The following is a 55,556-nucleotide window of genomic DNA, read 5'->3' as shown; positions in this document are numbered from 1 at the left end:
TTCCGCGCGCATGTCGGCAACATCATCCGCGCTGACCGTATGTCCGCCGCCGCGAAGCCCGGCGCAGAGAATGCGCTGCATGTCGCGCGCCGACAGCCGTCCCGTTGAGAAGCGCGCTGTCAGGTCCGAAAGATTATCGACTTCAAATGCCGATTCCAGTTCCGCGAGAGCGCCAAGCGTCAGGCAGAGCGTCCAGTCACGGCCATCCAATCGGGCCGCGACCTCGCCGCGATGGCGATTGACCATCATAGCGCCTCGCCGAAGGTGATGAGGCTCGCGGATTCCAGCGCGATCTCGAAAGTCACTTCAGCATCGTGATTGCCGCCATATTCCAGCGCCGTTATCTGGAACGGCCCGCTGATCGTGCCGAAGTCCGGCAGGACGATCTGCCAGTCGCGGATCTCGCCCTCGAAGAATATCCGGCGGATTAGCGCATCGGATGCAGCATCCTTGAAGATGCCCGATCCGCTGACGGATGCGCGCTGAACTCCGCTGCCCGCAAGCAATTGCCGCCAGCGCCCGGCGGCATCGGCATCCGTTACGTCAACGGTTTCGGCGTTGAACGCGATACGCTTGGTGCGCAAGCCCGCGCAGGTTTCAAACGTGCCGTCGTCGCGCGCCGTCTTGAGCAAGATGTCCTTGCCTCTTTGTGCTGCCATTCAAATCTCCCTGAAATTCAGTCTGCAGGCTCGGTCACGGCGCGATAGCGCATGGTGCCAAGATAGCTGCCCAGTCCGTCGGTATTGCGCGCCAGAACTTCGGTCAGCATCAGGTTCACCAGACGATGTCCGCTCACCTCGACCGGCTTTTCGTCAAGCGCCGTCGCGATCTTTGCTGCAATGTCCAGCACACGCTTGCGGCCGCTTTCCTTCGCCCAGATCTGGATATTGAGAAAATGCTCGCCGCCCTTTTCGGTCGATGTATCCCAGTCGCGGCTGGCGGTCTCCCCGAGCGTCACATAGGGAAAGGGTGTTTTTGGCGGAACGTGGTCATAGATGCGCTCCCCGCCTATCGATTCAATGAGTTCGTCATCCTTCTTCAGAGTCTCAAACAGAGCCTTCTGCAATGCTGCCGCGCCATTCCTCATGCTTGCCCCCGCCCGCATTTCTGGTTGTCCGAATGCCGGTATCATCCGATCCCGACGCCTGTTGAACCGTGATGGCCTCCCCGACCGACAACGCTTTCCAGCGTAGTGCCCGGACAAGACCATCGAATGTAAGTTGCATTGAAATATTCATCACCCCTGCTCGCTCGCCAGACAGACGAGATAGCGTTCGCTTTCATCGGGATCGTGGATCGCGCGGAGCGAAAAGATCCGTCCTGCCTTGCGCAGCCGCATGGCGGTCGAGACATCCGAGCGGAACCGCAGCAGGATACGATGCGTCACTTCCGCTTGCGGACGCGTGCCGAAATCCTTCTGCGATGTGGAAAGCGGTTCGATCCGCCCCCAGACCATGCCGACCTCGGACCAGCTCTCGTCGTAACCGCCCATGCCGTCAGCTACCGGCTGCATCGCTTCCAGCACCAGCTCGGAAGTGAGCTGGCCCGGATCGATGAAAAGCACGTTGTTCATAGAGACACCCTCTTCCAGCTATCGATCATCTGGTTGATGACGGGCGGGAAGGAGCGCGATGCGGCATCTGCATCGACACCGGCGCGCGACTCGTAAAGATGCGCGACAAGCATCAGGATTGCATGTTTGAGAGCGTCCGGAACCTCGACGCCGCTTTCTCCAAAACCGGCCACGAAATCGACCTCAAGGCCGATGAAATCCGCCGCATCCGGATATTGCGCCATATAGAGGCGCTGCGGCCTGCGATTATGGTGCAGGATAAATTCTTCCGGCTCAAAACTGATTGCGGTTCCATCCTGCCTGTATGCCACCACAGCCGCCACCGATTTGACGGGATATTTGAACAGGGCAAGACGGCCCGAGCGCGGCCAGCGGTCAACACGCAGGCGCCAGGTCTGGTCGATCAGCGCCAGGCCGGTCTCGGCTTCGATGACTTCGCGGGCAGTCGCGATGAGACGACGCAGGATATCGTCTTCGCTATCGGTGGAAATTCTTAAAAATGCGCGCACGTCGGCTATCGTCACCGGCTCCAGTGCCGGTGGCGTGACAAGAAACATTGTCATGGATTTTCCTCTAAATGATAACTTTCAAATCAGGCAGTTAAACACGGGCTCCGCATGGAACGTCCGCAGAGCTTCACTTGCTTTGGAGCGGGAAACTACCTGCCAAAACCGGCAGGACAGCTCCAAAATTCCCAGAGAAAATTGACAGGTTCGCAGTGATCAAAGGCGTCAGGCAGCGAATTTCAGCAGTTTGATTGCCTCGAAATCCTGCACGCCGCCGCCGACGCGCTTCGTGGTGTAGAAGAGCACGTAAGGCTTGGCCGAATAAGGATCACGCAGCACACGCACACCAATGCGATCCACCACCAGATAGCCACGTCCGAAATCGCCAAAGGCGATAGCCGGGCTGTCGGCTGCGATGTCCGGCATATGCTCGGCCTCGACCAGACCGAAGCCCATCAGCGAGGCCTTTTCGCCAACAGCGGATGGCGGTTGCCACAGATAATTGCCGTCCTTGTCCTTGAGCTTGCGCAATACGCTCTGCGTCTTGCGGTTCATGACGAAGTTGGCATTCTGGCGATAACCGGCACGCAGACCGTAGATAAGCTCGATCAGCTTGTCCGACGGGTCTTCTTCCGGCAGCGCACCCGCAACGCCGGTTGCGATATGGCCGATCTTGCCCCACGCCCAGGCGTTATCCGCAACGCTTTCATAGTTCAGGAAGCCACGCGGCTTGTTGACGCCATCGCCATTGACGAAAGCTGCCCCTTCCTGCTCGGCGAAGGCTGCTTCCACTTCCTCGGCAATCCACTGTTCGACATTGATCGCGGCATCGTCGAGGAGCGAGGAAGTCGCTGCCGGCATGGCGTAGATTTCCATGGTCGGGAACTGCAATTCGGCCAGCTTTGCCGATGCGGTCTGCGGACGTGCATCGGTTTCACCGACCCATCCCGTGGCCGGGCCGCTGACCGAGAATGGCTTTTTCAGAATCGCACCAGAAACCTGGCGCACGCTGGAAATGCCACGGATCGGCGACAGGATGGCAAGCCTGCGTCCGATCTCGGTTTCCAGTTCTGCTGGCACCAGATAGCCGCCATCCGGACCGGATGCATAGGAATGCGCCTTCTGCTCGATCCCGCGCAGCGTCTGCTCGTCGCCACGGCGAACATAACCGTCAAAAGCCTGCTTGTGCTCGACATTCATGACAGGTGCAACGCCGCCCAGCGACGGACGCGCCTGCTTGAGAACATACTGGTCGAGCGCTGTCTTCTGCTCGTCCAGCGCACGGTTGATGCGGTCAACCTTGTCGCGCAGAAGCACATCGGCATCCGCACCCTTTTCGACCTTCTTCAGTCGTTCGTCATTGGCCTCGCGGAACGCCGAGAAGGCCGTCATGAACTCGTCGAAAGCCTCGGATACATCGCCATCATTGTGGCCAAGCGCCTTCGTTTCCACGCTCTTGATTTCAAGCGGGATGGTCTGGTTTTCTTCCATTTAGGTCCTGTGGTTTTCGTTGTTTCAGATCGTTCTAGAGCATTTCCCGTTTTGATTGGGTCATTGGAAATACTCTATCTATTTGTTTTTACGCATGTCTCCCGAAACCGGTTTCCACTTTCGGGAGACATGCTCTAGCAGCCTCACGCATACGTTGCGCGAGGCCTGTACTCCCAGATGACAGATGAGCGTCCCGCCCCTGCCCAGCAAGTGCTGCAAAGCCCTTGGCTATGACCGTCTTCGCAGCAGTTCGGCTCAGCCCCGCATCCCGCGTGAGCCAGCGTTCGAATTCGCGGATCGTCGGCAGTGTTGTCTTGACGCTGCTGACACGCGCCTGCGGCAGCATCGGAAAGGTGACAACCGAGATTTCCCATAGATCGGCTTCGATGATGTGGCGCAGTCCTGTGCGCGCATCCTTGCGCGCCTTGACCGTGCGAAAGCCGACGGACAACCCGTCCAGCCCGCCGCCGCGCATCAGTTCCAGCGCATCGCGTGCCCGCGTCACGCCCTTGGCCAGCCTGCCTTCGACATAAAGGCCACGCGCATCCTCGCGGATCGCGGTCCAGACGCCAATCGGCTCGCTCGCATCATGCTGCCAGAGCATGCGCACGCCCGACACGCCGCCCTTGGCAAGCGAACGGGCGAAAGCGCCCCGTTCGATCACGTCATTGCCGAGATCGGGCAAACCAAAGACGCTCGCGTAACCGGAAAAGCTGCCGTCCAGCTCCACATCCTCGATGGCAAGGGCTGCCTGTTTCGTTTCCAGCCGCATATCATGCATCGCCATTGCGCCCCCTTTCCTCTGGAAGAATTCCGGGGATGGGCGCGTGCTTCAGCCGTTCGGAAAAACGCTTGAAGATGCCGAGCGCCGACCAGGCGGCAAGGCTTGCCGCAGCCGATCCCATCAGCATCAGTTCCGCCCGGCCGAGGAACCCGCCGAGCGCCAGCGTTTCGGAAATCTTGACGCCTGCGGCACCGCCGAAAACCATGCCGCAAATGATGCCGACCGCAAAACGGATTGCCGCTTCGCGCTTTCCATGCGGCAGCATATAGGCGAGCGATACGGCGGAGCCTGCCACCGCACCCGCCATTTTGGCAAACCATATCCATGTTGCCTCAGAGGCAAATACTGCATCGTTGAGGTTGGTCATGACGGTCTCCTTTCTGAATGAGGCTGATAGCCCACCGCATCACGCTTTTCTTCATCGGTGAGAAACGGCGCATCGGAAATGCGCCGCCACAACGATTCCCGCTCGGAAGACAGCCCGTCTATGCGGTCGACATCGTGATCGAGCCTGAGATCGTCGCCAAAATGCGGGCCCAGCCATCCGCTGAAAGCCTTGGCGGCACGGCCTATCAGCGGCAGCACCGTCAGTCGGTAGAAAGCGCGATTGGCCTCCGCATAGTTGGCGTAGGTATTGTCGCCCGGAATGCCGAGCAGCATCGGCTCTACACCGAAGGCAAGCGCGATGTCACGGGCGGCACCGTTCTTGGCTTCGATGAAATCCATGTCTTGCGGGCTGTAGCCCATCGCCTTCCAGTCCAGACCGCCTTCCAGAAGCAGCGGGCGCCCAGCACCGGAAGCGCCGGTATAGCCCTCCTCCAGTTCTTCCTTGAGGCGGGCGAACTGCTCTTCCGTCAGATTGCCGCCATCCTTCGGCGCATAGACCAGCGCTCCGGAAGGCCGGGCTGAATTGTCGAGCAGCGCCTTGTTCCAGGCGCCTGCCGCATTGTGAAGATCAAGCGCCATCAGGGCTGCTTCCAGCGGCGGAAACCCGTAATGGTCATCCAGCGGATGAAACAGCTTGAGTTGCAAGGCAGCCGCGCCATCGCTTCCAAGCGACAGCCGCCTGCCCGCATTTCCGGAGCGATAGACCAGCCCCTGCGGCCAGCCGTTAGTGTCGGTCTCGACGCTGACCCGCTCCGGGCGCAGCAGATGCAGTTCCATGCGGCCACTCGGCAGATCGACGCGTTCGACATAGGCATTGCCGGAAATCAGCAGATGCCCATAAAGCCGCTCGAAGAATGTCGCTCCGTCCAGCCCGCATTGGGGGCGGGTAAACAGATCAAGCAGCGGATGCGTTTCATGCTCGGTTGCCCCTTCATACAGCAGCCACGGCACGCTGCTTGCCGCCTCCGCGATCATGCGCACGCAGCGATGGGCAACCGGATTGCGCATGAAGCCTTCACGCGCCAGCGACGTATAATCCCGCGCAATCCACGATGCGCCATGATCCATATGCAGCGCGACAAAGCCGTTCGCCATTTTGGTCTGACGCGGGGCGTCGGACTTTATGGCAGATACGGGCGTGTTTCGACGCCCCGGCCATTTTCGGACCCAGTTCCATGCCATTCGATGGCTTCTCCAAAATTATGAATATTCAGCCAAACCGGCGTATGCGCGGTTTGCGTTCGGTGCCGAGCATCAGTTCGCCCAGCGCCCAGACCAGTGCGTCGAGCCGATCCGGTGACCGTCCGCTGGAAAGACCGCCCGGTGCGAAGTCGCACATTTCGTCCTCCAGCGCCGGGAACCGCCCGGCATGGCGAATGCGCCCCTGTTCATAGAGCGCAGCCACCGGCTCAGCCCGCAGCCATTTACCTCTGGACGCATGACGCTTGAGAACCGGGACACTTGCATCTTCCGCAGCCAGCACCGCAGCAACCATCTCGCCGCCCTGGTTGACCTCCGCGACAATCGCATCGGCCTGATGCGCATGGAAAAGCGCAATGGCCTTTCGCGCCCATTGGTGCGGCTTCGCGGCGTTCATGCTGGCATCGGCGAGCACATGGCCGTTGCCTTCTTCATCAAGACCGGCAACGACAATGCCGCAGGCATCCGACGCCTTGCCCGACGAGGCAGGCGGGTCGATGGCCACGACAATGCGCACCAGTTCCGGGGTTCGGGCCTCGAAACACCGCTCGATAAGGTCACGTGACCATAAGGCATCGGCGCGTTCCCCGATCAGTTCACCGTCGAGTTCCTGTCGCCCGAGACGCGTCCCGGCATAGCGATGGTTGATCGTCTGCATGAAACCCTGCGCCAGATTGGCCGCGTTTTCGTCCGTCCGCATATGCGTCATCGAAACCGTAGTATCCCCAACCAAGGCTTTCAAAAGCGGAACCGCGCGCGGCGTCGTGGTCACGACCTGCCTTGGAAAAGTTCCCAGACGCAGGCCGAATTGCAGCATGTCCCAGGTTTCCTGCGGGTTTTTCCATTTCGCAAGCTCATCGCACCACGCGGCATCGAATTGCGGACCGCGCAGGCTATCAGGGTCTTCGGAAGAATAGAGCGACGCCACCGCGCCGTTCTCCCACAAAAGCCTGCGGCGGGTCGCTTCATAGCGGGGGCGCGCCAGCCGCGACACCGCCAGAATGCCGGACGGCCCGTCCACCATCACTTCACGCGCATCGCCGAAGGTTTCGCCGACCAGCGCAATATGTCCGCAGGCTGCCTTGGCAAAGGGCGGCAGTCCCAGCGCCATGCCGGAAGCCCATTCCGCCCCTGCCCGCGTCTTGCCGGAGCCGCGCCCGCCCATGATAAGCCAGGTGCGCCAGTCACCATAAGGCGGCAATTGCGCATCACGCGCCTGAAACAGCCACTCCGCCTCCGCTGCTTCCACTTGCTGCGGCGTCAGGCCCGCCGTCCAGAATCTCCCGCGCCCGCCTTTCTGCAAGTTCGTTTATCCTCCTGCTTATACGCATCAGCGCCTTGCGCGTTTCGCTCAACGAAGCGACCGCAATACCGGCAGGCAACTGGTTGACCGGCCTGTCTTCGGCGGTCAGTTCGCCGACGGACTTCACCGCTCGGGCAAGCGCCATCAACGCCTCCGACTTGCTCTTGTCCGGCAGGTCTTCGCCGTCGAGCAACCGTTTCAGCTCGGCCTGCAGCCTGTCCAGGATGGCTTCGCGTGCCCGCTTCTCCGTATCAGGCGAAGGGGATGAACAGGCCAGATTAAGGCGGTTCAGACGGTTGAGATATTGGCTAACCGGGACAGACAGCAAATCCGCAATATCTGCGGGGTCGATGCCATGTGCTGTCTGCAACTGATGCGCCAGGCGAATGCGCGCTTCACCGCGCGACGTCTTTTCCACAATTTTAGGGTGTGTTTTCACAATCTTCACAATTGCCTTAAACGACATAACCCTGAAAAGTCGCTATGACTTTTCAGGGTTATGCACACCGGTATCGGCTGGGGGTATATAGCGTAACCAGCGACAGTCACAATTTTTCGACTGTACATAAAACCTAGCAAAGCACCGTTACGCAGTCAAGGACTATTTTCCTATTGATTGACTTTTTTCCTACAACCAAAAAGCTGCTTGTGTTTTAACCATTTCACATGAGCTGTTGCTTATTAATCTGCTATGATGGATGGGCAAGTTCCGCCTGTCTCCGAAACCAACCATGCCGAAGTTAGTGTTTATGCGTAAAACGGCAGAAAAAGATTCCGGAAGCGAGAAGCGCAAACCGTTCAGGGTTTCGCGCCTGATCGGGCTCGACGCATGGATCGATTCCACCCTCTACAGCCTGCGCTACAATCTCGGCGAATGGTGGGAAAACATCACCATTTTCTCGCGGCGTTTTCGCGTGCGCGGTTTCCGGCGTTTTGTGGTCGAGGTTCTCGACGAAGGGTTTACGCTGGGCGTGGGCGGTGCAGTTCTGATGCTCGTCCTGGCCCTGCCCGCTTTCGAGGAAACCAAGAAGGACTGGCGTGCGCAGGATGATTATGCCGTTACCTTCCTCGACCGCTATGGCAATGAAATCGGCCAGCGCGGTATTCTCCACCGTCAGGCTGTGCCAATTGATGAATTGCCGGATCACGTCATCAAGGCCGTGCTCGGCACCGAGGACCGACGCTTTTTCGACCATTACGGCATCGACTTCTGGGGCCTGACCCGCGCGTTCAGCCAGAACATGCGCGCCAATGGCGTCGTTCAGGGCGGCTCGACCATCACGCAGCAGCTCGCCAAGAACCTTTTCCTGTCCAACGAGCGCACCATCGAACGCAAGATCAAGGAAGCCTTCCTCGCGCTCTGGCTGGAAAGCAATCTCAGCAAGAAGGAAATCCTGCAGCTTTATCTCGACCGTGCCTATATGGGCGGGGGAACTTTCGGTATTGCCGCTGCTTCGGAATTCTATTTCGGCAAGAACGTCAAGGATGTCTCGCTGGCGGAAGCCGCGATGCTGGCCGGTCTGTTCAAGGCGCCCGCCAAGTTCGCGCCGCATGTCAATTTGCCCGCAGCCCGTGCACGCGCCAATGTCGTGCTTTCCAATATGGTTGAAAGCGGCTTCCTGAGCGAAGGACAGGTGGCCGTTGCACGCCGTCATCCGGCAAGCGTCATCGACCGCGCCAAGAACGAAAGTCCCGACTACTTCCTCGACTGGGCTTTCGAAGAGGTGAAGAAGATCGCCGCCAATATTCCACAGCACACATTGATCGTGCGCACGACGCTCGACCGCAACCTGCAGAAGGCGGCAGAGGAATCGCTCGAATATCACCTGCGCCAGTTCGGCAAGGACTATAATGTCTCGGAAGCGGCAACCGTCGTTATCGCCAACGACGGGTCTGTCCGCGCACTGGTCGGCGGGCGGGACTATGGGGAAAGCCAGTTCAACCGCGCCACCAAGGCATTGCGGCAGGCCGGATCTTCCTTCAAGCCCTATGTCTATGCGGCTGCGATGGAAAAGGGCCTGACGCCCAGCACCATCGTTTCAGATGCTCCAATTAGCTGGGGCAACTGGTCACCGCGCAATTATGGCCGCAGCTTTGCCGGTCGTGTGGACCTGACGACGGCGCTTGTCCGCTCGTTGAACAGCGTGCCGGTGCGGCTGGCGCGCGATTATCTGACTACGGCCCCCATCGTTGCCCTGACCAAGGCGATGGGCGTGGAATCGCCGATCTCGTCACACAAGACCATGGTGCTCGGCACATCGGAAATGACGGTGATGGATCAGGCCACCGGCTTCAACGTGTTTCCGAATGCGGGCATGGCTGGCAACCGTCATGCATTCACACAGATCGTTTCGTCGGAAGGCAAGGTGTTGTGGGATTTCGGGCGCGATGCCCCGAAGCCGCACAGGGCACTGTCGGAGAAAGCTGCACTCGAAATGAATTCCATGCTGGTGCAGGTGCCTGAACGCGGCACCGGACGCCGCGCGGCACTGCCGATGACGCGGGTGGGCGGCAAGACTGGCACAACGCAAAATTATCGCGATGCGTGGTTCGTCGGCTTTACCGGAAATTTCACGGCGGCGGTCTGGTTCGGCAACGACAATTTCACCCCGATGAAGGAAATGACCGGCGGCGTTCTGCCTGCCATGGCCTGGCAACGCATGATGGCCTATGCGCATCAGAACATCGAACTGAAGCCCATACCGGGTGTGACCCCGCCATTCCCCGCGCCGCCCAAGAAGAGCGACCCGCAAGTGGCGAATGCCAAGCCGGAAGAAACCATGGCTGCGCCGCCGCGCGTACTGTCTCCTCTATCGACAAAAGTTATCAAGGAACTGCATGACCGCTTCCTTGCGGCCCCGCCTCTGCCTAAGATCGCCGAGCGCACGAAAATATCGGTACTCTGAGGGGCGATGTTCAAGAGGATATTCAACACGGCGATTGTGCTTGTGCTGGCGCTGGGCGGCGGCATCTGGAGCGTCGACAAGGTTCTTGACCGGTTTGAAGGTTTCGGTGAACTCAAGGTTGGGGCCTGGAGCGCCTATCCGGCGGCTGGCACGCCCGATGCCGACCCCTATTCCAAGGCCCGCGCGGCCCGCAAAGCCTATCTGGCGCTTGGAACGGCGGAAGGTCTTCCGTTCTATGCGCGCAGCGACAATAGCGGGCGCACCCTTCGGCGCGGCTGCACTTACCGCCTGAGCGGCATGACACCGCCTGCCCGCTTCTGGACCGTCTATCCCGCTACACCTGATCTGGAACCGATCAGGCCGCGTGAAGGATTGCAGGAAGCGCTGCATTCCCGCGAAGTCCTGTACGACGATGACGGCAGCGTCACGATCACCATCGGCCCCGATGCAGCGCCGGGCAATTGGTTGCCCGTTGAAGGAAGCGGCGATTTCGTTCTCGTCATGACGCTTTACGACACGCCCGCGGCATCATCTTCCGGTCTCTCCGATCTGGTGATGCCAGGCCTCGCCCATATCGCGGGTGCAAGCAAGGGGGCGTGCCGTGGCTAGAATATTGCGCCTCGTTCTCCTCGGCATCGTGGGCGCTGCGATTGTTCATATCGCGGTTCTCTTCCTCGTCCCCTTTTATTCAGACAAGAATGCATGGTCGCGGATCGAAGCTGGAAGCGAGCCATATCGTTTCCACAGGCTGGACAAAAAGACCGGTCCGGTCAGCGACAGTGACCCGCTGGTGCAGCAAGCCACCTGCCGCTTCGATCTTGCCGACGGGCCTGTGCATATTACGACCGGAGCGAATGTGCCCTATTGGTCGCTCTCGATCTATGCGCCCAACGGGGACAATCTCTACAGCCTCAACGACAGCGTTTCCAACGAACGCAAGCTCGATCTGATCCTTGCCGATCCCATCGGCATGGCAAGTCTGCGCTCGGATGGTTCGCAGGCCGATGCGCGTTCGATCCTGATCGAGCAGAATATCGGCGAAGGTGCCGCTGTGCTGCGCGTTTTCGTGCCTGATGCAACGTGGAACACGGAAGTGCAGCGCTTCTTTGCGGAGGCGCAGTGCGCGCCGTTTGAAGGGCTCTAGCTACCCGACCCAAATGCTGTTTCTTTATGGCACGGTTAATGAGTTGCTAAGGCTTCAACGCTACTATCCGGAATACCGACCCATGCGGGGTGCATTTGCGCATCAACCGGCTGCCGCCGGATGCGTGATCTGCAATTTGGGGCGGGTGAGTTGTGTGCCTACCGGAGTATTCTGCGTGACAAATGAACAGTTCCGCGCCCTGGAGGATATTTCAGGCCACCGGAGCCCGTCGAATTCAAAAGCGGGGAGCAGCAAGGCGGACGACCTTCTGGCGGCCGCGATTTCGGCGTTTGCGGGTATCACGCGCCCCGGACGGCAGGATATGCAGCAGCTTGAAGATCTTGCCATGCCGCTTCTCCAATGCGCTTCCACTCGCGGCAAGCGCCATGCGGCCAATGCGCTGGCACAATTGGAGGACGCGCCGCGTCGTCTCATTCTGGCGCTGGCCGACGAACCCGTCGAAATCTCCGCGCCTATTTTGCTGCGCTCTCCCCTTCTACGCCCTTCCGACCTCATCGAAATCATCGGCAAGAACGGTCTTGCCCATGCGCGCGCCATTGCACGGCGCCAGTCCGGTGACATCCTTCTGCAAGGCGTGCTGCGCAGTTTCGCCGACCCGGTCATCGACCGCACGCTGACGCTTCAGGAAAATCTTGCGAATATCGAGGCCGAACCGCTCGAAAGGCCGAATGTACCTGATCTTTCTGCGGCCAGAGCGCCGCTGATGAAAGAAGACAGCTCCGAACGACTGGCGCGCGCGCTGCAACAGCCTTTCTTCGAAGCCGGCGCGACCACCGGCTCGCAGCATCTCATCGATACCGCGCTTCTGATCGACAGCCAGTTTTTCCGCAATGCTCTGGCCGATGCGCTCGACCTGTCGTTTGAACGGTCCGACGCGATCATCGGGCAATGGCCGGATTCGCATCTGCCGATTGCACTCAAGGCGCTCGGATTGTCACCTGCTGAATGCTATCTCGTCATGACGGCCATTCTGGGTCCTATCGACACCAACCGCGACAGCCTGCGTGAGTTTGTGCATATTTATCGCTCCATCGACCGCGAAAAAGCGATGGCGCTCGTGCGGCGCTGGAAGGCGGACGACATGTCTGCCATGCTGCGTGGGAAATTGCGTGAAATGGCCGAGGACGACACGCCACTCGCCGACGCCGCCAATTCCGATCACCCGTCGCTTCAGCGATTGGTGAAATAGAGTTCATCGGAAAGAAGTTTTAGAAAGCTTCTCCGTCCTGCGAAATCGAGAACAATGCCGATGCATCGGCAACATCTTCCAGCTCGACCAGCCACAGGTCGGGATCGAAGCGGGTTTCTCGCGCCATACGGTCGCCTGCTGCCATGTCATCGGCGTCGTGAAGAATGCGCAAAAACATGCGCTCTCCGTCATTATCCTCTTCATAGGAGGTTTGTGGCGCAGGCGAATACAGGTCGCATGTGCCGAAGCGTGAGCTTACCTTGATGAAGATTGCGCCCGCCTCCGGTGAACCGCGACGGGCGAGATAGGCAAAGCCGCCCGCGCCCTGCACCTTGCGGATCAATGCCGAAACCCAGAAATCGGATGTCAGGCGCATCGGGAATCCATCAGCTTATCAGGCCAATCTCGCGCATCTTGGCGATCAGCGTTGCATCGATTTCGCCGGTTACCGGCATACTGAACAGCTTTTGAAATTCGCGCACCGCTTCCTGTGTCGTCTTGCCGGATTGTCCGTTCACCGGCACGGTGTCGTTGCCGAATGCCTTCAACCCGGCCTGCACTCGGATAATATCCTGCGAACTGACTTTCCCCGATTGCACGGTGGGCGTTGCCGCCATCTGCTTTTTCGGTGCCGGTTTTTCATAAGATACGAGAGCGGGTTTTGGCTTGGAATCCGTCTCCGTCTTCAAGACTGCGGGCTGCGGGCGCGGCGTCGGAACTGCTACCTCGATGGCTTTTGCCACATCGTCCTGAGCGGGGGCACTGTTTTGGGCATCGGCCTGCAACTGCGCCGGAATGTTTGCTTCCTGCACGCCGAGCTTCTGCTGCAAGGCGCGCCAGCGTTCCACCGCGTCGCGCGTCTGCGGCCCGGTGAAACCATCCACCGGTCCCTTGTAAATTCCAAGTGTCGAAAGTCGCTGCTGCAAACGTGCGATTTCCAGATCGGCATTGGGCGCAAGTGCCGGCAGCATGTCGTCAACCGATGCACTCATGTTCAGCCGGTCCGCCGACAGGCTGGCTGCTTCCAGCGGCTGGGCAGTCTCAGTGTTTGCGGAGCTTGCAGGTTCGGCTGAGGCCGTCGCGGTCGGTTTCGGGGCGTTATCACTTGCTGATGCCGTGCCCGGCAGGACTGCGCGTGGCGTCGGCTTGAACACGAAATCCGGTCTGGTGCGGAAGAACACGGCGTTGTGCGCTTCCGGCTGATACCAGAGCGCATTGGCCGAGACGAAACTCAACACAACCAGAAACGCAGTTGCCCCGCCGGTCAGGACGGGATTGCGCACGATGAAATCTCCGGCAGCAATCGCCAGCGCGGAAGCCGATGTGAAGAAGAAATGGAGGAGTCGCGAGCCGAGACTACGCCGTTTTGCGGGTTTGCGCATCTTTCTGCTCCCGGATTTGGCTGTTGTCTTCGTCGTTCTGCCAGTCATTATGCCTTTCCCCCTGGTGACGGTGCATGTCGATCACCATGCCAAGCTCTGGGCCAAGCTCTGGGCCAAGTTCCTGATATTCGTCGTCCCCCATGACAAACTGCGGGCCTGCCACCGGAAGGCGGATCGTGACGATCGTGCCTTCGCCAGGGCAGCTCTTGAGTTGCATGCTCCCCTGATGCAGTTCCACCAGCCCCTTGACCACCGAAAGTCCGAGGCCACTCCCCTCCTGCGCGCGCGTGTAGTTATTGTCGGCGCGCACGAATGGCGTGCCGATGCGCTGCATATCTTCCGGCTCAATGCCGATGCCCGTATCCGACACGATGATTTCCAGCATCGGACGGCCTTCAGCCATAACGCGGGTTGCATCAATGGTGACGCAGCCGCCGCTTTGCGTGAACTTCACCGCATTACCGGCAAGATTGAGCAGAATTTGCTGGACGGCGCGACGATCCGCCACCAGTTCACCAATGCCTGCGCTAACGCGATGGCAGAAGGCAACGCCTTTCTTTTCAGCCTGCGGCAGCATGACGGCGGTGCACATTTCAGCCGCGTCACGGAAAGCGAAGTTCTGCGGGTCGATGCTGTAATGACCGGTTTCCAGCCGAGAATTGTCCAGAACGGCATTCACGAGTTCCAGCAGATAATGACCCGACTGATGAATGAGGCCCGCATATTCGCGCTGCTTCTCATTGGCCAGCTTGCCGCCCATTTCGTGCGACAGCATATCGGAAAAGCCGATGATCGAATTGAGCGGTGTGCGCAGTTCGTGGCTGACGGCTGCAAGCAGACGGCCTTTGCCGATGCGCTCCGATTCCAGCTCGGCTTTCAGCGTTGCAATTTCATCCAGAAGCTTCTGTTCGCCTTCGAGCGAGCGGCCAATCAACGTGATGGCGTGAGCGCTTGCGGCACCTTCGAGACGATAAGTGCGGAAGATCGTATCGCCGTTTTCGATGGAACGCAGGCGTACATCGATCTTGCTGGAAGCGGAACCGGCGCGAAGATCGGCCAGAAGCGAAAGATATTGCACACGGTCAGCCACATGAACGCGGTCGATGAGCGCCGTGCCTTCCAGCATTTTGGGCTGTACGCCCAAAAGCTTTGCCGAATTCGTATCGACCGAGGATACCACGCCATCCGAATCAAGACCGAACTGCACGTCGCCTGCGGCAACAGCAACTTGCGGCGCGTTGATCCTGATCTGTGCGGGCCTGGCGGCGCTCGCAAAACCGCGCGCAACAAGGCTTGCTGCATAAAGCATGAGAACAGCGACGGACACATAGCTGCCGCCGGAAATGGCGCCACCGCTTGCCGTCGCAAAATAGCCGAGAATCATGGTCGCCAATGCGGCGCCCGCTGCTGCGGCAGCAGGCTTGCGAGTCGCAAACCAGACTTCAAGCGGCAGACCCGCCACCATCAACCACAGGACCGCATTGCCATGAGAAAAAGCGCCAATGGCAGCCAGACCCGCGCCATAGGCAGCGAAGTTCAGGCCAGCCAGAACAGGTGCAGCGACGCCCATCAGCGACAGCGCGCAAAGGATCATGGCGACGCCTGCAAAACTTGCTGCAAGAATCGCAAATTCCGTAAAGCCCGGCGTTGCGCCAGAGGCGAGCACGGCCGCACAAAGCAGGACCGGCGCGGTGATGACCGAACCGATAACACGTATGGAGGCCGCATCGGGACTGGATACCCAGCGGCGGCAGAAACGTTCGTAAAAACGGCTGATCGCCTGCACATTCATGCGGACGGTCTTGGCTGTTTTCAAAAGAATGGCGTTCAACGTGCCGTACTCACTCAATACTCTTGCATGGTCTAAACCGGAAAACCGTTCGCCGTGACGACGCTCTCCCAGCCAGCAACAGATTGCAGCCGAGGCTTTAAAGAAACGATAAAGCGAGACCGCCCAAAGCGGATAAGTGACGCGTCGGGTCTGCTTTTCTGCCTATGGTAAACAGAGAGTAGCGATCAGGTGGCGAAACCACAGCCACGGCACAATTTTGACGTTTAAATACTTTACCATGACGCGCATCTTGTCTGAAAACCGTTTCACACTTTTCGGGATGCGCTCCAATAAACCGAACAGTTACGGAATCTTTTCCAATTCATCGGACATTGACGCAAACCGAGAGCACGCAACCGCAAGAAGGCAATGATCCGTTTTCTCCTCAAATCCGTATTCTGGCTGTCGTTGGCATTCATCGTGATGCCGCGCTTCTTCCCTGCGGATGAGCAAAGCAAGCCGCAGGAGAAGCCAGCCATTGCCGAGACGAAGCGGGAGCCGGATTCTATCGACCAGCTTCTCGCCAATGGCAAAACCGCCGTGGAACTGGGCAAGCTGTGCATCGACAACCCTTCCTTCTGCCAGAACGGCACCTCACTTGTCTCCAGCGCCGGAAGCGGCCTTCTGGAAGGAAGCCGCGCTGCCCTCGAATATCTGAGTGATCGTTTCGGCACAAAACCGCAACCGCCTGCGAGTGTGGAACCGGTTGCCACCGCACCTATGCAGGCCGCAATCGGCATTCCCATCCCGACCTCGCGGGAAGAAGCCCTGCGCACACTGGACCGTCGCCCGACTGGTTCCATTCAACGCTAGAGCTTTTTTAGACACGCATCTGGGTGCGCTCGAGTTTTCCGTGACCTTGCGGTGTTTCATGACTATATAAGCGGCAAGAAACTTCTTTCAGGCGAGTATCATGACCACGACCATCGATAGCATCATGTCCGATTTCGAATTTCTCGACGATTGGGAAGACCGCTATCGCTATGTCATCGATCTCGGCAAGGAACTGCCGCCCTATCCCGACGATGCGCGCGATGCTGCGCACAAGGTTCAGGGCTGCGTCAGCCAGGTCTGGCTGAAGACGCTGCCGCAAGACGGCAACGATCCGATTATCGAATTTCTGGGCGATTCCGATGCGCATATCGTGCGCGGCCTGGTGGCCATCGTGCTGGCGCTTTATTCGGGCCAAAAGGCTTCGGACATTCTCGCCGTGGACCCGGAAGCCATCCTGAAAAAGCTCGGCCTCGACGAACATCTGACGCCGCAGCGCTCCAACGGACTGCGCGCCATGGTGGCGCGCATCCGTCGTGAAGCAGAGCTGGCGAAAGAATCAGCCTAAGAACCCGTTCCAAAAGTCGCCCTGTGCGGCTGCAAATGGCAATTTACCTGCGTTCCGGTGCTCAAGTACCAAAAAGTACATTGCGCTCCGGTACTCGAAAATCACCATTTTCGCACTCACATGCCGCTTTTTGATTCAGGCTCTAAAAGTTTCTCAACCGACAAGGCTGCGGCGAGCAGCCTCTTGTCCGTGCCGCCGCGTGCGCTGAGCATGAAGCCGGTCGGCAGCGTCATGCCCGGCATCGGCACAGTGATGCTGCACAGGTCGAACTGGTTTCCGACCTGTGTATCACGCAGCAGCAGCCCTTCCACACGGTCATATTCAGCCTCGTCATTGCTGACCGAAGCAATCGTCGGCGCAACAATCGGCGTGGTTGGCGTTACGAACATATCGAAGCCGCTCAGGCGCTCGTCCATTTCACGAACAAGCGTAGCGCGCGTTTCCATGATCCCGCGATAGGTTTCCATCGGAACCTTGACGCGAACAGCCAGAGGGCGCTTCACGCGAATATCGACATTGGCATCAGGATCGCCAAGCCAGGTCGACGCATGGATATGACTTGCCTCGATCCCGGCGATGGAGCCGACGCGGGTTGCCTCGCGCAAACGCTGGATCAGATCATCGACTTCCAGATCGGCAATGATCGCTCCTGCTTTTTCAAGAAGCGCAACGGTTGCCTCGAAATGTCTCGCGACGTCCGGCTCCATATCGGCCAGAAGATAGCCCTTCGGCAGTGCGATGCGCAGCCCCTTGAGCGGCAGGGCGTCCGGCAACACGGGCGCTTCGCCTGCCATAATCGCGTCGGTTATAATGGCATCGGCCACTGTCCTGGTCAGCGGACCAACGGAATCGAGCGACGGCGCCAGCGGAAATGCACCGTCCAGCGGAATGCGCCGCGCAGTCGGCTTGAAGCCGACAATGCCGTTCAGCGCTGCCGGAATGCGCACCGATCCGCCGGTATCCGAACCGATAGCGATTTCGCTGGTGCCTTCCGCTGCCGAAACGGCCGCACCCGACGACGATCCGCCCGGAACACGCGTCGGATCAATCGCATTGCCCGGCTCGCCGTAATGCGGATTGAGACCGACCGGCGTGAAAGCGAACTCCGTCATATGGGTCTTGCCGACAATGACCGCACCCGCTTCGCGCAGATGCCGGACGATCATGGCATCCTGCGTTGCCGGAGCCACATCGCGTCGAATAACCGAACCGGCAAGTGTCGGCTCTCCGGCAACATCGAAGAGATCCTTGATCGAAACAATACGCCCATCGAGCGGGCTGACGGGGCGCCCGTCGCGAAGGCGCGCATCGGCGGCATCCGCCTCAGCCCGCGCCTGTTGTGCATAGACCTTGCTGAAAACGTGTTCGCTTGCTGCCCGCGCTTCCAGTCGCGTCAGGATGCTTTCCAGCCGATCCCGTACCGAATTCATGTGATTTCTCCCCACTTCCCCAACGGGCACAGAGTCCCTTTGAGAAAGAGGCGATAGACCTGCCTCCGATAGCTGTCAATGAGGGTGCCGCCTCGTCAGCTCATATAGTCTGCGGTCGCATCTGCGGCCGGTAGTCGTCGGTTCCCCAATGCAGGACAACCGCTCTTCCCCGCTCCTTTTCGAGGTGAGGATTATAGTGCCGGTGCAGCGCGGCCAGACCGACCTTGAGCAGCATCTTGGCCGAACGAACCGGCCACTGCCGCTCCCGTTCCACGGTTTCGAGCCCTTTCAGAAAACAGCAGACATCGACAAGAACACCGTTCAGCTCCGGTCCGACCGCTTCCAGTGCCCGCTCGACACGGATGCGGCTGGCCAGCGCGATATCCGTCAGCTCTGCCATGCCTCCCGGCCCGCTGCGCCCACCTCCGACGCGGGTGTCCCAGCGCATGGTGACGGATGGCATCAGCGACCCGCGTGTATAGTCGGCGCGTAGCCTTTCGCCGGCCAGAAACTCGCTTTCCGAAATGAAGGACGAACCATTCGCATTCTTGCGCCTGTAGAGCATGGCAAGCGGCGATTCCTCCAGATTGATCTCAACCCTTTCGCCCTGCTCATAGTCGATAGTCTGCAAGGTTCTTGCCGGGCGGGACAATGACTTGCCGCCATCTTTCAAAGGTCGGTTGGCGGGCTGCGATAGAACAAGCCGCTCCTCCTCCCAATGCAGCAATCCCCTTTTTTGCATGGCCTCCAGCTCGGCGCGGGAGGCGGCAATGGCCCCCTGTTCCGTCGCAAGCAAAACATGCGAAGCGCGAACGGAATCCTGAACCTCGCAGTCGCCATTCTTCAAAAACCGCATGATTCTCGCTTCGGATGCCGACAATTGGGTGGTCATGCCGCCATCCTCCAGGCCGTGAAGGCACTTTGCGCAATCCGTTCAAATGTCGTGACGATTGCATCGAAATCCGTATCGTCCCGCATGTCTTCCACCAGATGACAGGCATGCATTACCGTTGTCCGGTCCCGCGCAAATCCGGCGGCCACTTCGCGCATGGCCAGCCCGAAAGCCGTATGCGCAACATACATGCCGATCTGCCGAACACGGGCCACCTCACGCCTGCACCGCAGGGGCGACCGCAATTCAGCGCCGGAAACACCGAACATAGCCACAAGCAAATCGATAAGGGCATCACAGAGCACAACATTCTGCTGCTCCCGCGAACGGTCGGCGATACCCTCCACCCTTTCGAGGCTAAGGCTTCGCCCATGCCGCGCAGCAAGCACCTTCAATGCTTCGAAAGCTTCCGCCCGCGTATGAATGACATCCGATAGTTCCAACGACATTCATCTTTCCTCGCCAGAATAGGAATATCTTCTTATACGGAGGAAAATGCAAGTGTGGATAAGTTTCGTGGAATAATTTGCCGTCTTTGGTTGGTTTCGACACTTCTAACATAGGCTAAGACCTTGTCATCGCGGCATTAACTTGCCTCGGTCGATTACGATCCATAGCTATTTTACAGAAAAATCCGGCAAAATCTAGGAATATTATCCAACACAATTCTGCATGGCTCATGCTCTTTCGCATCAGGAAATGAGGATAATTGCCATGGAAGCGGATCTGAAACACGCCCGCACACTATTTTTTGCCCGGCAAAAACAGAATCAACTGACCGCGATGCAGCGCATTGCCTTGCAGATCATCGCCGGTATCGATCTCGATGAAGTTTTCACGGCACCGCAGGAAGAAAAAGAGCGCACCAAACGGCGGTTGACGCGCCTTATGGAAAGGGAGCGCTTGAAAGGCATGTGTGGTCACTGGAGTTATGACCTGAACCGGCACATTGCATTGAAACAGGCTTTCGACCGGATCGGTTGAAAAGATCATTTGCTTCCGAAAATGCTCAGCCCAAAACAAAATGGCCGTTATCAAAAAGCATAAGCTCAACGATAACGGCCATTTCTATAAAGTTTTCAGAACAGATGCGGTAAAGCGCAGCTCGCTCGAAATGTCGGAGCGATTAAGCGTCCTTAGGCTTGCGACCCAGGCCCATCTTCTTCGCCAGACGCGAACGAGCAGCAGCGTAGTTCGGAGCAACCATCGGATAGTTCGGATCGAGATCCCACTTTTCGCGGTACTGTTCCGGGGTCATGTTGTAATGGGTCATCAGGTGACGCTTCAGCGACTTAAACTTCTTGCCGTCTTCGAGGCAGATGATGTAATCGTCATGAACCGACTTCTTCGGGTTGACGGCAGGCTTCGGCTTCTCAACGACGACAGGCGCTTCTTCGCGTTCGACGTGACGCTTGAAAGCGGCATGTACTTCAGCGATCAGCAGCGGCAGCTCGCCAGCGCGAATCGAATTATTGCCGACATATGCGGCTACGACATCTGCAGTAAGGCTTAGAAGCAGTTCTGCGCTCTCGTCGTGCGTGTCCAGATTTTCCATAAGGTAGATTTCCTTTTTACTTTTTATTGTTGCGTAATCGACGACTGGAGATCCCCGCCTGCCATCGTCGTTACGTATTCCAAAACTCTGCCCCATCCGTTCGCGATTGCGAATATCAGTTGATAATGTCATTTGCAATAGAATTGTCAAACCACATTACATTACCGACAAGTCTTTCTTCTTGAATCGGCAAATAGAAAAACTCGAACTCAACCTTACTAAGATTGGGAAACTTTGAATCGCGATGTGTTCGCGTCGCCGCCCCTGTCATTTATTGAAGGATATGGATGAAGCCGCAGTTCACTGCCGTGCTTCCTTTAATTTGCCCGGCCAGCGTTAGCAATAGTTTTCTCCCTCAAGTTTTCTTGTACGTCGTGCAAGACTAACATGTTTCCGTTACGTAGCTTTTGGCCGCAGAATCGGGCCTCAAAAAGGCATTGCTCAAATATATTTCAACGGAATCAACTCGCTTTCGCCTTTTTGGACAACTATATAAACACCAGTATCACCCGCTAGTGGTCCGATTCCAACATTTGCACCCCTCGGTTCAAGCGCTGAGCAAATGTTGGTATCCAAAAGACCACTAGGAAGTATATGTATCTGGTGGATTTTTCGAATTTGACGTTTGAAACAGCATCTATGTCAGCCGGGATTCAAACGTCAAATTCAATCCACTAGAGCATGTCTCCCGAAAGTGGGAACCGGTTTCGGGATAAAGACATGCGTAAAAACAAACAGATAGAGCATTTCCAATGATTCAATCAAAACAGGAAATGCTCTAGAAGGCACGGCTTACCGGCCTTGCAGCAAATCGAAACAGTTTTCATCGGAATTGTGGATGTCTCAAAGCTCCCCCCAACTTCAACCACCGCATGCAGCCAAACATCCGGTCAATGACACCCGCCACGGGATCACACGCACCGACGACTATGCTTGGTTGCGTGCAGACAATTGGCAGGAAGTATTCAAGGACCCATCGGTTCTGTCCCCTGAAATTCGCATGCATCTGGAAGCAGAGAATGCATATCAGGCAGCGCTGATGAAGGACACGGAAGCGCTACAGAAAAGCCTGTTCGCAGAAATGCGCGGGCGCATCAAGGAAGACGACTCCTCCGTTCCCGCCAAGGATGGGCCTTTCGCCTATGGCGTGTCCTATCGCACCGGCGGCGAGCAGCCCTATTTCATTCGCACGCCACGCGATGGCGGCGCGGAAACCATCCTTCTCGACGGTGACGTCGAAGGCAAGGACAAGGCCTATTTCCGCCTTGCATCAGCCGATCATGCGCCGGATCACCAGCTTTTGATCTGGGGTTACGATGACAAGGGTTCAGAATTCTACAAGCTGAAAGTCCGTGACCTGTCGTCCATGAAAGACCTTGAAGACATCGTCACCGACACGAATGGCGGCGGTGCGTGGGATGCGGAGAGCAAGGGCTTTTTCTATACGCGCCTCGATGAGAACCATCGACCGTCCAAGGTCTTCTATCACAAGGTGGGCACGGACCAGTCTGAGGACCACCTGATCTATGAAGAGAAAGATCCAGGCTTCTTCCTCGGTGTCGGCGGCTCCGCGCTGGACGACTATATCTTCATCGACATTCATGACCATGAAACGTCGGAATGCTGGCTCCTTCCAGCCAGCGATCCGGCGGCAAAGCCGCAGCTCGTCATGGAGCGCAAGACCGGTACGGAATATGACATCGCACCGGGTGGCGATGTGTTCTACATCCTGACCAATGCGGATGGTGCCAAGGATTTCAAGATATGCCAGGCGCCTGCTGCCACACCGCAGCCGGAAAACTGGGTCGAGGTCGTGGCGGAAAAGCCGGGGCGGCTGATCCTGTCACACTCCGCCTACAAGCATCATCTTGTCTGGATGGAACGCGATAACGGCCTGCCGCGCATCGTGATCCGCGATCGCGAAACCGGCGAGGAACATGCCATCGCCTTCGACGAGGAGGCGTATTCGCTCGGCCTTCACGGCAGCGCCGAATATGATACGGATGTGATCCGCTTCTCCTATTCGTCCATGACAACGCCGGAACAGCTCTTCGACTACAATATGCGGACACGGGAGCGGAAGCTTTTGAAGACGCAGGAAGTTCCTTCCGGTCACAATGCGCATGACTATGTCACGCGCCGGGTCTTCGCCAAGGCTTCGGACGGCGAACTGGTGCCGGTGTCCCTGCTCTATCACAAGGATACAAAGCTCGACGGCTCCGCGCCCTGCCTGCTTTATGGCTACGGCTCCTATGGCATCACCATTCCGGCAAGCTTCAGCACGTCGCGGCTCTCGCTCGTGGATCGCGGCTTCGTCTATGCCATCGCGCATATCCGCGGCGGCAAGGACAAGGGTTTTGCCTGGTATGAAAACGGCAAGCGCGACAAGAAGGTGAACACGTTCACCGATTTCATCGCTGCCGCAGAGCACCTCGTTGCCGAAGGCTTCACCAGTCATGACCGCATCGTTGCGCATGGCGGTTCGGCAGGCGGCATGCTGATGGGCGCGATTGCCAATATGGCCCCCGACGCATTCGGCGGCATCATTGCCGAAGTGCCATTCGTTGACGTGCTGAACACGATGCTGGACGACACTCTTCCGTTGACCCCGCCGGAATGGCCCGAATGGGGCAATCCGATCACATCGGAAACGGATTACCGGATCATTGCCGGCTATTCGCCCTACGACAATGTCAGCCGTCAGGCCTATCCCGCCATTCTGGCCGTGGCAGGCCTTACCGATCCGCGCGTCACGTATTGGGAGCCTGCAAAGTGGGTCGCCAGACTGCGTGAGCTCAAGACCGACGACCATCCCGTCCTGTTCCGTATCAATATGGATGCGGGCCATGCCGGGGCGTCGGGTCGCTTCTCGCGACTGGAGGAAGTCGCCTATACCTATGCCTTCGCGCTCAAGGTGACAGGCAAGGCGGGCGACACGCTCTGATCCGCGAAAACAAGCATCGCGTCCGGTTTTTAGGATGCGATGCTTCCTTCATTTTTTGCATGTCTTGATCCCGAAACCGGTTCCCACTTACGGGAGACATGCTCTGAAAAAACGCGCTACTTCGCTTATGATCTTATAGTATTGTTCAATAGCTATTCTTTTTAGGGAGAAACCGATGTTGCGTCAGGTCATTGCTGTTTGCCTCACTTCCGCATCGCTTGCGGTTTCCAGCCTTGTCGCGCTGCCGATGTCGGCTGAAGCGCAGGTGCGCAAGGATGTCAGCGAATATGCGGGCCAGCGTTGCAACGTGCCGAGAAGAGGCAGCGGCATCATCGTCGGCCAGTTCAGCGGCGTGGACGACTCGCCCTTCATCACAGGCGGCGACGGACTGGTTTCGATCGACCGTGTCCGGTGCTTCAGCAGCATGTCTGAATGCAAGGGCTGGCTCTATACGATGCAGAGCAAATACACCAATGCTGGCGCCGCTACTCTGGTGCGTTGCACCAAGCGCTGAAGCTGAACATAAAAACTGCGGTTTTCACGAAGCCTCGCGAATGGCATCCTCCCAACACTTGATGCATCGCCTTCGGGCGTCATCTTCGGTTTGGGAGGATCGGAAATGCAGCAGGCCAGTTATGTACACGGTGCGAGCGACAAGCTTCTCATCGGCAATACGATCGGTCGGCATCTCGACCAGATCGCGGAAAAATATCCCGACCGTCCTGCCGTGATCGTCCGGCACCAGAATATCCGGCTGACCTATTCCGAACTCAAACAACTGACCGATCGGCTTGCCGAAGGCTTCCTCGCCATCGGGCTTCGCCCCGGCGAACGTCTCGGCATATGGTCGCCGAACAATCTCGAATGGATTCTCACCCAGTTTGCGAGCGCAAAGGCGGGTCTGATCCTCGTCAACATCAACCCGGCCTATCGGGCGCATGAGCTGGAATATGTGCTGGGGAAAGTCGAATGCGCAGCACTCATCCTCGCGCCGTCACTGAAAACCAGCAACTATATCGATATCCTGCGCAGCATCGTGCCTGAACTGGATGAAGCCCGCCCCGGCCACGTGATGTCCGAGCGACTTCCCAATCTAAGGTGCGTCATCCGGCTCGGCGCGGAACAGACGCTGGGCATGCTGAATTTCGACGATGTCGCCCAATCCGGCGATGAAGTCACCGGGCAAGAACTGGCGCAGCTTGCCGAAGAACTGCAATTTGACGATCCCATCAATATCCAGTTCACCAGCGGCACGACCGGCAGCCCGAAGGGCGCAACGCTCTCGCATCACAATATCCTCAATAACGGGTTTTTCGTCGGCGAGGCGATGCAGCTTTCCGAACAGGACCGGCTCTGCATCCCGGTGCCGTTCTATCATTGCTTCGGCATGGTGCTCGGCAATCTTGCCTGCGTGACCCATGGTTCCTGCATGGTGATCCCGAACGAGAGTTTCGATCCGCTCCTGACGCTCCAGACCGTTGAAGAGGAGCAATGCACCGGCCTCCATGGCGTGCCGACAATGTTCATTGCGATGCTCGATCACCCGGAATTCAGCCGTTTCAACCTCACCAGCCTGCGCACCGGCATCATGGCCGGATCGCCCTGCCCCATCGAAGTGATGCGGCGTGTGGTGAGCGAGATGCACCAGAGCGAAATCACCATCGCCTATGGCATGACGGAAACCAGCCCGGTCAGTTTCCAGAGCTCGACGACTGACCCTGTGGAGCGGCGCGTTTCCACCGTCGGGCGCATCCATCCGCATCTGGAGGTGAAGATCGTCGATGCGGATGGCAAGGTGGTGCCGCGTGGCGAAAAGGGCGAATTGCTGACGCGGGGCTACAGCGTCATGCGCGGCTACTGGAACGATGCGGAAAGTTCAGCCGGCGCCATAGATGATGCGGGCTGGATGCACACGGGAGACCTCGCGACGATAGACGAGGAAGGCTATTGCAACATCGTCGGGCGCATCAAGGATCTCATCATTCGCGGCGGCGAGAACATCTACCCGCGCGAGATTGAAGAGTTCCTCTTCACCCATCCCGCGATCAGCGACGTCCAGATATTCGGCATTCCCGATCGAAAGTTCGGTGAAATCATCTGCGCCTGGGTCAAGCTGCACAAGGATGGCCAGCTTTCCGAAGAGGAGCTGGCCGAATATTGCCGACAGCGCATCGCGCATTACAAGGTTCCGGCCCATATCCGATTCGTGGATCAGTTTCCGATGACCGTAACCGGCAAGATCCAGAAATTCGTCATGCGGCAGGTCATGATCGAGGAACTTGAATTGCAGGAAATTCGAACAGCGTAATTATCTCGTCACCTCACGAGGCATATTCTCCAAGAGCATTTGCTGTTTTGATTGAATCATTGCAAATGCTCTATCTGTTTGTTTTTACGCATGTCTTTATCCCGAAACCGGTTCCCACTTTCGGGAGATATGCTCTAGAGCGGGATGTTTGTAAGTTTTATCGTCGTCTCGCTCTAAGTTTTTGTTTGAGCATGATTTTATCCGAAAGCCGGTTCCCACTTTTCAGAAACATGCTCTAATATTTTCGCTCATGGCGGCTTGCAAAGCGAAGGCGAGAATGCATATTACGTAAACGTAAGATTTTTGGGAGAGTTTCCATGGAAGAACTGATCGCACGCATCACCTCCAAAGTTGGCATCGATGCGGCAACGGCAGAAAAGGCAGTCGGCATGATCCTCGCCTTCCTGCAGAAGGAAGGTCCGGCAGCGGAAGTCCAGAAGCTTCTGGCAGCATTCCCCGGTGCCGAAGAAGCAATCGCGCAGGTCAAGGGCGGCGGCTTCCTGTCTGGCCTGATGGGCGGCGTGATGGGTCTCGGCTCGCAGCTCATGGGCGCTGGCCTCGGCATGGGTGAAATTTCCGGCGTTGCCAAGGAAACCATCCGCTTCGCCAAGGAAAAGGCCGGTGACGAACCAGTCGATGCCGTCATCGGCGCAATTCCGGGCCTCGGCCAGTTCGTCTGATTAAAGTTTACATGCTCGAAAAGGCTCCGGTTTCCGGGGCCTTTTTATTTGGACAGCCTGGAGCCTCTCCTGTTTTGATTGAACCATTGGAAATGCTCTCTCTTTGTCTTCACGCATGCCTTTATCCTGAAACCGGATGCAGCCGCGTGAATGATGGACTGATTTCCTCCGCAGGAGGCTCGCACTTTTTGCTGAAAAAACCTTCAGTATAAAACAATAGTATTTAAGTCATGTTTTTCACGATAACGTGAATCCAATGTAATAATCCCTATAAATTCAGAATGATACTTGCCACACTGGGGATTTACTCGATGCGATGATTGCAATGTACAGGATTGTATCGGATATTTGAACCAAGGGAGAATTTTTGTTCATTTTTTAAATATGGAGAATCGTATGCGTTTGTTTTTCCTGACTGTCAGCTCTGCAGCGGTATTGATTGCCGGTGTCGCACAGGCTGACGTCATCGCTGATCGTCAGGCAATCATGAAGGACCTTGGACGTTCGGTTGGGTCGATTGCTCCCATGGTCAAGGGCGAGAAGCCGTTCGACGCAGCCACAGCTCTTGCTGCACTCGAAAAAATCGATGCCGACGCCAAGAAGCTGGACGTGGACACGCTGTTCCCTGCTGGTTCTGATCAGGGTGACACCGAAGCTTCTCCGAAAATCTGGGAAAACAAGGACGACTTCGTCAAGCACGTCGAAAAATTCCAGACCGATGCCGCAGCAGCACTGGCAGCCAAGCCGCAGGATCTGGATGCGCTGAAGCCAGCCTTCCAGCAGGTCGCCGCCAATTGTGGTTCCTGCCATCAGGCCTTTCGCGTCAAGAAGAACTGATCTTCACTGTTGACACAGAGCACACCGGACGGAAACATTCGGTGTGCTGGATGTGAGTGGCGCGGTGCCAATGCCCCGCGCTCTAACGACCCTGTTGAATGACAGCCATAAGAGCGGTCCGCAATCGCCGGAACCGCCAGACGGGAACGGATGGAATGGTCCGAAAACTGGCATATGTCGCAGGCGCCGTGGTCGTCCTTGGAGCTGCGGCTTTCTGGATTCTGACCACACCGCAGAAGGTGGACGCGACCGTGCTGGACGCGATGAAGCCCGGCGACCCCGTCAAGGGCGAACAGGTTTTCTGGGCGGGCGGCTGCGCTTCCTGCCATGCCGCACCCGGTGCCTCGGGTGATGCGCGCAAGGTGCTGGCGGGCGGCCATGAGCTGGTTTCAGATTTCGGGACTTTCATTGCGCCCAATATTTCCCCGTCCGAGCAGGGAATTGGAACCTGGACTATTCAGGATTTTGCCAACGCGATGCTGAAAGGCGTCGGAAAGCAGGATGAGCATCTTTATCCGTCCTTCCCCTACACCTCTTATACAAGGATGCAGCCGCAGGATGTGGCCGACCTCTTTGCCTTTATGAAAACGCTGCCGCCTTCCGACAATGTCGCGGCCCCGCATAAGCTCTCCTTCCCTTTCAATATCCGGCGAGGGCTCGGCCTCTGGAAGCAGCTTTACCTGACCGACCGGCCAGCGGTGGAAATCGCAAATGCTTCCGATCATGTGAAGCGCGGCCAGTATCTGACAGAAGCGCTTGGCCATTGCGGCGAATGCCACACGCCGCGCAACACAATTGGCGGGCTGGATACCGGCAAATGGCTGGCCGGAGCACTGTCACCGGAAACCGGCAGCGACGGAAAACGAGGCGTTGTTCCGAACATCACGCCGGACGAAGCGGGCATCGGCGGCTGGAGCGAAAAAGACATCTCCTACGCGTTGCAAAGCGGCTTTACCCCGGATTTCGATTCGCTTGGCGGCTCGATGACAGACGTGGTTGCGAATATGGCCCATATTGCCGAAGCGGATCGCAATGCCATTGCCGCCTATCTGAAAGCCATTCCGGCGCACCCGAACGGCTATCCGGCGCGTTGAGGGCCGCGATCCGGCATAATCTTACCGATCCTCGTTTCACTCCGGCCGGATTTTGCTCTATATCGTAAGCTATACCAAGTCTCATCGAGTTTGACTCATCGTGACTTGGTTAAGCCCGTGCGGCAATTGAGCATTTTCAGGGCGTGATGCCTTAGCATCTTGGCGCCCTGCTATTATAGTTGAACAGAGGGAGCAAGCTGCCTGATGACTGCCGAAGACGCTATTTTTCTTGGCGCGAGCCGCAAGCCTGACGACTCCTACCAGCAGCCGGAATATCTAGCGCTGAAATACGGCAACCGGCACGGCCTCGTCACCGGCGCGACCGGCACGGGTAAAACGGTCACGCTGCAGGTTCTGGCCGAAAGCTTTTCGGCGGCTGGCGTTCCCGTTTTCTGCGCCGACATCAAGGGCGACCTTTCCGGCATTGGCGCCATCGGCGTTCAAAATGACGGTCTCATCAAACGTGCGGCGGAAGTGAAGCTCGACCCGTACGAAATGCGCGCCGCACCTGTGATCTTCTGGGATATTTTCGGGGAACAGGGCCATCCCGTCCGCGCTACCATTTCAGAGATGGGGCCGCTGCTCCTGTCGCGCCTGATGAGCCTGACCGATGCGCAGGAAGGCGTGCTGAACATTGCCTTCCGCCTGGCGGATGAAGAAGGCTTGCTGCTTCTGGACCTGAAGGATTTGCAGGCCATTCTCGCTGAAATGGCGGAGCGCTCGGCAGAGCTTTCCGGCAAGTACGGCAATGTGAACAAGGCTTCGGTGGGCGCGATCCAGCGTTCGCTTCTGGTCCTCGATCAGCAGGGCGGCTCGAAATTCTTTGGGGAACCGGCGCTCAAGATTTCGGACCTTATGCGCACCACGACCGACGGGCGTGGCGTGGTGAGCGTGCTCGCCGCCGACAAGCTGATGATGAGCCCGCGGCTCTATTCCACCTTCCTGCTCTGGCTGATGTCGGAACTGTTCGAGGAACTGCCGGAAGTCGGCGATCCCGACAAGCCGCGGCTCGTCTTCTTCTTCGACGAAGCCCACCTTCTCTTCGATGAAGCGCCGAAGGCACTTGTCGACCGTGTCGAACAGGTGGTGCGCCTGATCCGCTCCAAGGGCGTCGGCGTTTATTTCGTGACGCAGAACCCGCTCGACGTACCGGAAACGGTTCTGGCACAGCTTGGTAATCGCGTGCAGCACGCGCTTCGAGCCTATACGCCGCGCGAAACCAATGCCGTGAAGACCGCAGCCGATACGTTCCGTCCGAACCCGGATTTCAACACGTTCCAGGCGATCACCAATCTCGCCACCGGTGAAGCGCTGGTTTCCATGCTTCAGGCAAAAGGCGTGCCTTCCATCGTGCAGCGCACGCTGATGCGTCCGCCTTCATCGCGCATCGGACCGCTGACACCGGAAGAACGCGCCAGGATCATCGCGGCAAGCCCGGTTGCCGGGCAATATGATCAGGTTGTGGACCGTGATTCCGCTTTTGAAATGCTGGCCCGCAAGGCGCAGAATGCAGCAGCAGCGCAGCAAAAGACCAAGGAAGAGGAAGAAGGCGGTGGTGGCATTCTTGGCGATCTCGTCGGCACCGCACTCGGCACTGGCCGTCGCTCCGGCCGCCAGACGGTTGCGGAAGCCGCGATGAAATCCGTCGTCCGCTCGGTCGGCAATTCGCTTGGCCGTGCACTGGTGCGCGGCATTCTCGGCGGCTTCAAACGATAGCGCAACCAACAGGGATAAACTCAATGAGCGAGTTGACTGTCGTTGACTACGCAACGCTATGGACGGCATTTTTAGCGACAGTCGGCTCCATTGCTGGAGTTTGGGTTTATTTTAGAAAGGGTCCCGTGTTGGTGGTAAAAATTATACCGCCAACACGAAACAGGAAAAATAAATCTTCATCAGATCGAATTATTACAATCGAAATCACGAATAAGGGTGAAATTCCTGCAACGATAAGCCGGATTGACGTGCAAACCACCGTAAGGAAAGCGTTTTTTCGAAGAGGTGTTTTACAAGAGGCCATTTTCGATGATTCCACCCCATGGCGCCCAGACTATTTTTTGGAACCTGCAGCCAGCAAAGTTTACGATCTGAAATTCTTCAACGACTGGGATCCAGATACACAGCGCATTGACGTCTTTGTTTATTTGCGTGGACGAAATGCTCCCATTTCCACCCACGCTCGCGGCTAATGTTCGCGCCGATGCATGGTGTTAGCTAGTCACCGGTTTGGCGAGAGCGTAGGCTACGAGGGCATTGGCGTGACCATGTCCCATCTCGAATTCCGACTTCAGCCAGTTGACGATTTCCATATGCTTGTCGCCCTTTCGCTGCTCAATCAGCGAAAGCCAATGCTGGACAGGCTGTCCGTACTTTTTCTCGATGGACGGGAAATAGGACGCAGGCCCCTTCACGGCTTCCTTGGCAGTTTTTTCCTCGGACATGACTTCCCTCCCCTTGTTCCGACGATTTGTCCGCGCGGAAAGTGACTTATTTTCAAGGCGGCGGCAAGTTGGCGCGACACAATAGAAAAAGCCCCGGACAGTTAGCTGTCCGGGGCTTTGCAATCTGCCGTTTCGGCACTCGCAATTACATCACCAGAATTGGTGACTTCGCCGGAACGCGATCGTAGAGATCGATGATGTCCTGGTTCAGGAAGCGTACGCAGCCCGAAGAGACCGCCTTGCCGATGGACCACCATTCCGGATTACCGTGCAGGCGGTACAGCGTGTCTTTGCCATCCTGGAAAATATAGAGTGCACGGGCGCCGAGCGGGTTCTTGAGGCCCGGAGCCATGCCGCCGTTCTTGGCGCTGTACTGCACCAGTTCCGGCTGGCGGGCGACCATTTCATCCGGCGGGGTCCAGCGCGGCCACTGGCGCTTGTACTGGATCACAGCACGGCCAGACCATGCGAAGCCTTCGCGACCGATGCCGACGCCGTAGCGCATCGCCTGTCCGTTTTCTAGAACGAGATAGCAGAAGCGGTTAGCCGTATCGATGACGATCGTACCGGGCAGTTCGCCGGTTGGGTCCTGCACAACCTGACGCAGGAAGCGCTTGTCCATCTTCTGGATCGGAATTGCCGGAAGCTGGAAGCCGCCATCCTCGACGGCGGCGTACATCTGCGCCCAACCGCCATAGGAAGAATCGACATTGGCCTGCGGGGTGCGGTTGATCGGGTTGCCCGACTGATCCACATCAATGATTGGAACATTCTGCCCCAACTGAGCGCAACCGGCCAGACCGGCGGCCGCTGTTGCTGTCATTGCCGTCAGAAAGGAACGGCGGGTAAGGGTCGTTTGCATATGAAAACCAGTTTGGTGACGGGAGGAGTTACAGATACACATTCAGGGTTAACGAATTGCGACCCGGCCAATTGTGGCAGATGCGCGGTGAGCTGTCGAAACGGCCTCAAACGGCTGTTTCCGGTGTTCGGTTGCACGGAAAACGCCCGAGAAATGTGGCGTACGCCCGTTCGTAATGCGGCCTAAACGTGGCGAAAGCCCACCAGCATGGCTCGTGTTGCAGCCGCGACACAATTTTGGGTGCAGGAGCCTGCTTTCCATAAACCGGGAAAGTTCAAATTTTAGTGATTACTCAATCAAGCAATTGGAGACTTGGCAGAATCAATGCCGGAGCGAACTGCTTATATTCGTCGGGCTGGTTGCTCCGATTGATCCAGACCCCGCGCATACCGAACCGTACCGCACCTGCCACATCCCAGCGGTTCGAGGACTGGAACGAGATTGCGGAAGGATAAAGCCGCCATTGCAGGGTGACGAGCTCATAGACCGCCGGGGCAGTCTTGTATTTCCTGACTTCATCGACCGAAATCACATCGTCGAGCAGGACGTCGAGCGCTGCCGAACGGACGGCGGATTCCAGCATCGCGGGTGAGCCGTTGGAAAGAATTGCAAGCCGTGCGCCCTTTTCCTTCAGGCTTTTGAGGGCCGCTGGCACTTCCGGATAGCAATCGAGCTTCCAATAGGCGTCGAGCAGGTCATTGCGCAGCGCCGGATCGACAGAAGGGTAGCGTGCGAATGCGAAATCGAGCGAATCCTCGGTCAGCTTCCAGAAATCGCTATAGGCACCCATCAGGCTCAGCACCCAGGAATATTCGAGCTGCTTTGCGCGCCACAGTTCGGAAAATGCCCGTCCGTCCGGCCCGGCTTTGTCTGCATGTCGCCGCACCGCCGAATGGACATCGAATAATGTGCCATAAGCGTCGAAGACATAAGAACTGTGGGACACCGTTTCCTCCTGTGAGGGTCCGCCACGCATCGCGAAGCATAAAATCTAGAATTGCGCCATCCTACTGTGATTTCAATAATAATTCATTGTCTTGAAGCTGAATTGCACATTCGCGCCATTGCCGCCCGCACCGATGCGGCCTATGTAGATTCCGCACGCAAGTTTTGAGGCAGCATCTGCTCGGCCCGCCGCAAGCTGCCCACGTAAGTTGCCATGTAAGCAGAAAGAAAAGAGGAGAGTTTCCAATGGCTTTCGAACTGCCCGCCCTGCCGTATGACTATGACGCCCTTGCGCCTTTCATGTCGCGCGAGACGCTTGAACTTCATCACGACAAGCACCATCAGGCCTATGTCACCAATGGCAACAAGCTGCTTGAAGGCTCCGGCCTCGAAGGCAAGAGCCTTGAAGAGATCGTCAAGGAAAGCTATGGCAAGAACCAGGGCCTCTTCAACAATGCCGGCCAGCACTACAACCACATTCTGTTCTGGAAGTGGATGAAGAAGAACGGCGGCGGCAAGAAGCTGCCGGGCAAGCTTGAAAAGGCAATCGAGTCCGATCTTGGCGGCTACGACAAGTTCCGTGCGGATTTCATCGCTGCCGGTGTCGGCCAGTTCGGTTCGGGCTGGGCCTGGCTGTCGGTCAAGGACGGCAAACTTGAAATCTCCAAGACCCCGAACGGCGAAAACCCGCTGGTTCATGGCGCAACGCCGATCCTCGGCGTCGATGTGTGGGAACATTCCTACTATGTCGATTATCGCAATCTGCGTCCGAAGTACCTCGAAGCCTTTGTCGACAGCCTCATCAATTGGGAATTCGTCGAAGAGCTGTACGAAAAGGCCTGATGCCTTTCATGCAGGAATAAAGAAAAACCCCGGTTTTGCCGGGGTTTTTTGTTGCTATTCTTTTATGACCTGCACACCCACGTGTTGCGCGCGCCCTGCTCCCCATCCAGCGATAGCAGCGCCCAACCCCAACACGGCGAAAAAGAGACCGCAGGCGGTAAAGCTGCCCGTTGCGCTGTGGATCAGCCCGACGATGAGCGGGCCGATTGCGGCAAGCGTATAGCCAACGCACTGCGCCATACCGGACAAATGCGCCGCCGTGTGCGAATCCGGTGCGCGCAGCACGATCACCATCATGGCGGCGGCGATGAGACCGCCCTGCCCGATGCCCTGAATGACCGCCAGTCCCCAATAGGTCCACAGCGGTAGATAGAGAAACCCGATCAGCGGCAAGGCCGCACAGGCGCAGAGAATGACATTGAGCAGACTCTGGTTCTTCTGACGGGTAGCAATGGAAGGCACTGCGAGACAGGTAATGACCTGCGCCAATATCGAAAAGGAAACCAGACCGCCCGCCGCTGCCGGGCTGAGGCCCTGTTCGCGCAGGATAGGCGCCAGCCATCCGAAAACGATATAGGCAGTGGAGGATTGCAGCCCCATGAACAGGGTTACCTGCCAGGCCAGCTTGTCCTTCCACAAGCCGATCACCTTGAAACCCGAATGGGCGACATTGTGTTTCGCACGCATGGCCTGCGGCAGCCACAACAGCAGAACGACTGCCGCCGGAACAGCCCAGAATGCCAGAGCGAGGTTCCAGGAACCGCCGAGCATCCCCTTGATGGGAATGGTGAACCCGGCTGCGGAGGCAGCGCCGCCGCATAGCGCCATCGTATAAAGACCGGTCATGATGGCCGCAGTTTTTGGAAAGTCACGCTTGACGACCCCCGGAAGCAGGACATTGCCTGTCGCAATGGCGGCACCGGCCAATGCTGCGCCAATATAAAGCGAGTAGAACGAACCGAAGCCGCGAATGGCGGTGCCGACAGTCAGCACGACCAGCACGAAAAGCAGGACACGTTCGGCGCCGAAACGCTGCGCCAGCCGTGGTGCAAACGGCGCAAAGACACCAAGGCAGACAACCGGCAAAGTGGTCAGAATACCGGCCGCAATGGACGACATGCCGGTGGCATCGATGATTTCCGGCAAAAGCACGGAAACGCTGGAAAATACCGGTCGCAGATTGGCGGCGATCAGCACGAGGCTCAGACCCAGCAAAATGCGCATCGCCTTGCTTGGCGGCTGCTGGACTGGCGGCGGCGGAACGCTGTCCACCTCAGCGTCGACCAGTGCCTCTGGCTGCAGCATCGCCTCGTTTTCTGCCGTATCCGACAGGGCTGTGTTCGTGTGGCTCATGATGCCAGCAACCTTTCAAGTTCTTCAATCAGGGGCGCCATGAAGCGACGAACCGTTGCACCGGCCTTGTCAGGATCACCCGAGGCGATGGCTTCAACGATCTGTCGGTGCGCTTCATGGTTTGGCTCGGGCAGTTCGCCGTCGAGCGTGGCTTCTATGGATTCGCGAATGGAGGCGGAGAAAAAGGCATAGACCTCGATCAGTGCGCTGTTGCCCGAGGCCGCAACAATGGCCTCATGAAAAGCAAAGTCTCGGGCCACGAAAGTTGCCCGGTCGAGTTCATCGCGATTGCCGCGCTGTGCCAGCATTTTCTCCAGATGGACAATCCCCTTGGACGTGATGCGCAAGGCGGCGAGCCGCGCCGCCTCCGTTTCCAGAACTGCCCGGGTCTCGAAGCGGTCGCGCAGGCTGGTATGGCGGATGCGGTCGAGGCTGCGCACCGTGTCGGCTGTGGAGCGGACATAGGTTCCCGAACCCTGCCGGGTTTCCAGCATTCCCTGTGCCACCAGCGCCCGCACAGCTTCCCGTACCGTGCCGCGACTGACATCAAGTGTTGCAGAAAGTGCTGCTTCATTTGGCAACTGGTCGCCTATCGTCCAGCGTCCGGACGTAATTTCTCCACGCAATGCCTGCGTGGCCGAATCCGTCAATGTCTTGCGGGATATTGCCTTCATACCTTCACCAAAGTCATCTGATGACTTGATGAATTAGACCTGCGTAATGAAGCTGTCAACCGTCATGAAGAAAGCTGATTGCGGGCTGATGCAGCGGATTTGATAATCCTGTTGTCACACTGGTATCCACTGCCGCATTCCGTTAACAATTTTCGCGCAAAGTGCCCCATAATCCAGCCGCTCGAGATTTCGGGCCAGACTTCAGGTGCCAGTATGATCACACTTTACAGCCTTTCCGGAGATCACCTCGAACAAGTGGAAGTCGAGCCCGGTACTCCGTTGCCCGAGAATGTGATCTGGATCGATCTGTTTGCTCCCGGCGTCAATGAAGACAGTATTGTCGAGGCATGGATGGGCATTTCAATCCCGACCCGCGAAGACATGACGGAGATCGAGGAATCGAGCCGCTTCTATATGGAAACCGGCGCACAATATCTCACCGTGCCGATCCTGCATGCGGTCGATCTGGACCACCGCGAGCTTGCTCCGGTCACCTTCATTCTGCACGGATCGCGGCTGATAACCGTGCGCTATGCCAATCCGAAATCGTTCAGCACCTATATCCTCCGTTCGACCAAGCCGGGCAACGGGCTGATATCAGCCAAGTGCTCGGGCCTGTCGATCATGCTTGGCATCACCGAAGCCACCACGAACCGGCTTGCCGATATTCTGGAAGGCGTGGCGGGCAAAATCGATGCGGCCTCGCACTCCATCTATCGCCGCCAGCCGAAAGCCCGCCCGATGACGACGGAGGATTTCCGGCACATATTGACCCAGATCGGTGGACAGGGAACCTTCCTCTCGCGAATGCGCGAAAGTCTGGCGGGTATCAGCCGCATGCTGGTCTATCTGTCGGCCATCAACAATCCGGCAGCCGGCAAGAAGGAAACGCGTAGCTGGATCAAGTCGCTGGAGCGCGACACGCAATCCCTGACCGCCTATGTGGATTTTCTGTCCAATAAGGTTACGTTTCTGCTCGATACGATCGTCGGGCTGATTTCGGTTGAACAGAACGCCATCATCAAGATTTTCTCTGTGGCGGCGGTTGGTTTCATGCCGCCCACGCTCGTGGCTTCCATCTATGGCATGAACTTCTCCTTCATGCCGGAGCTGCATTCGCCCTGGGGCTATCCAATGGCGCTTGGTCTGATGATCGCTTCTGCCCTGCTGCCGCTCTATTATTTCCGCCGCAAGGGCTGGCTGTAGCTTGTGGTGACAACACAGGCGCACCATGTTATATCATGCGTTATAACATAGGAGAAAGGCCATGAATGTAACCCTGCGCAAAATCGGCAATTCCGACGGTGTGATCATCCCGAAGGAAATGCTGGAGCAGTTGAACGTGCAAACTGGCGACACTCTGGTCCTGACCGCAGACAAGGATGGGCTGAGACTGACCAGGAGCACGGAAGACCCGGAAATCTTCGAGAAGAAAATGAAGATCGCCCGCGAGCGGATGAAAAAATACGAGACCGCTTATCGCGTGCTCGCTCAATGATTGAGTTTCATTCGCGGGCTTTCATAGAAGCGCTGCATCAGGAGCAGTTGCGTTTGCATGGCGGTGCAACCGGCATTCGCGATACCGGCTTGCTTGATTCAGCACTTGCGCGTCCGCTGCAAAAGGAAGCCTATGGCGATCCGGATATTTTCGACCTGGCGGCGGCCTATCTGTTCGGTGTGCTGAAAAACCACCCCTTCGTGGACGGCAACAAGCGAACAGGGCTGGCTGCCGCCGACTTGTTTCTTTATTTCAATGGTTTCAGTCTTGAGGCCGAACAGGAAGACATTATCCAACTCGTCCTGATGGTTTCGACGAGTGAAATTGATGAAACCGGCGCCGCAGCGTTTTTTCGTGACCATACGGTCGCGATAGAAGAAGACTAAACAACCTTCAGCGACACGATTTCCCATTCGACATTATTGATTTTCACGACATCGCCGACCGGCTTGCCGAATAACAGAATGGCAACGGGCGCCACATGGGAAATCTTGCCGTTTGATGGGTCGGCCTCGTCCTCGCCCACGATGGTCCAGCGACGGACCTTGCCGTCGTCCAGATTTTCCAGTTCCACCGTCATGCCGAAACGCACGACATCACTGTCGGAAGCGGGAACCGAAAGCTCGGCATTTTCGCGCCGCGCTGTCCAGTAGCGCAGATCACGCGAGATACGCGCAATCGCCGAACGCTCGCCCGCCACATTGGCATCTGCCAGCTCACGCTGCAGCCGGGCGATTTCATCCTCGATCATCTTCAGGCCCGTCGGCGTGACGAGATTGCGATGCGGACTGACCGGGCGCTCGCCAAGATCGGTCGGCGCATCATCCTGTTCCTTGGTAAAAGCTCTGCTCATCAGTTGAATGTAAGCAGTTGGCACATCCCCGGCAAGCCTCCTTGCCAGATAAGCCACCCACTGTTGCGACGGTAAATGCATGATTTGCATATCTGGTTTTTATTGATTGATGAATCAATCAACGTTAAACTGGCGGATAATTAGCCTGAGAACGGACCACAATTATGCCCAAGATCGGGATGGAACCCTTGCGGCGGCGCGAACTGATCGACGCCGCCATTCGTACAATCGGCCAGCGCGGTTCGCTGGATGTGACCGTCGCGCAGATCGCGCATGAGGCGGGCGTTTCGCCTGCGCTCGCGCATCATTATTTCGGCGGCAAGGACAAGCTCATCCTGGCCACGATGCGCCATCTGCTGCGCGAACTGGGACAGGATCTCAACGCCGCCATCGGGCAAGCCGAGACGCCGCAGGAACGTATCGCGGCCATCATAGCGGTCAATTTTTCCGCATCGCAGTTCACGCAGGAAACCATTGCCGCCTGGCTCACCTTCTATGTGCACGCGCAGCAGTCGGAGGATACGCGTCGGCTCCTGCGCATCTATGCGCGCCGCCTGCATTCGAACCTCGTTTTCGCACTTGAACACCTGACCACGCGCGAGCGGGCAAACCGCATTGCCGAGGGCGCTGGCGCCATGATCGATGGCCTCTACATCCGTCATGCGCTCGGTGCGGATGCGCCCAATGCAGCCTCGGCGATTGCGCTGGTAGAGGATTACATCGCGGTTCAGCTTTTGGGCCAGTTTGCGAGAGAGAAATGAGTATGGAAGCGGATTTCGTCATCATCGGCTCTGGCTCCGCCGGATCGGCCATGGCGTATCGCCTGTCGGAAGACGGTCGCTATTCGGTGATCGTCATCGAATATGGCGTGCCCGATGTTGGCCCCCTGATCCAGATGCCTGCTGCCCTCTCCTTCCCCATGAATATGGAAACCTATGACTGGGGCTTTTCCACCGAACCGGAACCGCATATTGGCGGGCGCAGCCTTGTGACGCCGCGCGGCAAGGTGCTGGGCGGCTCATCTTCTATCAACGGCATGGTCTATGTGCGCGGCCATGCCCGTGACTACGACCACTGGTCGGAAAGCGGTGCGCGCGGCTGGGCCTATGCCGATGTGCTGCCCTATTTCAAGCGGATGGAAAATTCGAGCGGCGGCCAGCAAGGCTGGCGCGGCACCAGCGGCCCGCTTTATATCCAGCGCGGCAAACGCGACAATCCGCTGTTCCATGCCTTTGTAGAGGCCGGCCACGAAGCGGGCTTTGAAGTCACGGAAGACTATAATGGCGAGAAACAGGAAGGCTTCGGCCCGATGGAGCAGACGATCCATAATGGTCGTCGCTGGTCTGCCGCCAATGCCTATCTGAAACCGGCCCTCAAGCGCCCGAATGTCAAGCTGGTCAAGGGCCTCGCGCGCAAGATCGTGCTTGAGGGCAAGCGCGCGGTTGGCGTTGAGATCGAGGCAGGCCGCAGCTTCTCGACCATCCGTGCACGGCGTGAAGTCATCATTGCCGCCTCATCGATCAATTCGCCGAAGCTCCTGATGCTCTCGGGCATCGGTCCCGCCGCACAACTGAAAGAACACGGAATTGAAGTGGTCGCCGACCGTCCCGGCGTCGGGCAGAACCTGCAGGACCATCTGGAAGTCTATATCCAGCAGGAATGCACACAGCCGATTACGCTCTACTCTAAACTGAACCTGTTTTCGAAAGCGAAGATCGGTGCGGAATGGCTGTTCTTCAAGACCGGCGACGGCGCAACCAACCATTTCGAATCTGCGGCTTTCGTGCGCTCGAAGGCTGGCGTGGAATATCCCGATATCCAGTATCACTTCCTGCCGGTCGCGATCCGCTATGACGGCAAGGCGGCAGCACAATCGCACGGTTTTCAGGCTCATGTCGGGCCGATGCGGTCAAAATCACGCGGCAGCGTGACGCTTCGCTCGGCCAATCCGCGTGAAAAGCCTGTCATCAAGTTCAATTATATGTCGCATGAAGACGACTGGGCCGACTTCCGCCATTGCGTACGGCTGACCCGCGAAATCTTCGGACAGGCCGCGTTCAATCCTTATCGGGGAGCAGAAATCCAGCCGGGCGCACATGTTCAGAGCGACGATGAAATCGATAATTTCATCAAGGAACACGTCGAAAGCGCATTCCATCCATGCGGCACGTGCAAGATGGGGGCGGTTGACGATCCAATGGCAGTGGTCGATGCTGAATGCCGGGTGATCGGTGTCGAAGGCTTGCGCGTTGCGGATTCATCCATCTTCCCGCGCATCCCCAACGGCAATCTCAACGGCCCGTCGATCATGGTCGGCGAAAAGGCCTCCGATCATATTCTCGGTCGTACGCCGCTCGCGCGCTCCAATCAGGAGCCTTGGATCAATCCGCGGTGGCAAGTATCTGATCGTTAGGGGAGTAAGGGAATAGGGGAATAAGGCAGTATGTCAGGTCGTGCTTTTTGCGCACAAACATACTCCCCTATTCCCTTACTCCCCTATTACCTTCATTCCGAAGTAGGAACACACAATGAAAGCACAACCCAAAGCCTCGCATTTCATCGGCGGCGCATTCGTTGAAGACAAGACAGGCAAGCCTTTGCCGGTCATCTATCCGGCAACCGGCGAGGAAATTGCCAGGCTCTATTCGGCAACGCCGGATGTGATCGAGGCGGCTTATGCGGCAGCGCTGAAAGCCCAGGGCGAATGGGCAGCGCTGAAACCTGTCGAGCGCGGACGCATCCTGCGCCGCACGGCAGACATCCTGCGTGAGAAGAACAAAAAGCTGTCGAAGCTCGAAACGCTCGATACCGGCAAGGCGCTTCAGGAAACTCTGGTGGCGGATGCCGCCTCGGCAGCCGATGCGCTGGAGTTTTTCGGCGGTATCATTTCCGGTTTCAACGGCGAGTTCGTGGAGCTTGGTGGTTCGTTCGCCTATACGCGCCGCGAAGCGCTCGGCATCTGCGTCGGTATCGGCGCATGGAACTATCCAATCCAGATCGCCGCATGGAAATCAGCACCCGCGCTCGCCATGGGCAATGCCTTCATCTTCAAACCATCCGAAAACACGCCGCTTTCAGCGCTCGCATTGGCGGAAGCCTATAAGGAAGCGGGCCTGCCCGACGGTCTCTTCAATGTCGTGCAGGGCTTCGGCGATGTCGGTGCGGCACTCGTCAATCATCGCCTGACAGCCAAGGTTTCGCTGACCGGCTCAGTGCCAACGGGCAAGCGCATCATGGCGCAGGCAGGCGAACATCTGAAGCATGTCACCATGGAACTTGGCGGCAAGTCCCCGATCATTGTGTTCGACGATGCTGACCTTGAAAGCGCCATTGGCGGCGCGATGCTGGGTAATTTCTATTCGACCGGGCAGGTCTGTTCAAACGGCACCCGCGTCTTTGTTCATAAGAACGTGCGCGAGCGCTTTGTCGAACGACTGGTCGAGCGCACGCGCAAAATTCGCATCGGCGACCCGCTGGATGAAGCCACCCAGATGGGGCCGCTCGTCAATGGAGCCCAGCGTGACAAGGTGCTATCCTATATCGAAAAGGGCAAGGCAGAGGGCGCAACGCTTGCCTGCGGCGGTGGCGTGCCAAAGCTGCAAGGCTTCGATAAAGGCTATTTCATCGAGCCGACCATCTTCACGGATGTAACCGATGACATGACCATCGCTCGTGAGGAAATCTTCGGGCCGGTGATGAGCGTTCTGGAATTTTCCGACGAGGATGAAGTGATCGCACGCGCCAACGATACCGAATTTGGGCTGGCGGCAGGCGTGTTCACCGCCGATATTGCGCGCGGCCATCGCGTAATCAGCCAGATCAAGGCCGGTACATGCTGGATCAATGCCTATAATCTGACGCCGGTGGAGGTGCCCTTCGGCGGTTACAAGCAATCCGGCATCGGGCGCGAGAACGGCATTGTCGCCCTCGCTCATTACAGCCAGATCAAGACCGTCTATGTCGAGATGGGCAAGGTCGACAGCCCTTACTGACCGCTGAAATCAGCCCGCGGAACCGCATTCGGTTCTGCGGGTGTCGGCGTGCAATCATAACGGTAAAGCTGCGGCGACGGCACCGCCTGCGGATAGACAATGGCACGCTGCGACCGTTGACTGGCGGGAACTGATGGTGAATTCCATAGAGGCATGGCCCAGGACGGCCTCGTCACTGTATCGGAAGAGCCAGTCCCCTGAATGGGGATGCGTCGGCACTCGGTCCCGAGCGTACCGTTCAATCCGGTAGCTGTCGCAACACTCGTGCAGCTAACCAGGGCAAGCGCCAAAGCGGTATAAAACAGTCTCATATCGCAACACTTTTCAAACAAATATAAATATCGGCTCGAAGCTGGCCAGATTCAATGGCAGCTTATGCCCGATCATCTGGCAAAACGCAGCGCATAAATGGCACGGAGCAGGCCTGTTTATTCGGTCGCCACGTCATGGCTTTTCAACCCGTCAGCGGGGGCTGAATATGAGTATAGGCCGCTCATTTATTTATATTAGCTCATAATTATATACTTATAACAAATAAAACCCCAATTTTCAAAACCGTGTCGACAAATCTATTTGCAGACAATAAGAATGCAACTCCGATTTATTGGCAGCAACAATAAAGCACATCACAATTAACTAACATAGTATTGATTTTTCATGCATAATTCACTCTCATATCAATGGCCATGACCTTGGGCTGAACGGTTAGTAATGAATAACGAGACTTCAATTTCGACGGACATGATCGAGGACAAGCTGCGCAATGAATTCTGGCGCGCTGTTCTCAAACCCATGTATGAGATCACGAGTGAAGACGACGATTACCAGTTTTCGGGGTCAATTGTCGCGCGCTCCATCGGTTCTATCCAGATTGGCGCTACTTCGTTCAATTCACAAAATTACTCACGTGCCCCAAAGCTCATCGCCCAGGGCGGGCTCAATCAATATATCCTGCAGCTTATCACCGGCGGCGATCTGCATGGAGACTTAAACGGGGTCGATGTCGAGGCGAAGCAGGGCGACATCGTCATCATCGACCTGACGCAGACCGTTGAAAGCCAGGCATCCGGCGGCTCTCGCATCACCGTGATGATACCGCGCGACGAACTGGAAAAGATCGCAGGCTGGCGCAACCTGCATGGCCTCGTCATGCTGGCCGACGCACCCATGACACGTCTGCTTTTCAATTATCTCCGCAGTCTGCAATCACTGAGCGGAGATCTCGACAGGATCGAGGCACAATCCGCGCAGGACGCAATGCTCACATTGCTTGGTGCCAGCATCTGCGGCACGGAAGGCGGTGCTGTCGAAGCCCTTCCGGCCAATCTGCCCATGCGCAAGCGCATTCTCGCCTATATAGACGAGAACCTTTCCAACCCACTGCTCGGACCGCATCTCATCGTCAAAAGCCTGCGGATCTCCCGTTCGCGCCTTTACCGGACCTTTGATATGGACGGCGGCGTGGCCAGAATTATCCGTGACAAACGGCTGGATCGCGCCTATCGCATTCTCGTCGACGAACGTGGCCGCCACGTCTCGCTCAAGGAAATCGCCTATCGCTGCGGCTTCCATGACGGCACGCAATTTACCAAGGCATTCAAGGTCCGTTTCGGCATGTCACCCAAAGACGCCCGAGAATCCGACGCGGCCTTGCTGTCGTCGGATTCAGCCAATTTCGACTATGCGGTTCATGTTTCGGATGAAGCCGCCAAACGCGGCGTCGACAAGCCGTGAGCCGGAGCTTGTTTCCTGAAAGCAGGAACTGGTTTCGGGATGCGCTTTTTTTTTCGCATGTCTCCCAAAACCGGTTCCCGCTTTTGGGAAACATGCATTAGCCTTTTGTTTCTCAACCGGGTGAAAGACGGTTCAGGAAGTCGTCGCACCAACGATTGACGTCATGCGTGGTCAAAAAGGCCATCATGCTTTCAAACCGTTCCTTGCGTTCGGCAAGCGGCATGGCAAGCGCGCGGGCCATGGCATAGGCCATCGCCTCGGTGTCATAGGGATTGACCAGAAGCGCGCCGTCGAGTTCCTGCGCGGCGCCAGCAAAACGGGACAGCACCAGCACGCCGGGATTTTCAGAGTCCTGTGCCGCGACATATTCCTTGGCGACAAGGTTCATCCCGTCACGCAGCGGCGTGACCAGTCCGACAGCCGCCAGCCGATAAAGCCCGGCCAGCACCTCGCGGTTCAGGGAACGGTTGATATAGCGTATCGGCGTCCAGTCTACCGTGGCGTTTGCGCCGTTCACCCGACCGGCCAGCTCCGCCACCGCGCGTTGCATATCCTTGTATTCCGGCACTTCGGAGCGGGATTTCGGCGTGACCTGCAAAAAGGTGACCTTGCCGCGATTGCCGGGATCGACCTTCAGGAAATGCTCGAAAGCCTCCATGCGGTTGGTGATGCCTTTGGAATAGTCGAGCCGGTCGACGCCGATGATTAGATCGCGATCGAGCATGCTGTCACGCATGCGCTTTACGGTTGAATGACGTTGCGCCTTATCGGCTATCTTCGCGAAGGATGCCGTCTCGATACCGATACCGAAGCGCTCGGCACGAAACTGGTGCCCGAACGCTTCGAACAATCCGTCATCATTGAGCGGCTTGCCTATCTTCTCGCGTCGCAGGCAGCCGATGAAGTTATCGACATCGTTCTCGGTCTGGAAGCCAACCACATCATAGGATGCGAGGCCGCGCATGATGGTCTCATGCACGGGCAGCGTGAACAGGATATCGGCAGGCGGCCAGGGAATATGCAGGAAGAAGCCGATACGGTTGGTGACACCGAGATTGCGCAGTTCGGCCGCCAGCGGAATGAGATGATAGTCGTGGACCCAGATCACATCATCCGGCTCGATCATCGGCAGAAGATGCTTTGCAAACAGGCGATTGACCCGGAAATACCCGGCCATGTCCTTGCGCGTGTAATCGATCAGATCCAGGCGATAGTGACAGAGCGGCCAGAGCATGCGGTTGGCGAAACCTGCATAATATTCGTCGATATCCTTCTTGTGGAGATCGAGCAGCGCGTAGCGAATGGGCCCCACATCGCGGATGGCCAGTTCCTGCGCCTGGCGATTGGGAAGGGTCTTGCCGGACCAACCGAGCCATATGCCACCGCGTTCGCTGAGCGCGGCCTGCAATGCCACCGCCAGCCCACCCGCAGGGGCCTTGCCCTGTTCGTCAGGCAAGGGAACACGATTGGAGACCACGATCAGCCGACCCATATATCAAATCCTCTCATTGTTTTGCTTGTTCATCGCCACAAAGGCGGGATAGCCAGAGGCGAAGCTCTGCCGGGTTCGCCAACCGCGCGGCGCCCGGACGGTCGATTGCACGACCGATCACGACCGCAGTGCCACCGAGTTCGCCTGCAGCATCAAGCATCGATAAATCTGTCAGATCGTCGCCGAAAGCGATCGGCACCCTCCCCGCAAACGGCTCTTCCTTCATGAAGCGGCGCAAGGCCACGCCCTTGTCGCTGATCGCCGGGCGCAACTCGAAAACCATCTTGCCCGACTGCACGACCCAGTCCGGCCCGGCAAGCTTCAATGCCTTGCTGACGAGATCATGCGCCAGATCGGCTTTTTCAGGCGCGGCGCGATAATGAAGCGCCACCGCGCTCCCCTTGTCTTCGGCAAGAAAGCCGCTGACACGCAGTGCAGCCTGACGCAGAAAATCCTTGGCAATCAGAAAATGCTCATCCGGATCGATCCGTTCGACCAGCCCGGATGCGTGCCGGAACTCGGCACCGTGCAGCGCAGCTATTGGGCCGGTATAATCGGGAAGGCGTTCCTCGATAAACGCAATCGTCCTGCCGGTGACCAGCGCCATTGCGCCAGACAGCCGCGCCGAAATGGACGAAAGCGATTTTTGCAGACCAACTGGAACGATAACGCCATCCGGACAGGCGGCGATATCGAGCAGGGTTCCGTCCACATCGAAGAAAAGGGCGTGTTTTTGAAAGTCGATGACCGGCATACCGATCTGATCGGTTGCCGGGTCCTGTTCCTTGCTGGGCATGTTAAGGCAAACATCCGCGATGGCGAATGGTTCCCGAATAAATTCGGCCCGCTTCTATTCCCTACCGGTCAGACAATCCTATGTGCGGCCATAGACATCATCGAAACGCACGATGTCGTCTTCGCCCAGATATTCGCCGCTTTGCACCTCGATAAGCACGAGCGGCAGAATGCCCGGATTTTCCAGCCGGTGGCGGAAACCACAAGGAATATAGGTCGACTGGTTGGTCGTGAGCAGAATCTCGCGGTCGCCATTGGTGACCTTTGCGGTTCCAGAAACGACGATCCAGTGTTCGGAGCGGTGGTGATGCGCCTGCAAGCTCAGGCGACGCCCCGGCTTCACTTCGATCCGCTTGATCTTGAAGCCGTCGCCTTCCTCAAGAACCGTATAAGTGCCCCATGGGCGATGGGCCGTGCGATGAAGCTTGGCTGCTTCATGGCCGCTTGCCCGCAGCTTGTTGAAGACCTTGCGCACTTCCTGCGCCTTGTCACGATGAGCTACAAGCAACGCATCAGGCGTGTCCACGACAAGCAGATCGTGAACGCCGACAAGGCTGACCAACCGGGTTTCGGACAAGACAAAGCTGTCGGTCGTGTCTTCGATAACCGTCTCACCGCGCAGACGGTTGCCGTCGTCATCCGGCGCGACGAGATCGGCCATCGCCGCCCAGGAACCAATATCGGACCAGCCGCAGGACACTGGAATACAGGCAATGTTGTCGGCCTTTTCCATGATCGCGTAATCGATGGAAATCGCAGGAGCAGTCGCAAAATCGTCCTTTGCGATTTCGATGGTCTTGGTCTCACCGTTGACGCCGCGCCGGGCATGTTCAAGCGAAGCCTGCACGGCATTGAAAATTTCCGGCGCAAAATGCTGCATTGCTGCAAGCATGGTCCCGGCCGTGAAACAGAACATGCCGGAGTTCCAGAAATATCGACCGCTCTCAACATAGGTTTGCGCGGTCTCGGCATCAGGCTTTTCAACAAAACGCAGCACATCCGTACCTTCGGCTTCAATATAGCCAAAGCCTGTTTCCGGATGATCGGGCACAATACCAAAAGTGACAATGCGCCCCGTTTCAGCAAGCTGGCGGGCCTTTGTCACAGCCTCGGCAAAAGCAGCCTCATCCTCGATCAGGTGGTCGGCGGGCATGACAAGCAATGTCGCGTCCGGGCCGTAAGTCGCCGCAGCATGCAGAGCCGCAACCGCTACAGCAGGCGCCGTATCGCGCCCGAGCGGCTCCAGCAGAAACACATTATCGACCTTGGGCGCCTTGGCATCGGCATAGGCATCGAGCGTCAGGAACAGGAAGTCGCGGTTAGTCACGGTGAGGATATGGTCCACACCGTCGAGCTGGGCCGCGCGCTTGTAGGTCTTGCCAATCAAGGTGCTGCCATCGGGCAGTTCGATGAACGGCTTCGGATGCGCATCGCGCGAAAGCGGCCACAATCTGGAACCGGAACCGCCGCTGATAATGACAGGAATAAAGCTCATTGCTCAGTTGTCCTTCGTTGCGTTGCGGGCGATAGCAAGTCCCGTTTCCAGAAGCGTCTCGGCCTGGCTCTCGTCTGAAGCTTCCACATAGCATCGCAGTTCCGGAGCATTGCCGGAAGCGCGATAATGAATTGCATTACCGGAATGGAAGAAGAGTTTCACGCCGTCAATCGTTTCGGAGCGGACAATCGGATCGTCCATCTGAAACAGTGCACTTCGCGTCGCCTCACTCTTCAACAGGGACAGAAATGCGAGGCTCTTTTCCTGCGGGACATTCTGCAACCTGTCGCTGAGAGCAACACGGAAATGGAAGCGGGCTGCGATTTCGGACAATGGCTTGCCAAGCTCCTTGACGGAACCAAGACTGCTGAGAATTGGCAGCAACGCATCGCGGGTCGAAAGCGCAGTCAATGTGCGATTGTCCCGGCTGATATCCGTGCCCAGCAACACACCGCCATTGGCCTCATAGCCGACCACCGCTGATATGCCCGAGGCGATGACCTGCGCCATGCCTTCGATGACATAGGGCGACCCCACCCGTGTTCTGATGACGCGCTCGAAATTTTCTTCAAGAGCGGAGTTGGACGTCACCGGCGTCACAATCGTTTTGACGCCAAGCCAGTCGGCTGTGATCGCTCCCACCAGATCGCCCCGAACGAAGCGGCCTTTCTCATCCGCGATCAACGGGCGGTCGGCATCACCATCCGTGGAAACAATGGCGTCAAAGCGGCTTTCCTTCGCCCACTGGTCGAGAAGTTCGATATCCTCGGAGCGCAAAGCTTCCGTATCGACTGGTACAAATACATCGGATCGACCGAGCGGTACGGCTTCTGCGCCAAGCTCGGTGAGGATACGGATAATGAGATCACGCGCCACAGACGAATGCTGATAGACCCCGACGCGCAAGCCGTGAAGGTTCTCAAGTCCGACAAAATCAACATAACGCTTCACATAGCGGTCGATTGCATCGCGGCTAAGGGGAACATCATGCAGATGACGAAAGGCAAGATTTTCCGGCAGAGCGGCATAGACCGCACTGATGGCGCTCTCGTCATTCTTGTCGATTTCTCCGTCGTTGCGATAGAATTTAAGCCCGTTGCGGTCGTCCGGAATATGGCTACCTGTAACCATGATGCATGGCGCTTGCTGCGAAATCGCAAAGTGGCTCAATGCCGGGGTTGGCAAAACACCGCAATCGACCGGCTGAAACCCCGCATCCCCGATTGCCGCCATGCAAAGTGCTGCAATAGCCGGACTGGACGGGCGAAGGTCTCGACCAACGAAAACCATGTCGCCCTTCTGCAGCTTTCCGGCTTTCGACAGCATTTCAACGAAAGCAAGAGAATAGGCATAAGCGGGCAAACCATTCAGTTCGTCCGCCAATCCCCTAAGACCGCTTGTGCCAAATTTAAGGGATGTGCCGCTCATGCTTTCCGCCAGTTCTTTTCCAATGTCAAAGAAGCCACGCCCGCAAGCGCCCCCCAGCTCAAAAGTTTTGTCATCTTATAACGTGAACCTGAAAACTATGATCCCCACAATGGTACAATCATATGCACCTTATTGTGGGTCATAATCCGTATAGGCAGGCAATTTCAAATCCTTAACGCCGTCTGCGTTAATAATTGCTGTTCTGCACGCATTAGTGGGAATTATTGTCGCCAAAAACGAAAAACGCGACACCGATCACTGAACGATGCCGCGTTGGAAATTCGTCACTCACGATACTATACAAGCCGGGCCATAACGTCCCGTAATGACGATTGCCACTGCGGCGCAGACCAGCTGAACACCTTCTGGAATTTGGCAGTCGACAGGCGAGAATTGGCAGGACGTGCAGCCTTGGTTGGGTAATCGGCTGTCGCGATATCCATAACAGTCGCGGTTGGCCCGCCAAGCCCGGCGCTTTCACTGAATATGGCGCGCGCGAAGCCGCTCCAGTTCGTGTCACCCGTACCGACCAGATGATAAACACCATAAGCGGAAAAGTCCGGTATCGCCGCCAAATGGTCCGCCACCTGGATAATCGCGTCAGCGATATCGAGCGCACTGGTCGGGTTGCCCCATTGGTCAGAAACGACAGAGAGCGCATCGCGTGTCTCCGCGAGCTTCAACATCGTCTTCACGAAATTCTTGCCAAAGGGGCTGTAAACCCACGCCGTCCGCAAGATGATGTGACGTGGATTGGCTTGCGCAACCAGACGTTCGCCTTCAAGCTTGGAGCTCCCATAGACACTGCGAGGCCCGGTGGCATCCGTTTCAACATAGGGTTCGCCAGCGTCGCCCGCAAAAACATAATCTGTAGACAGGAGGATGATGGGAACCCCACAAATCTTTGCCGCCTTGGCGACTGCTTCGGCGCCAATAGCATTCACCGCAAAGGCAAGTTCCCGCTCATCTTCGGCCAGATCCACCGCCGTGTAGGCGGCGGCTGAGACAACGAGGTCAGGCTTGATCGCTTCAATGGCACTACGCACGATAGCTGGCTGCGTCAGATCGAGTTCCGGGCGACCCAGCGCGATCACTTGCAGATCCGGACGTTGAGAGGCTTTCTCAAGAAGGCTCTGGACAACCTGCCCTTCCCGTCCGGTGATGAGGATTTTCATACCTTGGCCTCTTTTGTCGGCGCGCTGCCAAGACGCTCACCAGCATAGGTACCACTGCGGATCGGCTCCCACCACCAGGCATTATCGAGATACCATTGAATGGTTTTTTCCAATCCCGTCTCGAAGGTTTCCTGCGGCTTCCAGCCCAGTTCACGCTCGATCTTCGAAGCGTCAATCGCATAACGGCGGTCGTGGCCGGGGCGATCTGTCACGAAGGTGATCAAATCGGCGTAGCTCTTGCCGTTTGCGCGAGGCCGCTTCTTGTCGAGGATAGCGCAGATCGTCTCGACCACGCTCAGGTTGGTACGTTCCGCACGTCCACCGATATTATAGCTTTCGCCTAGCTTACCTGTCGTCGCAACCAACGCCAAGGCACGCGCATGATCCTCGACATAGAGCCAGTCACGCACATTCGCCCCTGCCCCATAAACCGGCAGCGGCTTTTCATCCAGCGCGTTGAGAATGACGAGTGGGATCAGCTTTTCCGGGAAATGGAACGGTCCATAATTGTTGGAGCAATTGGTAAGCACGACCGGCAGGCCGTAGGTTTCATGCCATGCGCGCACCAGATGATCGGAAGCCGCTTTCGAAGCCGAATAGGGTGACGACGGCTGATACGGGGTTTCTTCGGTGAAGATGCCGCTATCGAAAGGCAGATCGCCAAACACTTCATCCGTCGAGATGTGGTGAAAGCGGAAGTTTGACTTGCGTGGCTCCGGCAGTTCGCGCCAATAGGCGAGTGCCGCATTGAGCAAGCGGAATGTTCCAACGATATTCGTTTCGATAAATGCGCCGGGGCCGTCGATTGAACGGTCAACGTGGCTTTCCGCCGCCAGATGCATGACTACATCGATTTCGTTGGCACGCAACGCTTCGAGAACACCCGTGTCATCGCAAATGTCAGCCTCAAGGAAGCTGTAATTCGGGTGGTTTTCGATTTGGCGGAGAGACGCCAGATTGCCCGCATAAGTGAGCTTGTCGAGATTGACGACGTTGACTTTTGGGTCCGAGGCCAGATGGCGACAGACAGCGGAACCGATAAAGCCAGCTCCACCAGTAACGAGAATATTCATATCATTTCCTCAAGCAAAAACTTCTGCGTCAGCAAAAAGCGGGGCCTTCCGATCCTTGTCAGAAAGCTGGACGCCTGAAGATGCGATTGGCCAATCGATATCAATGGCCGGGTCATCAAACCGGATCGAGCGGTCATGCTCAGGAGAATAATAATTCGTCACCTTGTAGATAACTTCGGTATTCTCCACGAGCGTCATGAAGCCGTGTGCGAAGCCCTTCGGCACCAAAATCTGGTTCCATTTTTCAGCCGAGACTTGCAGCGCAACCCACTTCCCGAACGTCGGTGAGCTTTTGCGGATATCCACCGCAACATCCAGAATTGCACCGCGCGTAACACGAACCAGCTTGTCCTGCGCAAATGGCGGCAACTGATAATGAAGCCCACGCATCACGCCCTTAGCGACCGAATAGGAATGATTGTCCTGAACGAAAGTCAGATCAACTCCGGCTTCGGCGAATGATTTCGCATTATAGGTCTCGGAAAAAAAGCCACGGTCGTCGCCGAATTTACGGGGGCTGATTTCCAGAAGACCGTCAAGCTCCAACGGGCGAACTATCATCTTTCGCTACCGATTTCCTCGACGCGCCGACGCAGATAGGCTGCATACTCGGTCTGGCCAAGTTTTTCCGCCCGTTCGAGGACGGCGTCTCCATCGATCCAGCCTTTTTCAAATCCGATTTCCTCAGGACAGGCAATCTTGATGCCTTGCCGTTTCTCGATTGTACGCACAAAAGACGACGCATCCTGAAGACTGTCATGCGTTCCGGTATCAAGCCAGGCATAACCTCGTCCCAACTGCTGGACCGTCAGATCGCCACGCTGAAGATAGATATTGTTGATGGCTGTAATCTCCAATTCGCCGCGCGCGGAAGGCTTGAGCGAAGCGGCAATATCAACAACATCATTGTCGTAAAAATACAGCCCCGTGACCGCCCAGGAGGATTTGGGCTTGATCGGCTTTTCCTCGATGGAGATTGCCTTACCGGTTTCGTGATCAAATTCAACAACTCCATAACGCTGTGGATCATCGACACGATATGCGAAGACAGAGCCCCCCATATCTAGCTGAGCCGCTCTCTGGCAGAGTTCTGACAGACCATCTCCAAAATAGATATTATCGCCGAGGATCATTGCCACCTTATCGGTGCCGATGAATTCGCGTCCAATAATGAAAGCGTCGGCTAACCCGTTTGGGTTTGCCTGCTCTGCGAATGAAAAACTTAGCCCGAAGTCACGACCATCGCCCAATAGTTTTTGAAAAATAGGCAAGTCATGCGGCGTGGAAATGACAAGGATTTCCCTTATCCCGGCAAGCATCAGCACGCTGAGAGGGTAAAAAATCATTGGCTTGTCATAAATAGGCAGAAGTTGTTTGGAAACTGCAATTGTCAAAGGGTAAAGGCGTGTTCCGCTTCCGCCAGCGAGAATAATTCCCTTCATGAAGCCTTCCTAAGATGGTATTCGGTTCAAAATCAGAATGCTTATCATTGGGCACTCATGAGATACTAGAGGTATCATGTCCTGCACAAAAATGCTTTAGAGGACAACACCCTGCTTACAGCCGATTGAAATAATCCGTGTGCGCTTCCCGCTAACAGAAACCAAGCTAACCGTTTAAAATTGAAAACGAATGACAAAAATTCAGCCCGATAAGCATCAATCAACAATCATTCCAAGCCTGCTTTTGACAATTTCGATTGTAACTTTCAAACCAGATCCGAGTGAACTGCGTTCAACTCTGGATAGCCTCGCAGGCGCTCTGTCCGGTTTTGACCGGGCCCAAATCGCTATAACGATTGTGGACAACTCTCCTGAGGATATGATCTCTGACCTACTTCAAACAGCATTGAGAAGCTGGGACTACAAACTAATTCAAGGTCATGGTAATGTAGGCTTTGGTCGTGCTCACAATCTAGCGATTGAAACAACCGGACAATATCACCTTGTTCTCAACCCAGACGTTCAGATGGCGCCTGATGCACTAAAAGCCGCTGTAGAATTCATGCAAGAACACCCGGCGTGTGGTTTGATATCGCCTTATGCAGTTTGGCCTAACGGTGAACGACAGTACCTATGCAAACAAAAGCCGTCGGTGCTAGATTTATTTTTGCGGGGCTTCGCTCCGGTATCTATTTCACAGCTTTTTGAAGCTCGACTAAGGCGTTACGAGATGCAAATTGAGACCCAAGACGCCGTATTTTGGAACCCTCCGATTGTGAGCGGATGCTTTATGTTTCTTCGCGGTGATATACTGAAAAAGATACAAGGATTTGACCACAGATATTTCTTGTATTTTGAAGACTTCGATCTTTCTTTGAGATGCGCGTGTCGGTCTTCCATTGCTTTTGTTCCTTACGTAAGAATAGTTCATGCTGGAGGTCACGCTTCCAGAAAAGGACTTTGGCATAGAATGCAATTTATCAAATCCGCATTGTTATTCTATCGAACTCACGGCATGAGGTTAGCTTGATGAATATATACATGTTAAGATATTTATGTATTCGAAAGATAATCGCTTGAAGAAACTGGTCTATATCTCCCCAGTACCTTGGGACAGTTTTGCACAACGCCCTCAGAAATTCGTAGAATGGTTCAAAAAAAAATACGAAGGTGAAGTGTTGTGGATTAACCCGTATGCTACGCGGTTACCGAATTTTGGCGACATAAAAAAATTTCACAATAGTAGCCACAGACCGCAGGCGGAAAAAAAAGATCGTATAAAAATAATAAATACTCTGAGTGCTCCAATAGAGCCAGTCCCTTATCTTAATAAAATAAACTTTATACTTTGGAGAAAAGCATTTTCCGATGTAAAACTTTTTGCTGGAAACGGCGATTGTACTCTCGTAGTCGGAAAACCATCACTACTGGCACTTCAGCTTATTTCATTAATTCCTTGGAAGACGACCATTTATGACGCGATGGATGATTTTCCTGCATTTTACCATGGTTTAGCTCGTATCTCCATGGCTCGAAACGAGATGAAACTTGTTCAAGCTGTTGACAAACTATTGGTATCGAGCACCCATTTATTTGACCGCTGGCATTTGCACCACAACGATGTCAGCCTCATCCCTAATGGATTGGATATCGATGCGTCTCTGCAGAGAAAAAACATAAAGTCAGTAAAAGAAAAACCAATCTTAGGCTATATTGGGACTATAGGCGATTGGTTTGATTGGGAGCTGGTTATCACATTAGCCCGTATAGTTCCATTATTTACAATTCGGATTATCGGCCCGGTTCACAAACTGCCGCCTGAAACCCTCCCACACAACATCGAAATTTTGCCCCCATGTGACCACAAAAACGCAATGCTGGAAATGTCAAAATTTGATGTGGGACTGATCCCGTTTCTTAAAAATGAACTGACGGATTCTGTCGACCCTATAAAATACTATGAGTACAGATCATTCTCCATCCCCATTCTATCAACTAACTTCGGTGAAATGAAGTACCGACGCAACGCTGAGGGAGTGCATCTGATTGATGATATAGATAACGCTTTGATAGCGATACAGTCCGCAATTGCTAAATCCAAAAATACGAATATTGACACGGAGTTTCTGAATTTAAACTCCTGGGATGCCCGCTTTAATCATCTAAAGCTCTAGAATCTCTTGGAGTTACCCTTAAAATCCGGACATTTTCAGGATTGAGCATTTTGGCTCCGGAACTCTCGTGGAGATTGATATCCTAAAGCTTTATGCGGGTGAAGATTGTTATAGTGCTCGTGACCTGATGTGGTGGGCGGCCTCCGCTTCCGGCATCGTAATATTCCAAAGTGTGGCTGTCGAAAGTCACATAAGGGAGAGCCGTCCATGGAAAAGATTACCACAATTGGTCTCGATATCGCCAAGCATGTATTTCAAGTTCACGGAGTCAATGACGCAGGCAACACCAGATGCCCCTTTCTCGCAAGAGTCCGCCACGTCGATACATGATTTGCAAGCAAACCGTGCCGACGCGCAACAGAACGTAAGCGGTCAGCCGATGGCGTTAGACTTGAAGTTCCAAGGCATCAGAGTTTCGATTTCGGTTACAGGCCAACCTTGAGCGATACGGTTCAGGGTTTGGGATAGCCAGTCGAGCGGATCGACGGCAT

At 56.5% G+C, this 55,556-nt stretch carries 60 protein-coding genes (1 of these 60 running past the window's edge); 25 read left to right on the top strand and 35 right to left on the bottom strand.

Annotated elements, in window-relative coordinates; all coding sequences use genetic code 11:
• The 12 genes from F9K94_RS22275 to F9K94_RS22220 form a co-directional block, all read right to left on the bottom strand.
• Positions 1–249, bottom strand: the 5' portion of a protein-coding gene (locus tag F9K94_RS22275; protein ID WP_151648669.1) for a gene transfer agent family protein. The gene continues 90 nt to the left of window position 1, outside the view; 249 of the gene's 339 nt are visible here — the first part of the coding sequence; the start codon lies at positions 247–249; its stop codon lies off the left edge, out of view.
• Positions 246–659, bottom strand: coding sequence for a phage major tail protein, TP901-1 family (locus F9K94_RS22270; RefSeq protein WP_061347234.1), 414 nt, complete (start codon positions 657–659; stop codon positions 246–248). The genes F9K94_RS22275 and F9K94_RS22270 overlap by 4 nt, the downstream gene beginning before the upstream one ends.
• A 17-nt stretch (positions 660–676) precedes the next feature.
• A complete protein-coding gene (locus tag F9K94_RS22265) occupies positions 677–1,087 on the bottom strand; it encodes a DUF3168 domain-containing protein (protein ID WP_061347233.1) in 411 nt (136 codons plus the stop codon).
• The gene (locus F9K94_RS22260; protein ID WP_235813520.1) at positions 1,047–1,226 is read right to left on the bottom strand and encodes a hypothetical protein; all 180 of its coding nucleotides are present in this window, start codon (positions 1,224–1,226) and stop codon (positions 1,047–1,049) included. The genes F9K94_RS22265 and F9K94_RS22260 overlap by 41 nt, the downstream gene beginning before the upstream one ends.
• 11 nt (positions 1,227–1,237) lie before the next feature.
• Entirely contained in the window at positions 1,238–1,573 is a 336-nt protein-coding gene (locus F9K94_RS22255; protein WP_061347231.1) for a phage head closure protein, read from the bottom strand.
• Entirely contained in the window at positions 1,570–2,136 is a 567-nt protein-coding gene (locus F9K94_RS22250) for a head-tail connector protein (RefSeq protein ID WP_061347230.1), read from the bottom strand. Before F9K94_RS22250 ends, F9K94_RS22255 begins: the two co-directional genes overlap by 4 nt.
• Positions 2,137–2,304: 168 nt before the next feature.
• Positions 2,305–3,570, bottom strand: coding sequence for a phage major capsid protein (locus F9K94_RS22245; protein WP_151648667.1), 1,266 nt, complete (start codon positions 3,568–3,570; stop codon positions 2,305–2,307).
• Positions 3,571–3,658: 88 nt separating this feature from the next.
• Positions 3,659–4,357, bottom strand: coding sequence for an HK97 family phage prohead protease (locus F9K94_RS22240; protein ID WP_151648665.1), 699 nt, complete (start codon positions 4,355–4,357; stop codon positions 3,659–3,661).
• Positions 4,344–4,721 carry a DUF6107 family protein gene (locus F9K94_RS22235; protein WP_061347227.1) on the bottom strand — a complete coding sequence of 126 codons (378 nt, stop codon included), beginning with the start codon at positions 4,719–4,721 and terminating at the stop codon, positions 4,344–4,346. Before F9K94_RS22235 ends, F9K94_RS22240 begins: the two co-directional genes overlap by 14 nt.
• The gene (locus tag F9K94_RS22230) at positions 4,718–5,923 is read right to left on the bottom strand and encodes a phage portal protein (protein WP_151648662.1); all 1,206 of its coding nucleotides are present in this window, start codon (positions 5,921–5,923) and stop codon (positions 4,718–4,720) included. Before F9K94_RS22230 ends, F9K94_RS22235 begins: the two co-directional genes overlap by 4 nt.
• Before the next feature lie 28 nt (positions 5,924–5,951).
• Positions 5,952–7,244: a DNA-packaging protein gene (locus F9K94_RS22225; RefSeq protein ID WP_151648660.1), complete on the bottom strand. Its 1,293-nt coding sequence runs from the start codon at positions 7,242–7,244 to the stop codon at positions 5,952–5,954.
• Positions 7,150–7,683 (bottom strand): hypothetical protein, encoded by a 534-nt coding sequence (locus F9K94_RS22220; RefSeq protein WP_235920669.1) that lies wholly within the window; start codon positions 7,681–7,683, stop codon positions 7,150–7,152. Before F9K94_RS22220 ends, F9K94_RS22225 begins: the two co-directional genes overlap by 95 nt.
• Positions 7,684–7,975: 292 nt before the next feature.
• Here F9K94_RS22220 and F9K94_RS22215 point away from each other — a divergent pair, with 292 nt between their 5' ends.
• From F9K94_RS22215 to F9K94_RS22200, 4 genes are all read left to right on the top strand, one after another.
• On the top strand, positions 7,976–10,150 hold the full coding sequence (locus tag F9K94_RS22215) for a penicillin-binding protein 1A (protein ID WP_151648658.1): 2,175 nt from the start codon (positions 7,976–7,978) through the stop codon (positions 10,148–10,150).
• Between the two features lie 6 nt (positions 10,151–10,156).
• Positions 10,157–10,759 carry a DUF1214 domain-containing protein gene (locus F9K94_RS22210; protein WP_151648656.1) on the top strand — a complete coding sequence of 201 codons (603 nt, stop codon included), beginning with the start codon at positions 10,157–10,159 and terminating at the stop codon, positions 10,757–10,759.
• The gene (locus F9K94_RS22205) at positions 10,752–11,294 is read left to right on the top strand and encodes a DUF1254 domain-containing protein (RefSeq protein WP_151648654.1); all 543 of its coding nucleotides are present in this window, start codon (positions 10,752–10,754) and stop codon (positions 11,292–11,294) included. The genes F9K94_RS22210 and F9K94_RS22205 overlap by 8 nt, the downstream gene beginning before the upstream one ends.
• Positions 11,295–11,469: 175 nt before the next feature.
• Positions 11,470–12,504 carry a DUF2336 domain-containing protein gene (locus tag F9K94_RS22200; RefSeq protein WP_151648652.1) on the top strand — a complete coding sequence of 345 codons (1,035 nt, stop codon included), beginning with the start codon at positions 11,470–11,472 and terminating at the stop codon, positions 12,502–12,504.
• A 19-nt stretch (positions 12,505–12,523) separates the two neighbouring features.
• Here F9K94_RS22200 and F9K94_RS22195 read toward each other — a convergent pair whose 3' ends face one another.
• Genes F9K94_RS22195 through F9K94_RS22185 form a run of 3 tightly spaced genes read right to left on the bottom strand, consistent with a single transcriptional unit; the run spans position 12,524 to position 15,717 of the window.
• Positions 12,524–12,880, bottom strand: a complete 357-nt coding sequence (locus tag F9K94_RS22195) for a DUF1491 family protein (protein WP_151648650.1) — start codon at positions 12,878–12,880, stop codon at positions 12,524–12,526.
• A 10-nt stretch (positions 12,881–12,890) separates the two neighbouring features.
• Entirely contained in the window at positions 12,891–13,886 is a 996-nt protein-coding gene (locus F9K94_RS22190; protein WP_151648648.1) for a peptidoglycan-binding domain-containing protein, read from the bottom strand.
• A complete protein-coding gene (locus F9K94_RS22185) occupies positions 13,861–15,717 on the bottom strand; it encodes an ATP-binding protein (RefSeq protein ID WP_151648739.1) in 1,857 nt (618 codons plus the stop codon). Before F9K94_RS22185 ends, F9K94_RS22190 begins: the two co-directional genes overlap by 26 nt.
• Before the next feature lie 369 nt (positions 15,718–16,086).
• Between F9K94_RS22185 and F9K94_RS22180 the strand changes: the two genes are divergently transcribed.
• Positions 16,087–16,530: a hypothetical protein gene (locus F9K94_RS22180; protein ID WP_151648646.1), complete on the top strand. Its 444-nt coding sequence runs from the start codon at positions 16,087–16,089 to the stop codon at positions 16,528–16,530.
• Between the two features lie 100 nt (positions 16,531–16,630).
• On the top strand, positions 16,631–17,056 hold the full coding sequence (locus F9K94_RS22175) for a SufE family protein (protein ID WP_151648644.1): 426 nt from the start codon (positions 16,631–16,633) through the stop codon (positions 17,054–17,056).
• A 116-nt stretch (positions 17,057–17,172) separates the two neighbouring features.
• Here F9K94_RS22175 and F9K94_RS22170 read toward each other — a convergent pair whose 3' ends face one another.
• From F9K94_RS22170 to F9K94_RS22160, 3 genes are all read right to left on the bottom strand, one after another.
• The gene (locus F9K94_RS22170; RefSeq protein ID WP_151648642.1) at positions 17,173–18,486 is read right to left on the bottom strand and encodes an amidase; all 1,314 of its coding nucleotides are present in this window, start codon (positions 18,484–18,486) and stop codon (positions 17,173–17,175) included.
• 100 nt (positions 18,487–18,586) lie between these two features.
• Positions 18,587–19,378, bottom strand: coding sequence for a DUF6456 domain-containing protein (locus F9K94_RS22165; protein WP_151648640.1), 792 nt, complete (start codon positions 19,376–19,378; stop codon positions 18,587–18,589).
• Positions 19,375–19,821, bottom strand: a complete 447-nt coding sequence (locus tag F9K94_RS22160; RefSeq protein ID WP_151648737.1) for a helix-turn-helix domain-containing protein — start codon at positions 19,819–19,821, stop codon at positions 19,375–19,377. The genes F9K94_RS22165 and F9K94_RS22160 overlap by 4 nt, the downstream gene beginning before the upstream one ends.
• Positions 19,822–20,092: 271 nt before the next feature.
• Here F9K94_RS22160 and F9K94_RS22155 point away from each other — a divergent pair, with 271 nt between their 5' ends.
• Complete coding sequence (locus F9K94_RS22155) at positions 20,093–20,362, top strand: cytoplasmic protein (RefSeq protein WP_151648638.1); 270 nt, start codon at positions 20,093–20,095, stop codon at positions 20,360–20,362.
• A gap of 142 nt (positions 20,363–20,504) precedes the next feature.
• Here the strand turns inward: F9K94_RS22155 and F9K94_RS22150 are convergent, their stop codons facing one another.
• The gene (locus F9K94_RS22150; RefSeq protein ID WP_010661576.1) at positions 20,505–20,933 is read right to left on the bottom strand and encodes a MucR family transcriptional regulator; all 429 of its coding nucleotides are present in this window, start codon (positions 20,931–20,933) and stop codon (positions 20,505–20,507) included.
• Positions 20,934–21,771: 838 nt separating this feature from the next.
• Here F9K94_RS22150 and F9K94_RS22140 point away from each other — a divergent pair.
• The 8 genes from F9K94_RS22140 (at position 21,772) to F9K94_RS22105 (ending at position 30,985) form a co-directional block, all read left to right on the top strand.
• On the top strand, positions 21,772–23,877 hold the full coding sequence (locus F9K94_RS22140) for a S9 family peptidase (RefSeq protein ID WP_151648636.1): 2,106 nt from the start codon (positions 21,772–21,774) through the stop codon (positions 23,875–23,877).
• Between the two features lie 175 nt (positions 23,878–24,052).
• Positions 24,053–24,391, top strand: a complete 339-nt coding sequence (locus F9K94_RS22135) for a hypothetical protein (RefSeq protein WP_151648634.1) — start codon at positions 24,053–24,055, stop codon at positions 24,389–24,391.
• A 105-nt stretch (positions 24,392–24,496) separates the two neighbouring features.
• Positions 24,497–26,185 carry an AMP-binding protein gene (locus tag F9K94_RS22130; protein WP_151648632.1) on the top strand — a complete coding sequence of 563 codons (1,689 nt, stop codon included), beginning with the start codon at positions 24,497–24,499 and terminating at the stop codon, positions 26,183–26,185.
• A 317-nt stretch (positions 26,186–26,502) separates the two neighbouring features.
• Positions 26,503–26,865, top strand: coding sequence for a DUF2267 domain-containing protein (locus F9K94_RS22125; protein ID WP_010661572.1), 363 nt, complete (start codon positions 26,503–26,505; stop codon positions 26,863–26,865).
• Between the two features lie 396 nt (positions 26,866–27,261).
• A complete protein-coding gene (locus F9K94_RS22120) occupies positions 27,262–27,702 on the top strand; it encodes a c-type cytochrome (protein ID WP_151648630.1) in 441 nt (146 codons plus the stop codon).
• Between the two features lie 155 nt (positions 27,703–27,857).
• Positions 27,858–28,796: a cytochrome c gene (locus tag F9K94_RS22115; protein WP_151648628.1), complete on the top strand. Its 939-nt coding sequence runs from the start codon at positions 27,858–27,860 to the stop codon at positions 28,794–28,796.
• A gap of 204 nt (positions 28,797–29,000) precedes the next feature.
• Entirely contained in the window at positions 29,001–30,512 is a 1,512-nt protein-coding gene (locus F9K94_RS22110; protein ID WP_151648625.1) for a helicase HerA-like C-terminal domain-containing protein, read from the top strand.
• 23 nt (positions 30,513–30,535) lie between these two features.
• The gene (locus F9K94_RS22105) at positions 30,536–30,985 is read left to right on the top strand and encodes a hypothetical protein (RefSeq protein ID WP_151648623.1); all 450 of its coding nucleotides are present in this window, start codon (positions 30,536–30,538) and stop codon (positions 30,983–30,985) included.
• 21 nt (positions 30,986–31,006) lie between these two features.
• On the opposite strand, the gene F9K94_RS22100 is transcribed toward F9K94_RS22105, so the two are convergent.
• From F9K94_RS22100 to F9K94_RS22090, 3 genes are all read right to left on the bottom strand, one after another.
• Complete coding sequence (locus tag F9K94_RS22100) at positions 31,007–31,237, bottom strand: DUF4287 domain-containing protein (protein WP_151648621.1); 231 nt, start codon at positions 31,235–31,237, stop codon at positions 31,007–31,009.
• A gap of 145 nt (positions 31,238–31,382) precedes the next feature.
• Positions 31,383–32,099, bottom strand: coding sequence for a L,D-transpeptidase (locus tag F9K94_RS22095; protein WP_061347206.1), 717 nt, complete (start codon positions 32,097–32,099; stop codon positions 31,383–31,385).
• A 292-nt stretch (positions 32,100–32,391) separates the two neighbouring features.
• Positions 32,392–33,045, bottom strand: a complete 654-nt coding sequence (locus F9K94_RS22090; protein WP_112590704.1) for a haloacid dehalogenase type II — start codon at positions 33,043–33,045, stop codon at positions 32,392–32,394.
• Positions 33,046–33,290: 245 nt separating this feature from the next.
• Between F9K94_RS22090 and F9K94_RS22085 the strand changes: the two genes are divergently transcribed.
• Positions 33,291–33,887: a superoxide dismutase gene (locus F9K94_RS22085; RefSeq protein WP_012092469.1), complete on the top strand. Its 597-nt coding sequence runs from the start codon at positions 33,291–33,293 to the stop codon at positions 33,885–33,887.
• Between the two features lie 54 nt (positions 33,888–33,941).
• On the opposite strand, the gene F9K94_RS22080 is transcribed toward F9K94_RS22085, so the two are convergent.
• Positions 33,942–35,192, bottom strand: a complete 1,251-nt coding sequence (locus F9K94_RS22080) for a CynX/NimT family MFS transporter (protein WP_235920671.1) — start codon at positions 35,190–35,192, stop codon at positions 33,942–33,944.
• A gap of 44 nt (positions 35,193–35,236) precedes the next feature.
• The gene (locus F9K94_RS22075; protein ID WP_151648617.1) at positions 35,237–35,914 is read right to left on the bottom strand and encodes a FadR/GntR family transcriptional regulator; all 678 of its coding nucleotides are present in this window, start codon (positions 35,912–35,914) and stop codon (positions 35,237–35,239) included.
• A 213-nt stretch (positions 35,915–36,127) separates the two neighbouring features.
• Here F9K94_RS22075 and F9K94_RS22070 point away from each other — a divergent pair, with 213 nt between their 5' ends.
• From F9K94_RS22070 to F9K94_RS22060, 3 genes are all read left to right on the top strand, one after another.
• A complete protein-coding gene (locus F9K94_RS22070) occupies positions 36,128–37,120 on the top strand; it encodes a magnesium transporter CorA family protein (protein WP_061347454.1) in 993 nt (330 codons plus the stop codon).
• Positions 37,121–37,181: 61 nt separating this feature from the next.
• Positions 37,182–37,412 carry an AbrB/MazE/SpoVT family DNA-binding domain-containing protein gene (locus F9K94_RS22065; RefSeq protein ID WP_061347202.1) on the top strand — a complete coding sequence of 77 codons (231 nt, stop codon included), beginning with the start codon at positions 37,182–37,184 and terminating at the stop codon, positions 37,410–37,412.
• Positions 37,409–37,798 carry a type II toxin-antitoxin system death-on-curing family toxin gene (locus tag F9K94_RS22060; protein ID WP_061347201.1) on the top strand — a complete coding sequence of 130 codons (390 nt, stop codon included), beginning with the start codon at positions 37,409–37,411 and terminating at the stop codon, positions 37,796–37,798. Before F9K94_RS22065 ends, F9K94_RS22060 begins: the two co-directional genes overlap by 4 nt.
• Here the strand turns inward: F9K94_RS22060 and F9K94_RS22055 are convergent.
• Positions 37,795–38,265, bottom strand: a complete 471-nt coding sequence (locus F9K94_RS22055; RefSeq protein WP_151648735.1) for a GreA/GreB family elongation factor — start codon at positions 38,263–38,265, stop codon at positions 37,795–37,797. The genes F9K94_RS22060 and F9K94_RS22055 overlap by 4 nt on opposite strands.
• A gap of 164 nt (positions 38,266–38,429) precedes the next feature.
• Between F9K94_RS22055 and betI the strand changes: the two genes are divergently transcribed.
• From betI to betB, 3 genes are all read left to right on the top strand, one after another.
• Positions 38,430–39,026, top strand: a complete 597-nt coding sequence (gene betI / locus F9K94_RS22050; RefSeq protein ID WP_151648615.1) for a transcriptional regulator BetI — start codon at positions 38,430–38,432, stop codon at positions 39,024–39,026.
• 2 nt (positions 39,027–39,028) lie between these two features.
• A complete protein-coding gene (gene betA / locus F9K94_RS22045; protein WP_151648733.1) occupies positions 39,029–40,678 on the top strand; it encodes a choline dehydrogenase in 1,650 nt (549 codons plus the stop codon).
• A gap of 115 nt (positions 40,679–40,793) precedes the next feature.
• On the top strand, positions 40,794–42,257 hold the full coding sequence (gene betB / locus F9K94_RS22040) for a betaine-aldehyde dehydrogenase (protein ID WP_151648613.1): 1,464 nt from the start codon (positions 40,794–40,796) through the stop codon (positions 42,255–42,257).
• On the opposite strand, the gene F9K94_RS22035 is transcribed toward betB, so the two are convergent.
• A complete protein-coding gene (locus F9K94_RS22035; protein WP_151648611.1) occupies positions 42,251–42,568 on the bottom strand; it encodes a hypothetical protein in 318 nt (105 codons plus the stop codon). The two genes, betB and F9K94_RS22035, sit on opposite strands and share 7 nt — an antisense overlap.
• Before the next feature lie 400 nt (positions 42,569–42,968).
• On the opposite strand from F9K94_RS22035, the gene F9K94_RS22030 reads away from it, so the two are divergent.
• Complete coding sequence (locus F9K94_RS22030; RefSeq protein ID WP_235920668.1) at positions 42,969–43,991, top strand: helix-turn-helix domain-containing protein; 1,023 nt, start codon at positions 42,969–42,971, stop codon at positions 43,989–43,991.
• A 112-nt stretch (positions 43,992–44,103) separates the two neighbouring features.
• Here the strand turns inward: F9K94_RS22030 and otsA are convergent, their stop codons facing one another.
• The 8 genes from otsA to rfbA all read right to left on the bottom strand — a co-directional run bounded on the left by otsA (position 44,104) and on the right by rfbA (position 52,891).
• Positions 44,104–45,483, bottom strand: coding sequence for an alpha,alpha-trehalose-phosphate synthase (UDP-forming) (gene otsA, locus F9K94_RS22025; RefSeq protein ID WP_151648609.1), 1,380 nt, complete (start codon positions 45,481–45,483; stop codon positions 44,104–44,106).
• A 13-nt stretch (positions 45,484–45,496) separates the two neighbouring features.
• Entirely contained in the window at positions 45,497–46,279 is a 783-nt protein-coding gene (otsB, locus tag F9K94_RS22020) for a trehalose-phosphatase (RefSeq protein WP_151648606.1), read from the bottom strand.
• Between the two features lie 78 nt (positions 46,280–46,357).
• The gene (locus F9K94_RS22015) at positions 46,358–47,773 is read right to left on the bottom strand and encodes a mannose-1-phosphate guanylyltransferase/mannose-6-phosphate isomerase (protein WP_151648604.1); all 1,416 of its coding nucleotides are present in this window, start codon (positions 47,771–47,773) and stop codon (positions 46,358–46,360) included.
• 3 nt (positions 47,774–47,776) lie between these two features.
• On the bottom strand, positions 47,777–49,201 hold the full coding sequence (locus tag F9K94_RS22010) for a phosphomannomutase (RefSeq protein ID WP_151648602.1): 1,425 nt from the start codon (positions 49,199–49,201) through the stop codon (positions 47,777–47,779).
• A gap of 296 nt (positions 49,202–49,497) precedes the next feature.
• On the bottom strand, positions 49,498–50,376 hold the full coding sequence (gene rfbD / locus F9K94_RS22005; protein WP_151648600.1) for a dTDP-4-dehydrorhamnose reductase: 879 nt from the start codon (positions 50,374–50,376) through the stop codon (positions 49,498–49,500).
• On the bottom strand, positions 50,373–51,449 hold the full coding sequence (gene rfbB, locus F9K94_RS22000; RefSeq protein ID WP_151648598.1) for a dTDP-glucose 4,6-dehydratase: 1,077 nt from the start codon (positions 51,447–51,449) through the stop codon (positions 50,373–50,375). The genes rfbD and rfbB overlap by 4 nt, the downstream gene beginning before the upstream one ends.
• 9 nt (positions 51,450–51,458) lie before the next feature.
• Positions 51,459–52,010, bottom strand: coding sequence for a dTDP-4-dehydrorhamnose 3,5-epimerase (gene rfbC / locus F9K94_RS21995; RefSeq protein WP_151648596.1), 552 nt, complete (start codon positions 52,008–52,010; stop codon positions 51,459–51,461).
• Positions 52,007–52,891 (bottom strand): glucose-1-phosphate thymidylyltransferase RfbA, encoded by an 885-nt coding sequence (gene rfbA / locus F9K94_RS21990; RefSeq protein WP_151648594.1) that lies wholly within the window; start codon positions 52,889–52,891, stop codon positions 52,007–52,009. The genes rfbC and rfbA overlap by 4 nt, the downstream gene beginning before the upstream one ends.
• 190 nt (positions 52,892–53,081) lie before the next feature.
• Here rfbA and F9K94_RS21985 point away from each other — a divergent pair, with 190 nt between their 5' ends.
• Positions 53,082–53,921: a glycosyltransferase gene (locus F9K94_RS21985; RefSeq protein ID WP_151648592.1), complete on the top strand. Its 840-nt coding sequence runs from the start codon at positions 53,082–53,084 to the stop codon at positions 53,919–53,921.
• Positions 53,922–53,967: 46 nt separating this feature from the next.
• Positions 53,968–55,065 (top strand): glycosyltransferase family protein, encoded by a 1,098-nt coding sequence (locus tag F9K94_RS21980; RefSeq protein WP_151648590.1) that lies wholly within the window; start codon positions 53,968–53,970, stop codon positions 55,063–55,065.
• A 372-nt stretch (positions 55,066–55,437) separates the two neighbouring features.
• Here F9K94_RS21980 and F9K94_RS21970 read toward each other — a convergent pair.
• Positions 55,438–55,556 (bottom strand): transposase domain-containing protein (locus tag F9K94_RS21970; RefSeq protein WP_151610493.1); only part of this gene is annotated, 119 nt, incomplete at its 5' end.

Source organism: Brucella tritici, assembly GCF_008932285.1.
Lineage (GTDB): Bacteria > Pseudomonadota > Alphaproteobacteria > Rhizobiales > Rhizobiaceae > Brucella > Brucella tritici.
The sequence above is the reverse complement of the archived record's forward strand: the minus strand, read 5'-3'. Positions and strand labels throughout refer to the sequence as shown.

Coding starts and splice junctions, on each gene's coding strand:
- F9K94_RS22035 (WP_151648611.1), bottom strand. CDS start 42,568: ATGAGACTGTTTTATACCGCTTTGGCGCTTGCCCTGGTTAGCTGCACG.
- otsA (WP_151648609.1), bottom strand. CDS start 45,483: ATGGGTCGGCTGATCGTGGTCTCCAATCGTGTTCCCTTGCCTGACGAA.
- F9K94_RS22235 (WP_061347227.1), bottom strand. CDS start 4,721: ATGACCAACCTCAACGATGCAGTATTTGCCTCTGAGGCAACATGGATA.
- F9K94_RS22210 (WP_151648656.1), top strand. CDS start 10,157: ATGTTCAAGAGGATATTCAACACGGCGATTGTGCTTGTGCTGGCGCTG.
- F9K94_RS22240 (WP_151648665.1), bottom strand. CDS start 4,357: ATGGCGATGCATGATATGCGGCTGGAAACGAAACAGGCAGCCCTTGCC.
- F9K94_RS22260 (WP_235813520.1), bottom strand. CDS start 1,226: ATGCAACTTACATTCGATGGTCTTGTCCGGGCACTACGCTGGAAAGCG.
- rfbD (WP_151648600.1), bottom strand. CDS start 50,376: ATGAAAATCCTCATCACCGGACGGGAAGGGCAGGTTGTCCAGAGCCTT.
- F9K94_RS22155 (WP_151648638.1), top strand. CDS start 20,093: ATGGAAGCGGATCTGAAACACGCCCGCACACTATTTTTTGCCCGGCAA.
- F9K94_RS22105 (WP_151648623.1), top strand. CDS start 30,536: ATGAGCGAGTTGACTGTCGTTGACTACGCAACGCTATGGACGGCATTT.
- F9K94_RS22130 (WP_151648632.1), top strand. CDS start 24,497: ATGCAGCAGGCCAGTTATGTACACGGTGCGAGCGACAAGCTTCTCATC.
- F9K94_RS22110 (WP_151648625.1), top strand. CDS start 29,001: ATGACTGCCGAAGACGCTATTTTTCTTGGCGCGAGCCGCAAGCCTGAC.
- F9K94_RS22140 (WP_151648636.1), top strand. CDS start 21,772: ATGTCTCAAAGCTCCCCCCAACTTCAACCACCGCATGCAGCCAAACAT.
- F9K94_RS22060 (WP_061347201.1), top strand. CDS start 37,409: ATGATTGAGTTTCATTCGCGGGCTTTCATAGAAGCGCTGCATCAGGAG.
- F9K94_RS22135 (WP_151648634.1), top strand. CDS start 24,053: ATGTTGCGTCAGGTCATTGCTGTTTGCCTCACTTCCGCATCGCTTGCG.
- F9K94_RS22115 (WP_151648628.1), top strand. CDS start 27,858: ATGGTCCGAAAACTGGCATATGTCGCAGGCGCCGTGGTCGTCCTTGGA.
- rfbB (WP_151648598.1), bottom strand. CDS start 51,449: ATGAATATTCTCGTTACTGGTGGAGCTGGCTTTATCGGTTCCGCTGTC.
- F9K94_RS22230 (WP_151648662.1), bottom strand. CDS start 5,923: ATGGCATGGAACTGGGTCCGAAAATGGCCGGGGCGTCGAAACACGCCC.
- F9K94_RS22190 (WP_151648648.1), bottom strand. CDS start 13,886: ATGCGCAAACCCGCAAAACGGCGTAGTCTCGGCTCGCGACTCCTCCAT.
- F9K94_RS22075 (WP_151648617.1), bottom strand. CDS start 35,914: ATGAAGGCAATATCCCGCAAGACATTGACGGATTCGGCCACGCAGGCA.
- F9K94_RS22065 (WP_061347202.1), top strand. CDS start 37,182: ATGAATGTAACCCTGCGCAAAATCGGCAATTCCGACGGTGTGATCATC.
- F9K94_RS22015 (WP_151648604.1), bottom strand. CDS start 47,773: ATGAGCTTTATTCCTGTCATTATCAGCGGCGGTTCCGGTTCCAGATTG.
- F9K94_RS22030 (WP_235920668.1), top strand. CDS start 42,969: ATGAATAACGAGACTTCAATTTCGACGGACATGATCGAGGACAAGCTG.
- F9K94_RS22195 (WP_151648650.1), bottom strand. CDS start 12,880: ATGCGCCTGACATCCGATTTCTGGGTTTCGGCATTGATCCGCAAGGTG.
- F9K94_RS22165 (WP_151648640.1), bottom strand. CDS start 19,378: ATGACCACCCAATTGTCGGCATCCGAAGCGAGAATCATGCGGTTTTTG.
- F9K94_RS22265 (WP_061347233.1), bottom strand. CDS start 1,087: ATGAGGAATGGCGCGGCAGCATTGCAGAAGGCTCTGTTTGAGACTCTG.
- F9K94_RS22125 (WP_010661572.1), top strand. CDS start 26,503: ATGGAAGAACTGATCGCACGCATCACCTCCAAAGTTGGCATCGATGCG.
- rfbA (WP_151648594.1), bottom strand. CDS start 52,891: ATGAAGGGAATTATTCTCGCTGGCGGAAGCGGAACACGCCTTTACCCT.
- F9K94_RS22250 (WP_061347230.1), bottom strand. CDS start 2,136: ATGACAATGTTTCTTGTCACGCCACCGGCACTGGAGCCGGTGACGATA.
- betB (WP_151648613.1), top strand. CDS start 40,794: ATGAAAGCACAACCCAAAGCCTCGCATTTCATCGGCGGCGCATTCGTT.
- F9K94_RS22085 (WP_012092469.1), top strand. CDS start 33,291: ATGGCTTTCGAACTGCCCGCCCTGCCGTATGACTATGACGCCCTTGCG.
- F9K94_RS22055 (WP_151648735.1), bottom strand. CDS start 38,265: ATGAGCAGAGCTTTTACCAAGGAACAGGATGATGCGCCGACCGATCTT.
- F9K94_RS22170 (WP_151648642.1), bottom strand. CDS start 18,486: ATGAATTCGGTACGGGATCGGCTGGAAAGCATCCTGACGCGACTGGAA.
- F9K94_RS21985 (WP_151648592.1), top strand. CDS start 53,082: ATGACAAAAATTCAGCCCGATAAGCATCAATCAACAATCATTCCAAGC.
- F9K94_RS22175 (WP_151648644.1), top strand. CDS start 16,631: ATGACCACGACCATCGATAGCATCATGTCCGATTTCGAATTTCTCGAC.
- betA (WP_151648733.1), top strand. CDS start 39,029: ATGGAAGCGGATTTCGTCATCATCGGCTCTGGCTCCGCCGGATCGGCC.
- F9K94_RS22245 (WP_151648667.1), bottom strand. CDS start 3,570: ATGGAAGAAAACCAGACCATCCCGCTTGAAATCAAGAGCGTGGAAACG.
- F9K94_RS22070 (WP_061347454.1), top strand. CDS start 36,128: ATGATCACACTTTACAGCCTTTCCGGAGATCACCTCGAACAAGTGGAA.
- F9K94_RS22150 (WP_010661576.1), bottom strand. CDS start 20,933: ATGGAAAATCTGGACACGCACGACGAGAGCGCAGAACTGCTTCTAAGC.
- F9K94_RS22255 (WP_061347231.1), bottom strand. CDS start 1,573: ATGAACAACGTGCTTTTCATCGATCCGGGCCAGCTCACTTCCGAGCTG.
- F9K94_RS22180 (WP_151648646.1), top strand. CDS start 16,087: ATGATCCGTTTTCTCCTCAAATCCGTATTCTGGCTGTCGTTGGCATTC.
- F9K94_RS22080 (WP_235920671.1), bottom strand. CDS start 35,192: ATGCTGCAGCCAGAGGCACTGGTCGACGCTGAGGTGGACAGCGTTCCG.
- betI (WP_151648615.1), top strand. CDS start 38,430: ATGCCCAAGATCGGGATGGAACCCTTGCGGCGGCGCGAACTGATCGAC.
- F9K94_RS22120 (WP_151648630.1), top strand. CDS start 27,262: ATGCGTTTGTTTTTCCTGACTGTCAGCTCTGCAGCGGTATTGATTGCC.
- rfbC (WP_151648596.1), bottom strand. CDS start 52,010: ATGATAGTTCGCCCGTTGGAGCTTGACGGTCTTCTGGAAATCAGCCCC.
- F9K94_RS22010 (WP_151648602.1), bottom strand. CDS start 49,201: ATGAGCGGCACATCCCTTAAATTTGGCACAAGCGGTCTTAGGGGATTG.
- F9K94_RS22215 (WP_151648658.1), top strand. CDS start 7,976: ATGCCGAAGTTAGTGTTTATGCGTAAAACGGCAGAAAAAGATTCCGGA.
- F9K94_RS22095 (WP_061347206.1), bottom strand. CDS start 32,099: ATGCAAACGACCCTTACCCGCCGTTCCTTTCTGACGGCAATGACAGCA.
- F9K94_RS22270 (WP_061347234.1), bottom strand. CDS start 659: ATGGCAGCACAAAGAGGCAAGGACATCTTGCTCAAGACGGCGCGCGAC.
- F9K94_RS22100 (WP_151648621.1), bottom strand. CDS start 31,237: ATGTCCGAGGAAAAAACTGCCAAGGAAGCCGTGAAGGGGCCTGCGTCC.
- otsB (WP_151648606.1), bottom strand. CDS start 46,279: ATGCCCAGCAAGGAACAGGACCCGGCAACCGATCAGATCGGTATGCCG.